Here is a 47,621-nt window from a genome sequence, read left to right as displayed (position 1 = left end):
GGACAAAGTGAATGGGCCATTCAAAACCAAGTGTTTATCGCACTGATTGTTTTTTGCCTAAATGTAATTGCGCAAATCGAAACAAAAAGTAAGCGAAAAACGCTACAGATTAGCCGTTTTTTAAGGGCTTCGTTATGGAAACCGGCACATATCTGGATACGAAAGATTAAAGGAAAAACCGTTCCTTAAAAATAAATTGTCGTCGTCGCACAAGTCTAATTGTACATAATTTCCAAATGGATGGAGCCACCTTTAATAAGGTATTTACTTTTTTGGCTCTAAACAGGAAAAAACATTAAACTGAAAATTGCGTCAACATTTATGCAACACTAGTGATACACAATGAATAATTAATTTAATAAAACTCTTATCCAGAGTGGCGGAGGGACTGGCCCTGCGAAGCCCGGCAACCATCAAACCATATGTTAGTCAGTGAGTTTGAACGGTGCTAATTCCTGTGAAATACGATTGTATTTTAACAGATGAGAGAAGTCGTGATTAAGCGAACGCTCTTCCATCTGTGAAGAGTTTTTTTTATTTACTGCAAAGAGGAGAGGACATTATGCATATTGAAACACTACTTGTTCGTTCGGGCGTCAATCGAGACCCTGCTACAGGTTCCATTACAACACCTATTTACCAAGCATCTACGTTTGCACACCCCCGTTTAGGAGAAAGCACAGGATATGACTATGCTAGAACAGCTAATCCAACAAGAACAGCGTTAGAAGATGCGATCACTGCGTTAGAAGAAGGCGAAGTTGGAGCGGCATTTGCTTCGGGAATGGCAGGAGTTATGGCTGTACTTGCTTTGTTTAAAAACGGTGATCATTTAATCGTCTCTGAAGATTTATACGGTGGTACATACAGAGTTTTAAATGATATTTTTGCAGAACAAGGTGTAGAAGTAACGTATGTAAATACAGCTCATTTAGACCAAGTTAAAGCAGTATTAAAGCAGAATACGAAAGCGTTATTTATTGAAACACCGACAAATCCAATGATGCACGTAACGGATTTAAAAGGAATAATTGAACTTGCTAAAGAAAGTAACTTGTTAACAATTGTGGATAATACGTTTATGTCACCTTATTATCAAAGACCTCTTTCTCTTGGAGCGGATATCGTTATTCATAGCGCTAGTAAATACATTGGTGGTCACAATGACGTAGTAGCCGGGTTAGTCGTTGCACGATGTCGTGAGCTAGGTGAAAAAATTCGCTTTTATCAAAATGCAGCAGGTGCAATTTTAGGTCCGCAAGATAGCTGGTTGTTGCTGCGAGGTATTAAAACGCTTGCTTTGCGCATGGAGAAACACAATGAAAATGCGCTGAAAATTGCGAATTGGCTGACTTCACATGAGCTGGTTGAGAAAGTGTACTATCCAGGTCTTGAATCTCATCCAGGCTATCACGTAATGAAGCAACAAGCAGGAGGCTTTGGCGGAATGATTTCCTTCGCTGTAACGGACCCGCAAATTGTGCCAGTCTTACTTGAGAATATAAAGGTGATTACCTTTGCTGAAAGTCTAGGTGGTGTGGAGAGCTTAATGACGTTCCCAGCTCGTCAGACTCACGCAGATATTCCAGAAGAAATACGAAATCGAGTTGGCGTAACGAATTGCTTATTACGCTTATCTGTTGGGATTGAACATGCAGAGGATTTAATTCAAGACTTAAAGGAGGCATTTGATGCATACAACAAATAAACACTCATTTGGTACAAATTTAATTCATGCAAAAACAGGTATTGATGGACATTTTGGAGCGGTAAATGTTCCCATTTATCAAGTGTCTACTTTCAATCTAGAAGACGAAACAAACGGTGGGCGCTATGACTATTCGCGTTCAGGTAATCCAACACGAGAAGCTTTAGAAAATACGATTGCACAGCTTGAAAATGGAGCTGCTGGGTTTGCTTTTTCATCAGGAATGGCCGCTGTATCATCTGTTCTTTGTTTATTTGAAGCAGGCGATGAAATTATCGTTTCAAACGATATCTATGGTGGCACATATCGCGTATTAACAAGATTATTTTCAAAGTTTGGTATTAAAACTACATTTGTCAACATGACAAATGTAGATGAAGTAGAGGAAGTCATTTCGAGCCAAACAAAAGCGATTTACATTGAAAGCCCATCAAATCCATTCTTACAGGTAACGGATATTAAAAGCGTTGCAGCGTTAGCTAAACGCTATGACCTGTTAACAATCGTTGATAATACGTTTATGACACCTTACTTGCAGCAACCAATTAATTTAGGGGCAAATATCGTCATTCATAGTGCGACAAAGTATATTAGTGGCCATAGCGATGTAATTGGTGGATTGGTTGTTGTAAGTGATGAAAAGCTTGCTGATGAAGTAAAGTTTGTTCAAAACGCATTTGGAGCTATTTTAGGGCCACAGGATTGCTTCTTATTTCTACGAGGCATTAAAACATTAAAAGTAAGGTTAGATCAGCAACAACAAACGGCTTTAGAGCTAGCGAAATGGTTTGAAGAGCAACGTGACGTCGAAGCGGTTTATTACCCAGGACTGAAGACACATCCTGATTATGAATTGATTACTGAGCAGGCAAACGGATACGGAGCAATTATTTCGTTTAAATTAAACAATGATGAACTCGCACAGCATATATTAAAAAACGTGCGCTTATCTTCGATTGGTGTAAGTTTAGGCGCAGTTGAATCCATCTTAACACACCCAGCAACAATGTCTCACGCTAGTATTCCAAAAGAAGTGAGAGAGAAAAAAGGCATTACAGAATCGCTGTTACGCTTATCAGTTGGACTGGAAGAGTATGAGGATTTAAAAGAAGATTTTAATAATGCTCTAATTTCTTTTCAAGAAAAAGCCGTAACTAAATAATAATAGAAGAAAAGAGGTTGTTTCTAGATTTAAATAGAAACAACCTCTTTTTTAGCAATTTCTGAGTAGTTTTGTATACAGGTCGATTAAAGCCAGCTGTTCGCTATGAGCAAGACTGCTATTGTTAATCCGCTGAACGGCCAGTTCATATTTTACCTCAGGAGATTTACGAACGCGAGGATGCGTCATTTCATCACGTAAATCCTTTTGAATAGCATAGGATAACTTTTCTTTAACGGAAAGATTATCTTGGTTGGAAAAAGAGCGATTTACCCAAAGTTTTTGATAGGCGCTAAACAATTGTTCATCTGATATCACGATGCATAAACTCCTTTTATTAATATACGTATTAGTTTAGCACACATACTCTAGTACCTGTATGTCACTTCTACAGCTGATACAACTGTCAGAGACTGCGTTTGAATCGGTGGAGCAGACCCAAGTGTCTTAGCTGCCACTACATAGCCACCAGGGGGCTGCTGAGTCCGTTCAGTGACTTCCAGCGGAATAGGGTTTAAGACAACGCCTAGGGTGTCTGCAATAGCCGTTGCTTTCTCTCCAGCGTGCTGAACGGCTTGAGAAAGTGCTTGCTTTTCATAGGGTGTCGGATCTTTCACAAAAAAACGAATATCTTCTGCTACGTTTCCACCGCTTGCAACAGAGATAGCGTACACTTCACCAGCTTGTTTAATATCTGCAACATGAACTTCAAATAAATGCTGTACTTCGTATCCAACTAATGTCGTTTTGCCATCAGTGTAGTCATATTTTGGGTTAATAGTAAACGATGCGGTCTCAATATCACTTTGTTCAATTCCGGCATTTTGAAAGCCATCAATCATTGTATTGGAAACGGTAGTGTTTTCTTTTAATGCTTGCTGTACGCTTAGGTTTTCTGTACGAACACCGATAATAATGGAAATGCCATCTGGAACAGCCGTAATATGGCCTTCTCCTATCACTTTTAGCTCACGCTCATTTCCTTCACGTGATGGTGGGGGCTGGTGATTATATGGAAACATGGATGGATGCATGCTATAAACCTCCTTATAAGCTCTTATCTATATACGTATGAAGAAAAAGCTTGGGCTACGTATAGAAAATAAAAAGCTCGCAAAAAGATGTTTGCGAGCTTTCGTTTGGATTTATTTAGTTTCTTCTTCTAATGTTTCTTCCATTTCAACGAAAGTACCTTGAACTTTCGTTGAAGGATCTTTTGTTAACAAGCTGACAACGACGACAGCTAAGAAGCTTAGTACGAAACCAGGAATCATTTCATAAAGTGCTTCGCTTAATCCAGGTACGGTTACCCAAATTAATACCGTAGCAGCCCCAACAATCATACCGGCAAGAGCACCCCAACGAGTCATCTTCTTCCAGTATAGACTTAGTAAAACTGCAGGGCCAAATGCTGAACCGAACCCGGCCCATGCATAACCTACAAGACCCAAAATCGTATCATTTGGATTTAATGATAAGAGAATACCAATGATTGCGACACCTAGTACAGATAGACGTCCTACTAAGACAAGTTCTTTATCTGTTGCTTTGCGACGGAAAAACGCTTTATAAAAGTCTTCCGTAATAGCACTTGATGTTACAAGTAGCTGAGACGAAATTGTACTCATGATTGCAGCAAGAATCGCTGCTAGTAAGAACCCTGTAATAAATGGATGGAACAATACTTGTGCGAATTTAATAAAGATTGTTTCTGGATTTGCTAATGTGGTTGCAGTTTGGTCAACATAAGCAATACCAATTAATCCAGTAAACATTGCACCGATAATGGAAATAATCATCCATCCCATACCGATTCGGCGAGCTGGTTTTAACTCTTTAATAGACGAAATAGCCATGAAGCGAACAATAATGTGAGGTTGCCCAAAGTAGCCAAGACCCCAAGCTAAGAATGAGATAATTCCAACAACCGTTGTACCTCTAAAGAAATCTAAGTACGCTGGGTCAATGTCACGAACTACATCAAACGTTGTTCCAACACCGCCTAATTCAGTAAACGCTACAATCGGTACAAGAACAAGAGCGATAAACATAATAATACCTTGTACAAAGTCGGTTAAACTTACCGCTAAAAATCCACCGAATAGTGTATAAGCAATAACAACACCTGCTGTTACAAATAAACCAATTCGATAGTCTAAACCAAACGCAGACTCGAATAATGTACCACCGGATACCATTCCAGCAGAAGTATAAAGAGTGAAGAAGACAAAAATAACGATGGCTGATACTGTTCGAAGAACTTTGGATGTATCATTGAAGCGGTTTTCAAAATAATCTGGGATTGTAATGGAGTCATTTGCTACTTCTGTGTACGTTCGAAGACGCGGAGCAACAATTAGGTAATTTAGGTAAGCACCGATTGTTAAACCAACGGCAATCCATAAACTAGATACTCCTGTAGCATACATAGCACCTGGTAAACCCATTAACATCCAACCACTCATGTCAGATGCACCAGCTGATAGGGCTGTTACAGCAGGACCAAGTCCACGACCACCTAGCATATAGCCTGAAATGTCATCAGTAGATTTTTTATAAGCATACCAACCGATAGCCAGCATCCCTATAAAATAAATTGCTAGTGAAATAAATAAACTAATATCCACAATATCTCTCCTTTTTCTGTTTTTATATATGACTTGTGGAAAATCGTGTCATATAAACAGCTTACGGTTTTTTAAGCTAACAAACTTTTCCCAGAGTATCAAGTTATTAAACACGAATTTTTTGAAATGAAACCCGCTTGATTACATAAATAAAGCCGATGAAACCGCTTACTAAATAAAAATAAAGTAAAAATATTATGAATATTAAAACATGTATTTATTCTTTAAAAATTAGAATAAATTACCAATAAAATTGTTGCTTTCTACTATTTAATATGATGCCTTTTGATTAAAAATATGTACACGTTCTAAAACAAAAAAAAGGCCAATTTGGCCTTTTTTAATTAACGATTGTTCGGAAATACTCGGCGTACTACTTCATTAAATTCGTTGATAATGCCGGTAATTGGATATCCATCTTCCAACTTGTTAACATAACTATTCATGCGATCAACAAAATCTGGGTTTGTTGAAACATATACTTCTTGAATGTTGTTGTTAGATTTTTTAACCTCATCAGCAATTTTTGTTTCCATTTCTTTTGTTAACTTGCCTTTTTTTTTATCTTCTAAAACTGCTGCAACATACGCATCACGATTCATTATAACAACGTTTGCATTTTTCACTTCACTTAATGCATTTACTCGATTGGCTGCACCGTTTGCTACTTCCATGCGTGATTCAGCATATTGATCACGCTTTTTTTCTTGCGTTACGTCATTCATATTGTTATCCATTTCATTTTCATATGAAACGTTGCGGACCGTATCGTCATTAATGAGGCCATCTTTTCCTTGGTCTGTAGTGTTACAACCAAATAATGATAAAATTGTTGCGAAACTAACTGCTACAAAAAGTGATTTTTTTATCATGTCTCATTCCTCCTTGTGAAATAATTTTCGTTCGTTAGCTTTCATTAAACGAGGTGAAAACATACATAGAAATTTGAAATAAGCTTATACTAAGCCAAAAAGGAGTGGTAAAAATGAACCGTGGAATTGAAGAAAGCTTATTGATTATACGAAGCGAAACAGGGAATGAACATGAGAAAACAACCTTTGCTTTAACAGAAGTAGAAGCACGATTGTTATTTGAAACGCTACAAAATAAGCGTAAAGAAGTCATCGATGAAGATTTAGACAATATGCTTACATAATAGAGAGGTGAGAGCCGAACCTGTTGATTCGGCTTTGTATTCTTTTTTAAATCAAGAAAAGAAGAATGTAAAAAACTACCGTTCTCTCTTGCATTTTAGAAAAAGTTATTGTAGAATGAAAACGTAAACATTTTTAATTTTTAAATAAAAAATTAAGTGCTCTCACTTATTTCAGAATGAGAGGATTTATTGCGAACTAGATGGTTGATACACAATTCACGTGTTATAAAGGAGATCTACTTCGTAGTAGAAAGTCTTTATAATATGTGAATTTTTTATTTACGGCGTAAATATAGAGTAACATATTAAATTTTTTACATTTTTTTGGAGGTTTTTTTATGGCTACTAAAGGTACAGTAAAATGGTTTAATAGTGAAAAAGGATTTGGGTTCATCGAAGTTCCAGGAGAAAATGACGTATTCGTTCATTTCTCAGCTATTCAAACAGACGGATTCAAAACATTAGAAGAAGGCCAAAGCGTAGAGTTTGAAATCGTTGAAGGTCAACGTGGTCCTCAAGCTGAAAACGTTGTAAAACTTTAATTTAAATCGTTAAAAGCTACCTTATTTAAGGTAGCTTTTTCTATTTTACAAAAATGTATTGACAGCTTCTCAATAAACAAGTACCTTATTTAAGCATGTGTATTTTAGGAGGTAAAGAATGAGTCAAGTTAAAGCACAAGAAGTAAAGATTACCACTGCTGATCCATCAGCTATTGGGTTATTCGGTTTGGCAATGGTGACGCTAGTAGCATCATCACAAAAGCTGGGCTTAACAGATGGATTAGCTTTTATTTTGCCGTGGGCTATTTTCTTAGGTGGTCTTGCGCAATTGTTCGCAGCTATTCAAGATGGCAAGCATAATAATACGTTTGGTATGACTGCATTTGGAGCATTCGGATTGTTCTGGTTCGGTGTAGCTGCTTCATGGTTAATGCAGCTAGGGGTTTTTGGAGAAGAACTCGCAGTAGTTGATGGGCGACAATTAGGTATGGCTTTTATCGGCTATTTAATTTTCAGCTTATTTATGACAGTTGGAGCAATGGAAACGAATAAAGTTCTTTTCATTATTTTTGTTCTTATCGATTTCTTATTTATTGGTTTATCATTGAGTTCGTTTAATGTTATGTACCATGTCACACATTTATTAGCTGCTTTTTCAGAGCTTTTAATTGCAATTATGTCATTCTATGGATCGGCAGCCGCAGTATTGAATACGCATTTTGGAAGAGAAGTGCTTCCGATTGGAAAACCGTTCGGGATTTTTAAAAAATGATAAAAAAAGAGTTTGGGACATAACAAAATGATTGCTTCTAAAAGACGAACACTCGCTGTTCCCATCTCTTTGATTTGTCTCAACCCGTTCGTTCCATTGCGCTACGGTCACTCGCTTTCCGCGGGGAGGAACCTGAGCTTCCTCACTGCGCTGCAGGATCTCCGTTTTCCCTCTCTTTCCCGCAGGAGTCGAGTGTCCTCCGCTCCATTCCACCCTGTTTCCAACATTGGTTTTCACAATCAGCAAAAAACCTGAACGATTAAAAGTTATGAACTCTCAATCGTTCAGGCATAGTAGAGGCTGAACTACTTATGTCTCAGTCTCTTTTTATTTAGACTACAACGCTCAATACAATCGGAAGAGTAATAAGGCTCAAACAGGTGCTAATAAGCGTGGATGATGAGACAAACTCGGTGTCAGTGTTATACTCGAGCGCATACATTGTGGTATTAGCTGCTGTTGGCATGGCAGCCATAATAATGAGTATTTGCTTGGTCATTTGATCAATCGGTAAAAATTGAACAATGATAAATGCAAGAATTGGTGAAACTAATAATTTTAATGATAACGAAAAAGACAGTTTGCGAAACGCAATGTTTTTTAACTTGATATTAGCAAGCTGCATCCCTAGAACAATCATAACTGTTGGAATTGTCGCACTTGCTACTAAGCTAACTGCTTCTTCAACGGGTGGACTTAGCGTAATATGTAGAAGTTGAAAAGTCAGCCCTAAGATGGCTCCGTATACAATTGGCATTGTTACAACAGCACGCAAAGCAGATTTGATTCCGTTCGCCTCGGGACTGCCTTTTGCAGCATAGTAAACCCCAACGGTACACATGATGAGCTGTTGAAGAACCATTAGTACAATTGCAATATCTAATCCCATCGCTCCGAATACTAATAAGACTACAGGAGTTCCGTAGTTACCGTTATTCATAAATGCAGAAGCGAGAATCATTCCACATGTTTCCGTTGTTGAATAACTCCGGATAAACCCAATTAGCCTGACAACCGCAATGATTGATAAGCAAAGAATGAGTAAAAAAGCGCCTAGGTACAAATATGTAACAGATATTAGATTCGTATAAAACGTTTGAAAGACAAGTACAGGAGACATTAGATACAATGACATTTTTGAAATGTTTTTTGCATCAAAACCAATGGTCTTTTGGCCGATAAATCCAAGAGCGAAAATGCCGAAAATAGGAAGTAGTACTTGTAGAAACTCCATCGAATCCTCCTTTCTATAAAAAAGTAATCTACGTATAAGGTGAGAGCTGTTTTGCACTCGCGTTCTTAGAAGCATATGTTAAGTACACGCAAAGTGATAATATAATATACTTATTATACAAGAAAAGATAAGAAGAAGGGGGAAGAACCGTGCGGGATTTTCACTGTTGTGCAACCTGTCAGCATTTTAGAAGTATAAAGCTTGAAAATGGAATGAAGTATTTTTGTTCCAGGTTGGGGTATGATACGAAACCATCCTACCAGTTTAACTGCTGGAAGCCTACAGAAATAGTAAAAAAACTAATGGAACATGAAGAAAAAAAGAAATAAAAAGAGGATGGAACATAACAAAACCTTTTCTCACCTCTTTACGTTGTCAGAATAAGTTCGTTCCATTCCACCTTGTCTCCAAAATTGTTTTCACAATCAAAATAACCTGAACGATTAAAAGTGAGGAACTCTCGATCGTTCAGATTTATCATTGGCTGAATTATTTATGTCCCAGCCTCTTTTTGTTTATTCTCCTGTATTTTCAGCTTCTAGATGCTTGCTACAAAATGCTTGAACTTCAACAGCTTCGTCATCTTCTAGTTCAAAATCTAACACCTTATTAGTAGAGATTTCATAGAAATAAGGTTGAGAAATAGAAGATTTGCCATCATTAATAATATAAAGTGTTCGGAGACCTAAGTCACTGCCTGTATATAGTTCATCTTCTTCATCTACGTCGATATAAAGGTGAAACTCATAGCGTTCACCTGGTAACATTCCAAATGGATCTTGCAATTTTTCTACGGTGTATTCACGAATTGAAAACATATGTTTATCCTTTCTGTTTGAAACAAAAATTGCTCTTAGCTTAATAATATGTAAGAGAAAAGCAACTAAAGAGCTTCTTCATTATAGCGTAAATAGTAAAAGAGAACAAAGGGTGATTTTTTATTTTAAGGATTTACAAGCTTTAATAAATGAACCGTACGATTTAAAATGAGAGCTTCTGTTTGTTTCTGATAATTTTTGTAGTGAGCACTCGACAAATGTTCATCTAAAGCATGCTTGTCTCGCCATTGTTCGTAGAAAACAAAGGTGGAGGGATTGTCAATAGATCGATGCAGGTCATATCGAATGCAGCCATTTTCGCTTTTTGAGGGTGCCAATACGTTTAGCAAGACATCATATAGTTTTTCCTCAGAACCTGGCTTTACTTCGAGGATTGCTGTTACTATTACAACTGACATAACAAATCTCCTTTGGCCACTGAAATTGTATTAGTAGTATTCCGAATATAAAGAGTTAATATGCATTTACGTAGATTGTACATAGACATTTATACGAAGGTACGATAAACTAAACCAAAAGGGGTGCACGGAAGCATGAACAAGGAAAGCTATAAATTAGATGATTCACTAGGATATCGATTGTTTCACGCCTCACGCTTAATGATGAACCGTTTAAATCATCATTTTAAAAATAACAATTATCCACTTACATATGAGCAGTGGCAGATTATGAGTCGACTATATGAAAAAGATGGCCAAACTCAAAATCAGCTAGCTATTCAAAATGAACGCGATCAAGCAAGCGTATCACGTCTAATTGATAACATGATTAAGCGTGAGTTAGTAAAGCGAGTTCCACATATAACGGATCGTCGAATTAACTTAATTTATCTAACAGAATATGGGAAAGACATCCAGTTGGAATTAGAAAAACTAGCACAGCAAACAATTAATGATGCGTCAGAGGGGTTAACAGAAGAAGAGTTAGCTACCTGCTTGTCAACGTTAAATAAAATTCGATGTAATTTACGGAAATAAAGAAAAAAATAGGGAAATCCTATTGACATATGATAATGATTTTCACTATCATATAATAAGTGAGATGATAACAAGACCAGTGATGGAGACATCATTTTATTTTTTACCATGAACTGATAATGATTATCGTTATTGATATTTTTAAATTATACATAGTAAGGAAGAGTAGCAGCGTGAAAATTAGGTATCTTATTATTTTACTATTTTTATTATCCCTTATTTCGTTATTTATCGGCGTATCACCAGTAAATATTTATGGGGTCTTATCCTTTGATCAAGAGCAAATTCAAGTGCTACTAATTAGTCGTTTTCCACGATTGATTAGCATCATTATTGCTGGAGTAAGCTTAAGTATATGTGGATTGATTATGCAGCAGCTGACGAGAAATAAATTTGTTTCTCCGACGACCGCTGGAACCATGGATTCTGCACGCTTAGGTGTTTTGGTAGCATTGATGTTATTCACATCAGCTAGTCCAATTCAAAAAATGTTGGTTGCATTTGTTTTCGCTTTAATTGGAACCTTCATCTTTATGAAGATTTTAGATTCTATCAAAGTAAAAGATCGAATTTTTATTCCTCTTGTTGGTTTGATGTTTGGTAATGTCATTGGTTCCATAACGACATTTTTTGCTTATAAAAATGATTTGATTCAAAGCATTGGCTCTTGGTTGCAAGGTGATTTCTCTACCATTATTTCAGGACAATATGAGTTAATCTATTTAAGTGTTCCACTGATGATTATTGCCTACTTGTATGCTAATAAATTTACGATTGCAGGAATGGGAGAGGACTTTGCTACCAATCTAGGGTTACCATTTAAGCAGGTTGTGAACATTGGGTTAGTCATCGTAGCACTTGTGTCATCTATCGTACTATTAACGGTTGGAATGATTCCTTTTTTAGGATTAATCATTCCGAATATTGTGTCAATATATGCTGGAGATCATTTGAAAAACAGTCTTCCGCAAACAGCTTTGCTTGGAGCGGTTTTTGTACTGACTTGTGATATTTTAGGACGAGTTATCATTTATCCATACGAGATTTCCATTGGTATGATGGTTGGCGTCATTGGTAGTGGGATATTCTTGTACATGTTGATTAGGAGAAAGGCTTATGAGTAATCGATTAAAATTAATAGTTTTAGCAACCGTGGCAGTTGGCGTAACTTTATTATTTTTATTTTATCAATCAAATGGTAATTGGGACTATATTCTGCCAAGGCGTCTAGAGAAATTAGCAGCAATTATCCTAACGGGATTTTCCATTGCAGTTTCCACCGTGGTGTTTCAAACAATCACTAACAATCGGATTTTAACGCCAAGTATTATTGGATTAGACTCTTTGTATATGCTTATTCAGACCATTCTTATTTTTCTATTCGGTTCAATGAATATTGTGACGGTGAATAAAAATATAAACTTTGCAATTTCCATTTTAGGGATGGTTTTGTTTGCCATGCTTCTCTATCAAATGTTGTTTAAAAAAGAAGGAAAAAGTAACATTTATTTTTTACTGTTAGTTGGGTTGATTTTTGGAACTTTTTTCCAAAGTGTCTCTTCCTTCATGCAAGTATTAATTGATCCGAATGAATTTCTAATGGTACAAGATCGAATGTTTGCAAGCTTTAATAATGTTCAGACAGAACTGCTTTTTCTATCTTTCTTATTAATTATCATACTAAGCGTATATGGGTCTCGGTATGTTAAATATTTAGACGTTTTATCACTTGGGAGAGAAGAAGCCATTAACCTTGGAATTGACTATGATGCAGTGACAAAAAAGCTTCTTGTGTTAATTGCTATCTTTATTTCTATTGCAACAGCATTGGTTGGACCCATTACTTTCTTAGGCTTGCTGGTTGTTAACGTAGCGCACGAAGTATTTAAAACGTATCGCCACACGTATCTTCTAAGTGGCTCTATTATCATTAGTATTTTCTCTTTAGTAGGTGGTTTACTAGTTGTTGAACGCGTCTTCACGTTTTCAACAACGCTCAGCGTCATTATTAACTTTATTGGTGGCGTGTATTTTCTTTATCTTTTATTGAAGGGGAGTAGAACATGATTACTGTTAACGGCGTGACAAAAAAGTACGGAAACAAAAAAGTAATAGATGATGTATCTGTTCAAATTCAAAAGGGAAAGATTACGTCATTCATCGGACCGAATGGAGCAGGGAAAAGTACGCTGCTATCTATGATTAGTCGCATCTTAAAGAGAGATGAAGGTGAGATTCTATTAGAAGGTCACGATGTGATGAACTCAAAAAGCAACGAATTAGCAAAGAAAATTTCAATCTTAAAACAAACAAACCATTTAACGATGCGACTTACAATTCGAGAACTCGTATCATTTGGTAGGTTTCCTTATTCACAAGGAAAGTTAAAGAAAGAAGATATAGCTTATATAGATGAAGCGATTGCATATATGGAGCTTGAAGATATGCAGCATAAGTATATTGATGAGCTAAGCGGTGGGCAGAGGCAACGAGCATATATTGCAATGGTCTTAGCTCAAAATACGGATTATATCTTACTTGATGAACCTTTAAATAATTTAGATATGAAGCATTCTGTTCAAATCATGAAGGTTTTAAGAAGGCTTGTGGATGAGCTAGGGAAAACGATTATTATTGTCATTCACGACATTAATTTTGCCTCATGCTATTCAGATTATATTGTTGCTTTAAAGAATGGACAACTCATTAAGCATGGAGCAACTTCTGAAATTATTAAAGAAGATGTTCTTTTAGACGTCTATGATATGCATATTCCTATTCAAACAATTGATGGAAACAAGATAGGCGTTTATTTTTCAGCTTAGATCAAGGTGATTGTTATTTTAATCCATTAAGAGGTTGTTTAGCGCGGGGCCCTTTACATGAAGTGCGAAAATAGCAGCTTAGGATTAGAGTAATTCACATATATTTTAAATACAGCGAAAAGGATGGAAGTTAGATGAAGAAGTTATATATGGTATTTCTAGCAGCGTTGCTTGCAGTTATAGTTGCAGCTTGCGGATCAAATGAAGGTAGCACGACTGCAGACAATGAAAAGAAAGAAACGAAAAAGGAAGAAACAATCACGGTTCAGCATGAATTAGGAGAAACAAAAGTAGATAAAAATCCAGATAAGGTAGTAGTCTTTGATTTTGGTACATTAGATTCTATGGACAAATTAGGAATCAACGTAACCGGTGTTCCGCAGGATAGCATGCCTTCTTATCTATCAAAATATGAAGATAAGAAGTATGAAAATGTAGGAGGATTAAAAGAACCTGACTTTGAAAAAATCAGCGAAATCAATCCAGATTTAATCATTATTTCAGGGCGTCAAGCTGATCAATACGACGAGTTTACAAAGATTGCACCGACAATTCATATGGGTTTAGACACAGAGAACTATATGACTTCATTTAAGAAAAATGCACAAACGTTAGGTGAAATCTTTGGCAAAGAAGCAGAGGTAGAAAAAGAGGTAGCGGCTGTTGAAAAAACAATGGCAACTGTGAAAGAAGAAGCTCAAGCTTCAAAGAAAAATGGTTTAATTGTTCTTGTTAACGAAGGAAAAGTAAGCGCATATGGACCAGGCTCACGCTTTGGTATCATTCATGATGAACTAGGAATTACGCCAGTTGATGCTGGTATCGAAGCTTCCACGCATGGTCAAGGCGTGTCGTTTGAATACATTGTAGAGAAGAATCCTGATTACTTGTTTGTAGTGGATCGTAGCGCAGTTGTAGGTGGGGAATCACCTGCTAAGCAAGCGCTAGAAAACGAGCTAATCAAAAAAACAAAAGCTTATAAAGAAGGAAACATTGTTTATTTAGATCCGAACTACTGGTACTTATCAGGTGGGGGACTACTTTCAGTAGCTGAGATGGCGAAAGAAATTGAAAAAGCAGTACAATGATGAAAAAGCGATGCGGTTTAAACCGCATCGCTTTTTTTATTCTTGATTCTTTATTTCTGCCATTTTATGAAGAGCTTCATGCATTTTAAATACAACAATTAGGGTTTCACAGTAAATGCGCGTAAATAGTGGCCCCACCACAATTAATGCTAGGCCTAAAAAGACAAGGGAACCACCACCATACATGCTATTAATTCCACTTACAATAAATCCAAAACCTAATAGAATGGTTAAGACAGAGACAATAATGAAGACAATTTTAATGATAGAAGGTGTTAACATCTTGTCGAAGTTGAAAAAGCTACTATTCATTTAATTTCTCTCCTTTGGTGTGTAGACTAGTTGTTTTGTCCTTTTATACATATCAACAAGTACGGCTATTTAGAACAGAATCACTTTATTTTTTTAACGTTAAGAACCAGATAAGTTATAATGATAGAAAAGTAAAGAAGACAAACAGATGGAGGAATAAATGATTAAAGAAAATAGTTTGCTAAATAATCAGCAAGCAAAAGCCATTTTAGCTTTACAAAAACGATCATACGAAGTTGAAGCATCAATTATTCGTAGTCGTCAGATTCCACCTTTGCAAGAAACGCTCCTCCACCTACAACAATCTAAAGAGATATTTTTGGGATACTACATAGAAGACACGTTAGCCGGCGTTATTTCGTTTAAAGTGCTGGGGAAAGAGTTAGATATTTACCGGTTGTTTATTGATCCTGCGCATTTTAAACAAGGAATTGCTCAAAAATTACTAGCCTTTGTAGAAAAAAACTATTCAGCTACTAAGATATCTGTTTCAACGGCTTCAAAGAATATGCCAGCTATTTGTCTTTATCAAAAGAAAGGCTTTGTCGTGATAAGAACTACAAAAATAAATGATGAGCTAACCCTAGTTCATTTGGAGAAAGTAATAGAAGGCGGTAAACTATCATTATAGAAAGAAGGTGTAAAGATGCAAAAATATACTAACGCACTGATTCATGAGAAATCTCCTTATCTGCTACAGCACGCACATAACCCAGTTAATTGGTATCCGTGGGGAGAAGAAGCCTTTGAAAAAGCCAGGCGTGAAAATAAGCCTGTATTTGTATCAATTGGATATAGCACTTGTCATTGGTGCCACGTGATGGAAAAAGAAAGCTTTGAAGATGAAGAAGTCGCAGATTTATTAAATAGACACTTTATTGCAATTAAAGTAGACCGCGAAGAGCGACCAGATATCGATTCCATTTACATGCGCGTATGCCAAATGATGACCAATCACGGAGGTTGGCCTTTAAACGTCTTTTTAACACCTGACCAAAAACCGTTTTATGCGGGTACCTATTTCCCAAAGAATAGCGCTTATAATAGACCAGGTATGATGGATGCGCTACCACAGCTCGCTGAAAAGTTTCTGCATGAGCGGTCCTTTGTTGAAAAGGTAGGAGAGCAGGTTGTAAAAGGTTTAAAAGCTTCTGTACATATTCCTTCAGACAGCACAATTGATGAAGCTACCCTTCATCAAGCATTTCAGCAGCTCGTTGGTCAATTTGATCCAGTGTATGGAGGATTTGGGCAATCACCGAAATTTCCAATGCCGCATACGCTGACATTTTTGCTTCGATATCATCGATTAACCAATAATGATACGGCGCTGTTAATGGTTGAAAAAACGCTTGATTCGTTAGCCTCAAGCGGTCTCTATGATCAAATTGGTGGTGGGTTTGCGAGGTATTCAACAGATCAACAATGGATGATTCCGCACTTTGAAAAAATGCTCTATGACCAAGGGCTGTTGCTACATGCTTATATTGAAGCATATCAAATGACGAAGAAACAGCGCTATCGTGAAATAATTGAAGAGAGTATCACATTTTTAATTCGTGAAATGAGAGATAGTCAAACGGGTGCATTCTATTCAGCGATTGACGCTGACTCAGAAGGAGCAGAAGGAACCTATTACGTATGGTCAAAAGAAGAAATAACAAACCTTTTCACTGAAGAGGAAGCCGAGTTTGTCTGCAGTGCATATAGCATTACGGAAGAAGGGAATTTTGAAAGCAAGAACCACCTTCATTTAATTCCAACGGAAATAGAAGAGCTAGCCAAGCGCAGTAAACAATCCGTTGAAGAAACGGAAACTAAGCTAAAAAAATGCAATGAAAAACTGTTAAAAGAGCGTCAAAAACGCATATACCCTCACGTTGATGATAAGATTTTAACATCTTGGAATGGCTTGATTATAAGCGCATTAGCAAAAGCGGGTCGGACATTGCAAAATGAAACATTTACAGAGCTAGCTGAGCAGGCTGCGCTTTTTATCCACGAAAATATGTACGAGACGGAGCGCTTAATGGTTCGCTATCGTGAAGGAGAAGTAAAGGAAAAAGGTTTAATTGATGACTATGCGTTTTTATTATGGGCTTATAACGATCTTTACGACGCGACACTCAAAGTAGATTATCTTACGAAGGCGAAAGCACTTGCAGAGAATATGACTTCATTATTTTGGGATGAAGACAAAGGCGGGTTTTTCTTTACTGGAAGTGATGCAGAGCAACTGCTTGTGCGTGAAAAAGAAGTGTACGATGGTGCTCTCCCATCCGGTAATAGCGTCGCCGTTTGCCAGCTTTTACGTTTAGGTCACCGAACAGGAAACGAAAAGTTATTACAAATGGTTGAAAAGATGGAGCGAACGTTTTATTCACTTATTCGAATGCAAGCCAGTAGCCATACGCAGTTTTTACAAGCGCGGCTTGAACAAGCAATCGGGATAAAAGAAATGGTTGTGTTAACTAAAGGTAAAGTAGAAGAAATACAGCTTTTGAAGACGTCATTTATACCAGAAGTTGTATGGTTGGTTGGGAATAAAAACGAACTGATGCCACATGCTGATTTCCTAGAGAGCTATGACCAAAGAGGTGAGTCGACCATTTATGTATGTAAAGATTTTGCGTGCGAGCGTCCGTCTATGGAAATAAAAAAGGCTATTGAAGCAGTTTTATAAAAGTAATAAAATACCGCCATTCCTCTATGGCGGTATTTTTTATGATAGTTGCTTGCTTTCAGCGTGTTTTACAAATGTATATTCATCTTCAATTAAACCACATGCTGCGCACTGAATGCGGCGTTCTGGGCCACGGTATGGCGCATGGAAAGCATCTAGTGAATCATTGGTATATTCTGTTACAACGTCACCAGAGCGAGGATCTAATTTGACTGCCGTAGCTTTTTGCTCAATGATATTAAAGCGCGTTCGGTTTGTTTTACAGCTTGGACATAAATAAGGATTTCCCATGTTGTCCACCTCCTAGTTGTTACGATGTCCCTTTTTTGAAAAAACATACAAAAACTAATGATTTGAAACAAGCCTTAAATTCGTTAAAATAAAGCTAGGTGATGAAGATGAAAATACGTAAAAATTTACAAGAAGTAATGAACGTGTTGCAAACGAATGAACAGTTTAAATCCAACATCGTTCATTGGCATACAATTGAAGAAAAAGAAGCAAAAACAAGTCCTTTTCCTTCACAAATTCATGAGAAAATACGTGCGGGATTAGAGAAGAGAGGAATTCTATCGCTTTATACGCATCAAGCTACAGCTTTTACATATGCGTATGAGAAGAAAAATGTAGTTGCTGTTACGCCTACTGCTTCAGGAAAGACGCTTTGTTACAACCTTCCTGTCCTTCAAAGTATCATGGAAAATGAGCAGTCCCGTGCGCTATATTTGTTTCCAACAAAAGCTCTTGCACAAGACCAAAAGACGGAGCTAAATGAACTGATTGAAGAAATGGACGTTTCAATTAACAGCTACACATACGATGGAGACACGCCAGCTAATATTCGTCAAAAGGTGCGCAAAGCGGGTCATGTTGTCATTACAAATCCTGATATGCTTCACTCTGCTATTTTGCCTCATCATACAAAATGGGTATCGTTGTTTGAGAATTTAAAGTATATCGTTATTGATGAGCTTCATACGTATCGAGGCGTATTCGGAAGCCACGTAGCAAACGTTATTCGACGCTTGAAGCGAATATGCCGCTATTATGGCAGTAACCCAGTGTTTATATGTACGTCCGCTACAATTGCCAATCCAAAAGAGCTTGCAGAGCATCTTTTAGGAGAGCAGGTGGAGCTTGTCGATAATAACGGAGCACCGAGTGGAAAAAAACATTTTATCTTTTACAACCCACCCGTCGTAAATAAGCCACTAAATATTAGGAGAAGCGCTACGCTGGAGGTTCGTAACATCGCAGGAGAGTTTTTGAAGAATAAAATCCAAACAATCGTTTTTGCTCGAAGTCGCGTTCGGGTTGAAATTATCTTAACGTATTTACAAGAACTTGTAAAAAATCAGCTGAAAGGTAAATCGATTCAAGGGTACCGGGGGGGATACTTACCTAAGCAGAGACGTGAAATTGAAAAGGGACTGCGTAGAGGAGAAATTTATGGGGTCGTCAGCACAAATGCACTAGAGCTTGGAGTAGATATTGGGCAGCTGCAAGTATGTGTGATGACAGGTTATCCTGGAACAGTTGCAAGTGCTTGGCAACAAGCTGGACGTGCAGGGCGCAGACACGGAGAAGCCGTTATTGTGATGGTTGCTAGTTCGAGCCCGCTGGATCAATATATGATTCAAAACCCTGAATATTTCTTCAGTCGTAACCCTGAAAGGGCACGCATTAATCCTGATAACTTAGTGATCTTAGTGGATCATTTAAAGTGTGCCTCCTATGAACTGCCCTTTAAGCAAGGAGAAACGTTTGACGGTGTGGATATTGAAGATGTATTGGAGTTTTTAGGAGAAGAGCGCGTGATTCACCTAAGCGGTGATAAGTGGTATTGGATGAACGATTCATTTCCAGCTCACAATATCAGTTTGAGATCTGCTTCACAAGAAAATGTCGTTATTATTGATCAGTCAGACGTCGCCAACGTAAAGGTCATCGGAGAGATGGACCGTTTCAGTGCCATGACGCTTTTACATGATGAAGCTATTTATTTACATCAAGGTATTCAATATCAAGTTGAGTATTTAGATTGGGATGAAAAAAAAGCATACGTACGTGAAGTCACCGCTGATTATTTTACAGACGCCAATTTAGCCGTTAACTTAAAAGTATTGGAAGCCGATAAAGAAACGAAAGCACCTTCTTATACGATGGGGTACGGAGATGTAATGGTAAGCGCGATGGCTACTATTTTTAAGAAGATTAAATTTGAGACGCATGAAAACATTGGGTCAGGTCCAATTCATTTGCCTGAGGAAGAGCTGCATACCAATGCAGTTTGGCTTAGTTTTTCAAAAGAAGTATTCCAAGAGTCAGAAGAACGATTAGAACAGGCTCTATTATCAGTTGCTACTACCATTCAGTCAATTGCACCGTTAATGGTGATGTGTGACCCTTCTGATTTACATGTTGTTCCGCAAGTGAAAGCCGTTCATAATGAAGAGCCAACCATCTTTTTATATGATCGATACCCTGGTGGAATTGGACTGAGTGATAAAGTATACGAACAAATGAAAGAAGTGTTAGAAGAAGCGCAGCAGCTTATTGCTACTTGTCATTGTGAAAGCGGCTGTCCATCCTGTATTGGATTAGAGGGGCAAGGTGAACATGCTAAACAGGATGCGCTCTCACTGCTTCAGCTATTATTAGCAAGGTAGGTGCAAGAAATGTCGTTGAAAAATAAGCTTAATCGAATGAAAAAGCATTTGCATGTGGAAGAGAAAGTGCCTGTTTTAAAAAGTGAACCGGTTAATCATCAACGAATAGCCTATGAACAGCAGTGGAATGAAAAATTTGCTAAGCCTTATTTTAGCGAGGATAACTACTGCATGATTCGTGAAGTGCGCTATCCAATTGGCTATCGTCACGGACATTATGCATTTTCAGAACTACAGAAAGTGATAGAAGCATGGAATAAGTCTCCGCTATCACATCCACTTTCTGCAAAAGGGCATAAAATGTCGGATTTGTTTTTCTTCGATACAGAAACGACGGGGTTGAGTACGGGAACAGGAACGACTATCTTTTTACTGGGCTATGCACAGGTGATAGAAGATGAAGTGATATTTAGGCAGCATGTGTTAACCGAGCCAAGCGGTGAAGTTGCGTTTTACGAAAGCTTTTTAAAAGCCGTTGATTATACAACGCTCGTCACTTATAACGGAAAGTCTTTTGATTGGCCTCATGTAAAAACAAGACACACGTTATTAAGAGACCATTTACCGAAACTTCCTAAGTTTGGGCATTTTGATTTACTACACGCTTCAAGAAGGCTTTGGAAACATAAAATGGATTCTGTTAAGCTTGCAAATGTTGAAAAAGAGGTGCTGGGGGTTGAACGTGTTAATGATGTCCCAGGGTTTTTAGCACCAATGATTTATTTTGATTTCATAGAAAGCAAAAATCCTCAAGGGTTATTTGAAGTAATGGATCATAATGAATCAGATATCCTCTCTTTAATTACGCTCTATATTCACCTGTCAAAGCAACTTCTCTCTGAGCATAAAGCTACGTTGAAAGAGAAATTTGAAGTCGCTCGTTGGTACGAACAGCTCGGTGAAAAACAAGAGGCGTTAGCATTGTATGAAGATGTGGCTAATGCAAAAAGTGATGAAGAGTATCAAGCGATCCGAGCTATTGCTTTTGAGCATAAGCGTAACAAGCAATTTAAAAAGGCAGAAGAGCTGTTTTTATATGTTGTTTCCAACGCGCCAATACTTCTTCAAACTGAAGCAGCCGTTGAGCTTGCTAAATTATATGAACATAAGTTTAAAAACTATGAGCGTGGGGTATTTTATGCAGAAAAAGCCTTACAGCTGACGGAAGAAAGTCAAACGTTCATTGAAAATGATAAACTAGAAGCTCTATACAAGCGGATTAATCGGGTTAGATATAAAGATAAAATGTATACATCTCACTTATAATGATTGTTAATTTATTACTGAAAATTCCAAATTGTTAAATTTTAGTTTTCTCTATTTTAAATATTGTTCTATTTTTCAGTCGTTGATAAAATAAGACATTGTATTGCTGTTTTAGCAATTTATATCAAAAATATAGAACTTTGGTGAGATGGAGAGAAGTAATATGAAAAATGTCATTTTGGTATCATTTTTCGCAATTATTTGTTTGACGGTAATTATTTTTAGTAGCATGAAAAACACGTACTTTTCTTTGATGTAGTTTTAGAAAATAGGTGTTTACATTAGTACATGTACACCCCTTATCACATACTGTAGTAATGTAATAACTAAACAGTGAAAGGGGAAAACATCATGTATCCAAGACCAGTAAAGTGCATGCCACCAATCGTGCACCCAACAAAATGTTGTATACAGTTTAACAATCAGGAGGTAGTTGTACCTCATATTCACCCAAGCCATAACACGCTAGTGAATCAAACGAATTTTAAACATGTACACTATTTTCCACAAACACAATCTGTTGTAAATCAACAAACAAGCCAACAGTTCTTTGGTGGTGCACAACAATGTCCTACACAAGTAGGTGGGGCAATGTCTCCAGGAATGCCCAACCAAGTGGCTGGTGCTCAAATGCCAGGTATGATGCCAGGTATGATGCCAGGTCAAGGCAATCAAGTAGCAGGAGCGATGGAAAACGGCATGATGCCAGGATATCCAGGTGCAAAAAGAAGATTTTAATAAGAAATAAATCAATTGATAGGAGCTGAATATTTCAGTTCCTATTCTTATATTTAAAGGAGTGCTTACACGATGAAAGTGCTGACAATTTCAGGGTATAAACCATTTGAATTAGGGATTTTTAATGATCAGCACCCTGGTATTTCATACATAAAAAAAGCAGTAATGAAGCGTTTAGTACCGCTCATTGAAGAAGGGCTTGAATGGGTCCTAATCAGTGGCCAGCTCGGTGTAGAATTGTGGGCTGCTGAAGTGATATTTGACCTGCAGCTGGAATACCCCCAGCTACAGCTTGGTGTATTAACCCCTTTTTTAGATCAGGAAGAGAAGTGGAACGAAGCGAATAAAGAACTTTATGAATTTATCGTGAGCCAAGCTGATTTTGTGGATAGCATTACAAAAAAGAAGTATGAAAGTCCTAATCAGTTCCGCTTGAAAAATCAATTTTTAATTGAAAAAAGCGATGGGATTTGCCTTGTATATGATGAAGAGCATGAGGGTAGCCCAAAATTTATGCTAAAAGTAGCCCAAGATAAGGCTGAAAAGAGTGAATACCCGATTATCACCATTACATCCTATGATTTACAAGATATAGTTGAAGAGGAGAAGTTTTCATCTTTTTAAACAATATTGAAAAACATTTTGCAAGATAAATTGACAAGTTGAGCTATTTCTGAAAAAATGGTTTATAATAAACAAGAGGTTTATTGTATTCGAGGTGATTGAAATGTTAGCTGATAAAATTCGTTTAACAGCAAAAGAAATTTTGGAAAAAGAGTTCAAAACAGGAATGAGAGGCTATAATCAAGAGGAAGTCGATAAATATTTAGACTCCATTATTAAAGATTATGAAGCGTTTCATGAAGAAATCGAGTTACTACAGGCAGAAAATTTACGCTTAAAAAAGCAAGTGGAAGAGTTATCAAAACGTCCACAATCTACAACGGCACCGTCTTATACGCCGCCACCAGCACAGCAGCAGGCTGGTACGACAAACTTTGATATTTTAAAACGTTTGTCTAATCTTGAAAAGCATGTATTTGGTAGCAAGCTATACGAATGATGAAGAATAAAAATAGGAGTTGCAATTAACTCCTATTTTTATTATAATTAGAAAGGTCGTAATCAATAGCGTTTGGGTAATTGCTGCATCTCTTTGAAGATGTAGAGGAAAGTCCATGCTCGCACAGGCTGAGATGCTTGTAGTGTTCGTGCCTAGTGAAGTCATAAGCTAGGGTAGCGTAACTGCTAACGGCGGGGAAAAAGCCTAAGTCTTAGGATATGGTTTGAATACTCTGAAAGTGCCACAGTGACGAAGTCTCATTAGAAATAATGAGAGTGGAACGAGGTAAACCCCACGAGCGAGAAACCCAAATAATGGTAGGGGAACTTTCCCAAAGGAATTGAACAGAGGGAAGGACAAAATGCACGCATTTTGTAGATAGATAATTACCACCGGAGTACGAGGTAGCTAGCCGCTTGTAGTACAAAGGAACAAAACATGGCTTACAGAACGCTATTGAACAGCAGTCGACATTAGTTGTTAACCAAATATATTCGCACCAGCTCTTCATATCATGAAGAGCTTTTTTTTGTGTGCTTTTTTCTGTACTAAGCCTCAGGTCTTAGATGGAAATCAAGCTTAAGCTCGTTTTGGAAAGAAAGAATTGTAGGTAAGATGAGAATAGAAAAAGAAAGGAGGCAACATGATGAAAAAATTTGGACTATTTATTCTGGGCCTAATAGCAGCGGTTGTGCTTATTGCTAATTTAGGACCGATGATGCTAATGCTACTAGGGCTTGTCATTTTATATGGTGTATGGAAGCAGGTAGTAAAAGCAACATCTTCATTTAAGAAAGCAGCTTTTGCAGTACTTGGTGTGATTGTTATCTTGAGCATGATTGCTAACGTACCAGCATTTTTCGGTATCTTAGCAGCCATTGCGCTTTACTTTGTATACACCAAGTGGAACGATAATGACATGAAAGAAATTAAAACAGAGGATCCATTTCAAAACTTTGAAAACCAATGGACAGAATTAAATAAACAATCTTATTAAGGAGTGAACGTTATGAAAAATATTTTTACACGTATGAAAGAATCAATCTCATCGGACTTGCACAATATGCTTGACCAAAAGCAACAAAAAAACCCAATTGCAGCTTTGAATTACTATTTGCGCCAATGCGAAGAAGAAACAGAACGAGTTCGAAAGTTGGTGGAACGTCAGCACCTATTAAAAGAACAGCTTGTGCGTGAATATAAGCTAGCATCGGCAATGAAAGAAAAGCGCCAGCAGCAAGCGGAAGTAGCTCTGCAAGCTCAAGAAAATGAGCTGTATGAATTTGTTCAAAAAGAGCATGCTCAATATGAAGAGCGTACAGAACGCTTGAACATATCGGTTCAGCACGTCACCAAGCAGCTTGATGAATTAGAGCGTAAATATGAAGAAATGAAGCACAAGCTGAATGATATGCATATTCGCCGAATGGAACTGATGGGGCGTGAAAACGTTGCGCGAGCAAATCATCGAATGAACACTGTTTTAAACAATGATGAACTATCATCAAGTGAATATTCTAAGTTTTCGGATATCGAAAACTATATTGATCAATTAGAAAATCAAATTAATACCGATTATTATCGTCAAACAATTGACAGCAAAATTGCAGCTTTACAAAAAGAAGCAAAATAAGGTTAATTAGGATAAAAAAATGTAATCTCATAGACAAAACGTGATATTCTAAAAAGGGCGTAGTAGTAGCTACGCCTTTTTCATCAAGAGGAAATGCCTGCAAAGCGAAAGGAGGAGAACGGCATGAAAAGAATTGTAGACAATGGATACTTCAATCTAATAATCATTACAGCTCTATTTATTTTATTTGTTGAAGTTGTCTTTTTTCATAGCGGGTTTATTTTTGCACTCCTCGTTGCTGGTGCTTTTATCTATATAGGGCGAAAACGTCTACCAAGGCGCTCAGGTAAAATCTTATTTTGGATAGGAATCATTGGTGCGATTTTAAATTTAGTTAATACAGTCGCATTTCAGTTTTTGGTCATTGCAATTTTTTTCTATTATTTATTTCATTTTGTTAAGTCTAAAAAAGAACCGGTATATATTACGCCTATAACAGAAAGTCGAGAATCCCTGCGAGCGCAAAGGCAGCTGTTGAAAAATTCATTTATATCGCGACAGCGAACAGACGAAACCGTTTACGAATGGAGTGACATTAATATTCAAAATGTGTGGAGCGATGTGGTAATTGATCTTAGCTACACCGTGCTTCCAAAGGGTGAATCGGTTATTTTTATTCGACAACTAGCGGGTAACGTGACCATTTTTATTCCATACGAAACAGAAATTTCGGTTAATCATTCTTCTATGGCTGGAGCAGTTACAATCTTTGATCATGCGCAATCTTTTGCGCCACTTCAAAACGTGTATATGAAAACGCCAGAATTTGATGAGGCATCACAAAAAATAAAAGTAATGATTTCAATGGGCGTTGGAAGTTTAGAGGTGAAGCGAATATGAGCGTTATTCAGCGCCAGTTACTATGGGGAATCACGATAGCCTTTACAACGTTTATTACAATGATAATTAGCGTGTTTATGGCGTTTCCTATCCAACGGTTTACAGAGCTATGGGAACGAGAAGTGTTTGACGTTCCTTTTATTCTTTTCTCCATCACGAGTAGTCTAACGATAGGAGCAATTTTTGGAGGCGTTTCTGGATTGCTTTGGAGGCAACAGCTTGAAGTGATTGAGAATCGATTGCGTGAGATGAAAAACCGTCAATATCAAGATCGAAATGATAAAACAACGGTTCAAGAAGTAGAAGGTATTTTATCTAATGTAAAAGAAGTTCAACGCTTAATGAGCCAGCAGGTTGAACAATCGCAAAAAATGGTTAATGAAAAAGTGGAAGATCAGCAAAAGCGAGTTCAAGAAGTCATTGTGCAAGAGCGAAATCGATTAGCTCGTGAGCTTCATGATTCTGTGAGTCAGCAACTGTTTGCCGCATCCATGCTCATGTCAGCTTTAACAGAATCAACGGATGAAGATTCTCCGAAAAGCAAGCAGTTAAAAATGGTAGAAGAAATGATTAATCAATCGCAGTTAGAAATGAGGGCACTGCTACTACATTTGCGACCAGCTGCATTAAAAGGAAAATCGTTGCAAGAGGGCATTACAGAACTTTTATTAGAACTTGCTCAAAAAGTTCCGATGGAGCTTAAGTGGAATGTAGAAGAGTTTTTACTAGATAAAGGAGTAGAAGACCATCTATTTCGAATTGCTCAAGAATCTGTTTCCAATGCACTGAGGCATTCTAAAGCATCCATGCTGAAGGTACTGCTCGTTCAGCGTGACAGCTTAGTTATTCTACGTATTGAAGACGATGGTATCGGTTTTGATGTGGAAATGGAAAAATTAGGCTCTTATGGATTGCAAAATATGCATGAGCGAGCTGTTGAAGTAGGAGCTACCTTAAAAATTGTTAGTTTGCCAAATCACGGGACGAAGTTAGAAGTAAAGGTCCCGCTCATTCATAACGAATAGACTGAAGAAAGGAGAGTTGCTCATGATTAACGTATTGTTAGTTGATGATCATGAAATGGTACGAATAGGCGTTTCAGCGTATTTATCTGCTCAGGCAGATATTCACGTCGTCGACGAAGCTGCTAACGGTCAGCAAGCGGTAGAAAAAGCGCTAAAGCACCGTCCGGATATCATTTTAATGGATTTGGTCATGGATGGTATGGATGGTATTGAAGCAACAAAACACATTGTTGATCATTGGAGTGAAGCCAAAATCATTATTGTGACGAGCTTTTTAGATGATGAAAAAGTGTATCCAGCACTTGAGGCAGGAGCATCCAGCTACCTGTTAAAAACGTCTAAAGCAAGCAAAATTGCGGAAGCTATTCGCGCTACATATGCAGGAGAAGCTGTGCTTGAGCCGGAGGTCACCGGGAAAATGATGACGAGAATGCGTCGCCCATCTTCTCCGCACGAGCTGTTGACAGGACGTGAAATGGAAATCCTTTTGCTTATGGCACAGGGTAAAACAAATCAAGAAATTGCCGATGAGCTATTCATTGCTTTAAAAACGGTTAAAACTCATGTGAGCAATTTACTAAGCAAGCTCGATGTGCAAGATCGTACGCAAGCAGTTATCTATGCTTTTCAACATAAGTTAATTAAATAAAAGCGAAGGTCTTCTTGAAACCTTCGCTTCTTTTTTTTATAAAATAGCTGTTTTTTTATTGCATTTCAGTATAAAATGATGGTAGCGCTTTATATGCTAGCGCTTACTTGTAGGGAATGTTGTGAGGAGTTGAACAAATGGAAAAGAAATGGTGGAAGGAAGCCGTAGCGTATCAAATCTATCCACGTAGCTTTAAAGATTCAAACGGAGATGGAATTGGTGATATTCAGGGTGTCATTTCAAAGCTTGATTATTTAAAAGATCTCGGGATTGATGTTATTTGGATTTGTCCAATTTATCAATCACCAAATGACGATAATGGTTATGATATTAGTGACTATCAAGATATTATGAGCGATTTTGGTACCATGGCAGATTTTGATGAACTGTTAGAGGAAGTTCATAAACGAGATATGAAATTAATTATGGACTTAGTTATTAATCATACATCTGATGAGCATCCTTGGTTTGTTGAAGCGCGTTCTTCAAAAGATAATCCGTATCGTGACTATTACATTTGGCATGAAGGTAATGATGGCAATGAACCAAACAATTGGGAGTCCATTTTCAATGGTTCTGCTTGGGAGTTTGATGACGAGACGAAAGAATATTATTTGCACGTGTTTTCAAAGAAACAGCCCGACCTAAATTGGGAAAATAAAGCGGTTCGACAAGAGCTATATAATATGGTGAATTGGTGGTTGGATAAAGGAATTGATGGATTCCGAGTAGATGCTATTTCACATATTAAAAAAGTGCCTGGTTTTCCAGACCTACCAAATCCAGAAGGGTTAGATTATGTACCTTCGTTTGAGGGCCATATGAATCGTCCTGGTATTCAAGAGCATTTATCAGAATTAAAAGAAGAGACATTTGCTAAATACGATATTATGACAGTTGGTGAAGCAAATGGCGTTACGTGGGACGATGCTGACGAATGGGTAGGCGCTAAAAACGGTAAATTCGATATGATTTTTCAATTTGAACATATGGGACTGTGGGACAAAGGGGAAAGTGAACCTCTGGATTTAGTTGAGTTCAAAACAATTTTAACGAATTGGCAAAAAGGCTTAGCTCAAATTGGTGGGTGGAATGCACTTTATCTTGAGAACCACGACCATATTCGTTCTATTAATAAATTCGGTAGTATGAAATACCGTGAAGAAAGCGCAAAATGCTTAGCTGCACTTTATTTCTTAATGCAGGGCACACCTTTTATCTATCAGGGCCAAGAGTTAGGAATGACAAACGTAAAGTTTAACAGCATTGAAGATTATAATGATGTCGGTATGGTGAATTACTATCGTATTCAACGTGAAAAAGGTCAGAGTCATGAAGAAATCATGAAAGTGATTTGGGAAACAGGTCGTGATAATTCACGTACACCGATGCAGTGGGATCGTACGAAAAATGCTGGTTTTTCAACAGGAACACCTTGGATGAAAGTGAATCCAAACTATGTTGACATTAACGTGGAGCAGCAGCTGTCAGACGAGGAATCGATTTTAAATTTTTACAAGAAGCTTATAACGTTACGCAAACAGCATGAAGTATTTGTCTACGGAACGTATGACTTGTTGCTAGAAAATCATCCAGCAATTTATGCATATACGCGTACGCTAGATGATAAAAAAGCAATTATTATTTGCAACGTATCTTCTAAAGAGCAAGAGTTTAAGTTGCCAAAAGAAGTAAAAACTAATGAAGAAGAGCTGCTTATTCACAATTATCAAGTAGCAACAGAAGAGACGGTTCAAGAGTTTACATTACGCCCATATGAAACGCGTGTTTATTTTGTTTGATAACAAAGGTTAGTGCAAACGATTGCGCTTATTTTGAGGCTCACATATGTGAGCCTTTTTTAGTGAGTTTAAGCATTTTCTTTTTGAAAGCTTTTGACTACCGCAAGTGGATATGGTACTTTTACACGTAGTATTCATTATTAGACAGTAAAATGAGGTTGAAAAATGACAAAATATAAAATTATTGCAACCGCTGCAATGGGAATTGAATCACTTGTAGCAAAAGAGGTTCGTGCATTAGGCTATGAATGTGAAGTAGATAATGGAAAAGTAATCTTCGAAGGCGATGAGCTAGCAATTGCGAGAGCAAATCTATGGCTGCGCACAGCAGACCGCGTGAAAATTGAAGTTGGTCAATTTAAAGCGCGTACATTTGATGAATTATTTGAAAAAACAAAAGCGCTTGATTGGGGACGCTATTTACCCGTAGATGCTCAGTTCCCTGTGTCGGGTAAATCAGTGAAATCGAAGCTGTTTAGCGTATCTGATTGCCAAAGTATCGTGAAAAAAGCCATTGTTGATAAAATGAAAAAGCATCATAATATCACAACAGGCTGGCTTGAAGAAAAAGGCGCGACGTTTAAAATTGAAGTAGCGCTGTTAAAAGATATTGCAACAATCACAATCGATACGAGTGGAGCAGGTTTGCACAAGCGCGGTTACCGCGTTGGACAAGGTGAGGCACCGTTAAAAGAAACGTTAGCTGCAGCACTGGTTATGCTGACGCCTTGGAATCCTGATCGACCGTTTGTTGATGCATTTTGTGGTTCAGGAACGATTGCGATTGAAGCAGCTCTAATTGGTCAAAATATTGCACCTGGCTTCAATCGTGACTTTATTTCAGAAGAGTGGCCTTGGATGTCTCAAGAGATTTGGGATAAAGCACGTGATGAGGCAGAGGAATTAGCAAACTATGATCAAGATTTAGATATCGCTGGGTATGATATCGATCACCGTATGATAAAAGTAGCGCAGCAAAACGCATTTGAAGCTGGTCTCGGAGACTTGATCCAATTTAAGCAAATGCAGGTGCGTGACTTCACGACTCCAAAGGAATACGGGATTATTGTTGGAAACCCACCGTATGGAGAGCGTTTAAGTGATCGACCTTCTGTTGAAGCAATGTATGCAGAAATGGGCGATGCGTTTGCTAAGCTTGATACGTGGTCTGTTTTCATGCTTACATCCCATGAGCAGTTTGAACAGTATTACGGCAAGCCCGCGACTAAAAAGCGTAAACTCTTTAACGGATTTATCAAAACCGACTATTATCAATATTGGGGACCACGTCCACCTCGCAAAACAAATTAATCTAATTAAAATACACATGCTCAAGTTTTAGCATGTGTATTTTTTATGGACAATCTTCAATAATCCAAATTATTCTGCGCATACTACAAAAAGAGATGGGCAGTTGAAGATATTTAAAGAAGCAAAAATATTCTTTGGTAGTATGATTGTATTATCTTGGTTAATAGTTCCTTTTTTGGTGTGAAATCCATTAAAAGATATAAATATGCAGTTGCGTTCGTTTTCGTATTTATTTTTATGGAAAGCTTTGTAGCTGAAAAATTCAAATGGTGGTCCTTTCCAATGCCTCTTTTACGCTATCTTACAGGAGAAGTGGCACTTGTTTTGGGCCCTTTCATTCCAGGCTCTTTTTGGATTATGAGGCTTACATACGGACGCTTTGGCCTATATATGCTGTTGAATTTAATTACCGATTGGCTTTTTGTTTTATGACAAAGAAGCTGAAGATGTTTCGATTTGGAACGATTAAAAAGCCGCAACTTCTCAGCATTTTTCTTTTCAAAGCTGTACTGATGTATGGATTTCAGTATTTTATCGTTGAAAAAGCTAATAAAGAAGATCCATCACCGTGATGGATCTTCTTTATTTTACTGCGCCAGATGTCATATTCAGTAAAGAAAGTTCATCTCTATCTGACATTTTTTCTATGAATAAATGGAACGGTTTCTGTATACAATAAGCTTATAACTATTTTTATAGAGAGAAGGAGAGTGTTGGAAATGGTCCGACCAAACGAGCATTTCTTAATAATTCGTCAAGCGTTAGAAAATAGCTATCATCATATACAGCAAGGAGGAGAACTTTCTCCAGATCTTTTGAATCAGTTTGAGCAAGCTAAAGCTGAATATGAGGCTGCTTTAAATTTTATTTCATCCACGGACTCTTGTTTTCGCCCACTTTCTTAATGCGAATAGCTCTTATATATGATACTAATACCTTATGCTCTGCTTTTGCAGAGCTTTTTATTGTTTACGATACTAGAATAGATATTGACAATCCTTTCTCAATACTAGATAATTAAGTTTTGCTTCAGTTAGTTATTTACAGAAAAAAATAAATGAATTTACCTTTTGAAAGGTTTATATTTACATAGTTAAAGGAGTCATTAATCAATGATGAGAGAGCGATTGCCTTTTACAATTGGACGAGATGAGAATTTTTTTGATAAGTTAAATGAATGGATTGGGGACGTTTTTTACGATCACCTTCCGGATGCAGGGTTGGAGCTTCGAGACGAGCAAATCTTTATGGCCTTTCAAATTGAGCGCGCGTTTAAAGAAAAAAACGTTATTTTTGCAGAAGCAGGAGTAGGTACGGGTAAGACCATTGTTTATCTATTGTATGCGATTTGCTACGCACGCTATGTTGGCAAGCCTGCTATTATTGCCTGTGCGGATGAAACATTGATTGAGCAGCTCGTAAAGGCTGAGGGAGATATCGCAAAGTTATCAAAAATCCTAGATATCAACATGGATGTTCGCCTTGCAAAATCGCAAGATCAGTACCTTTGCTTAAAGAAACTAGATGCAGTTACAAGCCGAACGGATAATGAAAACATTGAAGAAATTTACGAAACATTACCTGATTTTGTACATGATCATAGCGGTATGCAGTCGTTTTATCATTATGGAGATCGTAAAGAGTATTCACATCTAACCGATGAAGAGTGGCAGCAGATTAACTGGGATTCTTTCCAAGATTGTTCTTCTTGTGATCAGCGCCACCGATGTGGTTTAACTCTATCACGTGAACACTACCGCAAAGCGACAGACTTAATTATTTGCTCTCATGACTTTTATATGGAGCATATTTGGACTGTTGAAGCTCGTAAACGTGAGGGTCAGCTACCGCTCTTACCAGAAAGTAGCTGCGTAGTGTTTGATGAGGGACATCTGCTTGAATTTGCAGCGCAAAAGGCATTGACGTACCGTATTAAAGAAGATACGCTTGAGAACTTATTAACACGTTTATTAGAAAATGATGTGCGTGAAGAACTAGCATTAAAAATTGAGCATACAATCGATGTTTATTCGCTATTTTTTGATGCGCTTAGTGAGGCAAGTCAAGATATCGTTGGATCTAATCGAAAGCAAATTGAGCGTACAAGCCGTGTGCAAAAGGTTGGAAAAGAACTGCTTGGTCTTTTGGATAATATTGGAAACGAACTTGTTTTTGAAAGTGAAACCTATACGGTAGATGAATACACGCTTCGCATTGTCGATGAGTATTTAGATCAAATTGACTATTCAATGCGTCTATTTATGGAGAATGAAAATGCAATTTACTGGCTTGAAGAAAAAGATTGGCAGCTAACGCTCGTTATTATGCCACAAGCTGTTAAAGATGTATTAAAAGAGCGCGTATTCTCTAAGAAGATTCCATATATTTTTACCTCAGCGACGCTTTCAGATAATTCATCATTTGATTATTTAGCATACAGTTTAGGGATTGGAAAACCTTTATCATTTTCAGTAGAGTCTCCGTTTGATTATGATGAAAAGATGGACATTACCTGTAAAATGGTAGCAGCTGGCAGTGAAGCATTTGCTGAAAAATATGGTTATACGCTGAAACAGCTTGAAAGAACAAATGGACGAGCCCTGCTACTATTTAATACACGTGAAGAGCTAGCTTTATTTAAAGAAGCATCTAAAGAGCTAAGTGAATACACGTTTTTATTTGAAGGAGATCAAGAAATTAGCAAGCTAGTTTCTCAATTTCAACGTGAAGAAGAAACGATTTTATGTGCGGTTCACCTTTGGGAAGGTCTTGATATCCCAGGTCCATCACTTTCAAATGTTATTTTATGGTCACTTCCATATCCGCCAAATGATCCGGTCTTTGAAGCAAAACGAAAGCAGGTTGCAGATGCATTTTGGGATGCGGATATGCCTTACATGCTGCTTCGTTTAAAGCAAGGCGTGGGACGATTGATTCGTTCGCATGAAGATGAAGGCCTAATTACTATTTTTATGCCGGAAAATACGGATGAGAAGGTTCAAGCCATTATTGAAAAGAATTTACCTACAGCGATAAAAGCTCGCGTTTAAACAATATGAGGATAGCTCGTCTTATGCAGACGGCTATCCTTTTTTGTTTAAAACCTTTAAACTAAAAGCAGAGAATGTAACGATTCTCTACTATATGACATAAGTGCATAGTAAGCTAGTAAGTAAAAAGGGGAGGTTTTTTTATGAAGGAAAATATTCAGCTTGTAGAGCGGGATTTTCATGAATTGATGAAGAAAATCAAAAGTTATCATGAAGCGATGGGTGTTATGTACTGGGATTTGCGCACAGGTGCACCGAAAAAAGGAGTGGAGCAGCGCTCAGAAGTAATTGGCATGCTGTCCTCTGAAGCGTTTAAACTATCTGTTTCTAATGAAATGGCTTCATTCATTCAGCAGTTGACTACTGATACCGCTCAAAATTACATATCCCATACGACAAAGAAAGCGGTAAAAGAATGTCAAAAGGAATATGAGCTTAATAAAAAAATTCCGGCTGACGAATATAAAGAATACGTTATTTTAACCTCTAAAGCTGAATCTGTGTGGGAAGAAGCGAAAGGTAAAGCAGATTTTCAGATGTTTCAACCGTATTTAGAGAAAATCGTAGCGTTCAACCAAAAATTTGTAGAGTATTGGGGATACGAAGGTAATAAATATAACCGCTTACTAGATCTTTTTGAACCTGGAATGACGGTAGAAATCTTAGACAATGTGTTTGGGCAGCTCCGCAATCGAATTGTGCCGCTTGTACAAAAGATTGCTGCTTCACCTAATAAGCCAGAAACAGGTTTCTTATTTGAAACTTTTCCAAAAAATAAGCAGCGTGAATTTAGTTTAGCCATCTTAAAAGAGCTCGGCTACGATTTTGAAGCTGGTCGCTTAGACGAAACGGTTCATCCGTTTGCAACAGGCTTAAATCCAGGAGATGTAAGAATTACAACTAAATATGATGAAAAGGATTTTCGAACGGCAATCTTTGGTACCATTCACGAATGTGGTCATGCTCTATACGAACAAAATATTTCAGAAGATCTAGTTGGTACGGTGCTTTGTGAAGGCACATCAATGGGCATTCATGAGTCACAATCCCTTTTTTATGAAAAATTTGTGGGTAAAAACTTTTCATTTTGGAAGCGTAACTATGACGTGATTAAACGCTATTCAAGCGGTCAGTTTGAGAACGTATCATTAGAAGACTTCTATCGGGCAATTAATCAGTCACAGCCCTCATTGATTCGTATCGAAGCGGACGAGTTAACGTACCCACTTCACATTATGATTCGCTATGAAATTGAAAAAGGATTAATAAATGGTGACATTGAAGTGAAGGATCTTCCTGGGATCTGGAATGATAAATATGAAGAGTATTTAGGCATTCGCCCAAATCATGATGGAGAAGGCGTACTTCAAGATGTACACTGGGCAGGTGGAAGCTTTGGGTATTTCCCTTCCTATGCGCTTGGTTATATGTACGCAGCTCAGTTTAAAAATGCGATGGTAAAAGACTTACCAGATTATGATGAGCTGTTGGAAACTGGTGACGTAAAAGCAATTACAAATTGGTTAACATACCATATTCATCAGTATGGCAAAACGAAAAAGCCGCTTGAAATCTTGCATGACGTGACGGGAGAAGGGTTAAACGTCAATTATTTAATTGATTATTTAGAAAAAAAATACACGGAAGTATACTCTCTTTAATAGAAAAGACGAAGAAGATAAGAATAACCTTATCTTCTTTTGTCGTTTTCACGAACATTTTTAGAATCTTTAATATAAAATGTTCGATAAAAAGGTTTTCAAACATGTAGAATATTGGTATACTAAACACAACTCAATAACGCACTCATATAATGACGAGAATATGGCTCGTAAGTTTCTACCAAACCACCGTAAATGGTTTGACTATGAGTGAGCGGTGACACTTTTAGCTTTCGTCTTATAGGTTAGCTCAAAAACATTGCTCTACTCATACGTGGATGTAGCTATGTTTTTGAGCTTTTTATTGTGAAAAAGAAGTTGGAGGAATTATAAGATGAAAGCATTACAAGAAAAGATTTTAACAGACGGTATTGTACTATCAGATACGGTTTTAAAAGTTGATACGTTTTTAAATCACCAAATGGATCCAGTTCTCATGAAAGAAATTGGAGAAGAGTTTGGCAAACGATTTGAAAAAGAAGGTATTACAAAGATTTTAACAATTGAATCATCTGGTATTGCTCCAGCAATTATGGCGGCACTGAAGCTCAATGTGGAAATGGTGTTTGCTCGCAAGCGTAAATCATTAACTTTACAAGACGGATTAATTACATCAAAAGTATATTCCTTTACTAAAAAAGAAGAAAATGAAATTTCGGTTGCTGAAAAGTTTATTTTGCCAATTGATCGCGTATTAATTATTGACGACTTCCTGGCAAACGGACAAGCTGCACTGGGATTAATGGATATTGTTAAAAAAGCTGGTGCTGATGTCGGGGGCGTAGGAATTGTCATTGAAAAAGCTTTTCAAGATGGCGGTCGCCTAGTTCGTGAAACGGGTGTGAAAGTTGAATCGCTTGCACGTATCGAATCACTAAAAGGTGGACAGGTTACGTTTGTTCCTACGAAGCAAGGAGTGACATCTTAAGATGAATAATGGAAAAGTGCTATCACTAGGATTACAGCATGTTTTAGCCATGTATGGCGGAGCTATTGTTGTGCCATTAATTGTGGGTGGAGCAATTGGATTAACGCAGCAGCAGCTAACTTATTTGGTCGCAATTGACTTGTTTATGTGTGGAATTGCTACGCTATTACAGGTGTGGAAAAATCGTTTCTTTGGTATCGGCTTACCGGTTGTACTAGGATGTACGTTTACTGCTGTAGGTCCAATGATTCAAATCGGAAGTTCATATGGCGTATCGAGCATATATGGCTCCATAATTGTGGCAGGGCTTATGATTGTTATTTTATCAAAATACCTTGGTAAGCTTGTTCGCTTTTTCCCTCCACTTGTCACCGGGTCTGTGGTGACGATTATTGGAATTACGCTTATTCCCGTAGCAATGAAAGACTTGGCTGGTGGAGAAGGAAGCGCTGATTTCGGGAGCTTAAGTAACTTAGCGCTTGGGTTTGGTGTATTAGTACTTATTATTTTATTATATCGTTTTACAACAGGGTTTATGAGATCAGTGTCTGTGTTGGCAGGTCTAATCGTTGGAACCATTGCCGCATCATTTATGGGAAAAGTAGATTTTTCAGGCGTTCGTGATGAAGCTTGGGTCCACGTTCCACACTTCTTTTACTTTGGAATGCCAACCTTTGATTTAACGGCTATTTTAACGATGTTTTTGGTGTTATTAGTAGGGATTGTTGAATCAACAGGTGTATATTTTGCAGTTAGTGATATTTGTAAAGAAGAAGTAACGGAAAAAGATTTAGCTGGTGGATATCGCGCAGAAGGGTTAGCTATTACCCTGGGTGGATTGTTTAATGCATTTCCCTATACGGCGTATTCACAAAACGTAGGGCTGCTTCAGCTTTCGGGTGTTCGCACCAAAAGCGTAGTGTTTGCAGCGAGCGGTATCCTAATTGTTCTGGGGCTTATTCCCAAAATTGCTGCGATTACAACCGTGATTCCAAGCCCTGTATTAGGGGGGGCAATGGTTGCGATGTTCGGGATGGTTATCTCATCTGGAATTAAAATTTTAAGCGAAGTGGATTTACAAAAGCAAGAGAATCTGTTAATTATCGCATGCTCTATTGGAATGGGGCTTGGCGTAACGGTAGTACCAGATTTATTTGCTCAGCTTCCAGAAGGAATTCAAATCCTAACTGGAAATGGAATTGTAGCAGGTAGCTTTACAGCGATTATTTTAAATATTGTATTCAACGTACTGGCGGTTTCAAAAGTAAGAACTCCAGAAACATCTGTACAAAAAGAAATGGTAACAAAATAAAAGTAAAAAGCTCTTAATGCTTGTGTTAGGCAAGCGTTGAGAGCTTTTTTATTGAATAATTTGAATGTTACCATTTCTTTTGCTTTATGCAAACCATTTGCAATGTGCACAAGGATATGCAAAAATAAATTTTCCCAAAAAGGTTTACAAATATAAAGGCTTTGGGTATATCTAAAGTGCAGTTATCAGTTTACCTGACAACATGCAAAAAGAAACATTTCCAATGATAAAGTAGAGAATTAAACGAACACTAACAAAAAGTGATTATTGAATGGTTAGAGGAGTTGATATAGATGATTACAGCAGAAAAAGATACGGTAACATTTGTAGCAAAGGATGGACGTGAAGTAACAATACGTCCAGCAGAGCCCCGTGATGCAAGAGAGATTACAACAGCTGTAGAAGAGATTATTAAAGCGGGGGAGTTTATTCAAAAAGACGCGCCAAAAACCGTTGAAGAAGAACAGAAGTTTATTGAAAGTGTATCAAAGCAAGGGCATATGTATGTTGTTGCAGAAGTCGAAGGAGAAGTTGTTGGAATTGCACGTGTTCTTCGCGGTGAAATTCGAATGAAGCGTCATAGCGGGCTTTTCCGTACGTGGCTAATTTCAAAAGTACAAGGTATGGGAATTGGGAAGCAGTTAATGGACTATACGCTAAAATGGTGCAAAGAAAACGACATGCATAAATTGTCGCTAACGGTGTTTACTTCAAATGAAGTGGCGTATAAATTATACGAAAAAGTTGGCTTTAAGACAGAAGGCGTTATGAAAGAACAAGCTTATATTAATGGGAAATACGTGGACGAAGTATATATGTCTGTATTCTTTTAAATAAATAAAGAAAGCCCAAAAATTTCATGTTCAATACCAGGGAAAATACGTTATACTAAACGTGTGCGCAACAAATAGAACTTCTTCAAAACGAAGCTTTTCCATATCTTATGGAAGAGCTTTTTTTATTTTTCATAAAGAATAAATTTCTAAAAAATTACAGAAGGTATACATAACGAATTAAAGAGGTGAGAACGGTGCCTAAAATTATGTCAACTGGATTTTGTATACCTCCATATGAGCTAAAGCAATCGGATACTGCACAGTTTGCAAAGGATCTATTTGCCGAGTCATTTCGAGATATTAATCGCTTGTTAACGGTATTTGAAAATGGTCAGATTGAAACAAGGCATTTTGCCAAAGGAATGGATTGGTTTCAAGAAGACCACACGTTTGAAGAGAAAAATAATGCATTTATTGAGTCTGCAATTGAACTTGGCATAAAAGCTGTTGAAAATTGCTTAACAAATTCAGCTTATCTCTCAGACAATATTCCCTATGAAGAAATTGATACAATCTTTTACATCTCCACTAGTGGGCTTGCAACACCGAGCATTGAAGCAAGAATTATGAACGAGCTTCCCTTTTCCCCTCACACGAAGCGTATTCCAATTTGGGGTCTAGGCTGTGCAGGAGGAGCTTCAGGTGTGTCAAGAGCACATGAGTATTGCTTAGCGTTTCCGAAAGCAAAGGTACTTGTGCTTTCCATTGAACTTTGTAGCCTGACGTTTCAGCGTAATGATCGTTCAAAAAGCAATTTAATTGGTACATCTTTATTTGCTGACGGAGTAGCAGCTGCTTTAATTGCAGGAGATGAAGCAGACATAAGCGCTTCACAATTGGACACGCTGCCATCAACGTTACATACTCAGTCTACTTTAATGCCAGACTCTAAGGATGTTATGGGTTGGGATATTCGAAACAACGGTTTATATGTTATTTTTTCAAAAGACATTCCTACAATTATTGATTCTTGGTTAGGAAATCAAGTTCAGACATTCCTGGCGAGTCATGGTCTAACTACGCAAGACCTGCGACATTTTGTGGTGCATCCTGGGGGGAAGAAGGTGTTAGAAGCTTATCTATCTACGCTTTCGCTTGAAAGCTCAATGATTGACCATTCACTTCATGTGTTAAAGCATCATGGAAACATGTCATCAGCAACTGTCTTATACGTATTGGATCGGTTTATGAAAGAGAAAATTCCAAGTGGAGAATACGGTGTGTTAACTGCGCTTGGGCCAGGATTTAGCTCAGAGCTCGTCTTACTTCAATGGAGGGAATAACATGCTTATTGATGTCATTTTTGCATTGATTATTTTACAACGTTTAGGAGAACTTGTAATTGCGAAGCGCAATGAAGCCTGGATGAAACAAAACGGTGGATATGAAGCGGGAAAAGATCATTACAAATGGATGGTAGCCATGCATGTTGCTTTTTTTGTGGCGTTGTTTGTAGAAATCCAGCTTATAGACTATCCATTTTCATCGCCTTTTTGGGTATTTGCGGCTTTATTTTTAATGGTGCAGCTGGGAAGAGTATGGGCTATCATCTCATTAGGGAAGTATTGGAATACTAAAATTATTGTAATGCCAAAAGCTCCCGTTGTATTAAAGGGTCCTTACAAATACATTAAGCACCCAAACTATACGATTGTCACGCTAGAGTTCCTTATAATTCCGTTTTTATTTCAAGCGTATCTAACGCTTATAGTGTTCAGTTTATTAAACGTGTGGATGCTATCAGTTCGGATTGTAAAAGAAGAAGAAGCGCTGAAGTTACATACAGACTATGAGGTAGCCATGGATGGAAAGCTACGTTTTATGCCACAGTTAAAAAAATCAGAAAACTAATTGAAAATGATTATCTTTCGTGATAGACTGTAAGTAGCTGATAAAGATTATCAATTTCATCAATAAGAAACGGTGGTGGACATAATGGTTAGTCTTTTTGTAATTGGAGCGTTCGTAACGTGTACGGGTATGGCAACGTATGTCATGAAAAACATTGAAAAAGCGCAGCGTGTATAATTTTTTGAATATAAATAAACGTAAAACTGCCAATGGTTTGGCAGTTTTTTTGCTTTTTTGCATAAGTAAACGGAAGTGGAAAATTCAGTTTTTTATAGGAAAACGCTTTAAAATCAAGTAAAATAAAAAGAGGAATAAGTAGCAGAAATGGAGTAAGTGCACGATTGTAAGTGCCTAACAAAAGGAGTCGAAAGTGATGTCTCAAGTAAGCGTTCAGCATCAAAGGTATAAAACTCTACAATCCTCTCTTTATCATTTACATGAGGCTTTTATAAATGCTGGAGATGAAAAGCAAGCGGAAAAAATTATTCAGTTATTAAGAAAACAAGAAAAAGAAGAGTTTGTTATTGCGTTTTGTGGTCATTTTTCAGCAGGGAAATCAAGTATGATTAATGAACTCATGGGCCAAACAATTTTGCCCGCAAGTCCAATTCCGACAAGTGCTAATTTGGTGTCTGTTAAGGCTGGCGAGGAGCATGCAACCGTTTATTATCGAAAAGAAAAGCCAGTACGTTATGAAGCCCCATATGAGTATGAACAAATTAAATCGTTTTGTGTTGATGGTGATGAAGTAGAGTCCATTCATCTCTCGATTGAAACGGAAGCAATTCCACAAGGAATTGTTGTAATGGATACGCCTGGAATTGATTCAACAGATGATGCTCACCGTGTGTCAACAGAGTCTGCTCTTCATCTTGCGGACGTTATTTTTTACGTGATGGATTACAATCATGTACAGGCAGAGCTTAATTTTCATTTTACAAAAGAGCTACAGGATGCCAATAAAGAGCTGTTCTTAATTATTAACCAAGTTGATAAGCATCGAGATGATCAGCTTACTTTCCAAGAGTTTAAGGAATCTGTAGAAGAGGCGTTTTTAAAATGGAATGTACGACCAAAAGGGATTTTTTATACATCTTTAAAAGATAAGCAATATCCTTATAACGAATTGGCTGTTTTAAAGAAGCATTTGCACACGATGATGGAGAAAAAAGAAAATCGCGGTCAACATATTATGGATTCCATGAAAATGGTAGTAGAAGATCACATGCAGTTTGCAGAAAGCACTGAAGAAGAGAGCCTTCTTGAATATGATGATATTCGTTCACAGCTTCGTCCAAATGAATATCAAAATGCAAAAGAAGAAGCGGCTGAGCTTATAGCGAAGCGAGAAATGATTTTACATAAACGCACAGCGTTTTATACGACGTATCAAAACGAAACAGCTAAAATTATGAACAATGCGAATTTAGCTCCCTATGAGATGCGAGAGAAAGCAAAGGCATTCTTAGAAACAACCAAGCCAGATTTTAAAGTGGGCGTATGGTTTACAAAAAAGAAAACAGAAGAAGAAAAAAAAGAGCGGCTAACGGTTTTTTATGAAGATTTGAAAGAGCGTGTTCAAACAGAGCTACAGTGGCACTTGCAGCAGTACATGCAGCAGCTCATTCAAGATGAAGAGCTCGTAGATTCTTCTCTGTTGGCTAGCGTTCAGCAGTTTGAAGTACCGTTTGAGCCACATGACTTAGTGGATGCTGTGAAAACAGGAGCAACCATTAATGGTGAATATGTCCTTACCTATACAAAGGATGTAGTAGATGCAATTAAGAAAAATACCAATCGTATTCTTTCCGAACTGTATACTCAAATTGAACAAGTAAAGAAAGAAGAAGAAGAACGAATACTCCAAAACATTGAGCAGTCGTTAGCTACGGAGCAACGAATTATTGAGGGCTACGAACGAGTTCAAAAATCTACTCAGCATCTTCAAACCTTGCGGCAAGATTTAAAACAAAAGCTAAATATCTTAAGGCCTCTTGAACCTTTGGAAATGGTGAACCTGTTAGACTTATTACAAGAAGAAATCGAAGTGGGAACAATGGTTGAGGTAAAAGCAGCTCCTATTACAGTCACATCAGAACAAAATGTTGCTGTAGAGGAAGAAGTTCAGTCAAAAACAAAGGTCGATGCGGTTATTCGAGATATTGATGAGTCGACAAAGGTGCTTTCTACATTCAAACAGCTTGAAAAGTTTGTTGGTCGTTTAAAGGAAAAGCGTCATAAGCTTGCAAACCAAACGTTCACAGTGGCACTATTTGGAGCTTTTAGCGCTGGAAAGTCGTCTTTTGCCAATGCGTTAATCGGTGAAAAAGTACTGCCTGTTTCACCGAATCCTACAACGGCAACGATTAACAAAATTATGCCTCCTACAAAGGACTACCCTCATCGAACAGTCGTAGTTCTGATGAAAACGATGGATCAGCTATTAGCTGATATTAACAGTTCCTTGGAACTGTTTAAATATACTATTGCAAACGTAGAAGAGCTAAACGAATTATTGCCAAAATTAACTGTAAAAGAAGAAAACCAGCTGCATTTCTCATTTCTACAGGCAGTGATAAAAGGCTATGAGGATGTTAAGGACGTAATGGGGTCTGAAGTAAACGTTACGATTAAAGAATTTGAAGCGTACGTAGCTAAGGAAGAGAAGGCCTGCTTTGTCCAGCATATTAACCTATATTATGACTGTGAGTTGACTCAGCTAGGAATTACGCTTGTCGATACGCCAGGGGCCGACTCTATCAATGCTCGCCATACGGGCGTTGCGTTTGAATATATTAAAAATGCTGATGCTATCTTGTTTGTTACGTACTATAATCATGCGTTTTCAAAAGCAGATCGTGAATTTTTAATTCAGCTTGGTCGTGTAAAAGATGTATTTACACTAGACAAAATGTTCTTTTTACTGAATGCAGCTGATTTAGCTCAATCTGATGAAGAGCTAGGTCTTGTACAAAATTATGTAAAAACACAGCTTGAAGAGTATGGTATTCGCTTTCCACGCCTCTATCCAATTTCAAGCTTGCAGGCGCTAGCAAATCGAGAAGATAAAATGTTTAAGGCTTTCCAAAAACCATTTTATCACTTCATTACAGATGAGCTAACTCAGCTAGCAGTTGCGTCTGTATACGAAGAGCTTAATCAAGCACTTGCCGTCACGAATGAAATTAAAGATGTTCAAACAAAGTCTGCGGTTGAAAAGCAGCGCTATTTGCAATCTCTTCATATTAAGGATCAACAAATTTCTGCTAAGGTTTCAGAAATGACATTTACGTATGAAGAGCAGCAGCTCGAAAGGGAAAGCAATGAGCTTCTCTTCTATGTGAAAAAGCGTGTCTTGCAACGCTATGATGATTTCTTTAAGGAGTCGTTTAACCCGGCAACGCTTAGAGACGATAAAGGAAATAAGAAAGAACAGTTGGCTGCATGTCTTGACCAGCTTTTACAAGCAGTTGCATTTGATGTCACCCAAGAAATTCAAGCCACAACGCTGCGTTTAGAAACATTTATTCAACGCTTAACAAAAGAGTGGAATCAAACGAATATGAGGCAGCTGCAGCGCTACGAACCAACATTCCACCCTGCTTTTCCGGACATTAATGTGGAAAGCGGCAGCACGCTGGTTAGTCGCTGTTCGTTTGAAAACCTTGAACTATTCCAGAAGGATTTGGCTCTTTATAAAAACAGCAAAAGCTTTTTTGAGAAAAATGAAAAAGCTAAAATGCATGAAGGATTAAAAGCTAAAATTGAGCCGCTGCTTGATGATTATGTGTGCAGTGAGCAAATAAAGCTACAAAATCATTACAATGAACAAATTCACATGTTTGTTTTAACGTATAAACCGACGCTTTTAGAAGAATGGTATGATTATTATAAGCAGCTTCAAACAGCGGTTAATGCAGATTTTCCAATTGAAGCGCTAAATCATACAATTGATACGCTAAATGTCATCGTCGTAGCTCATCAAAATGAAAGGACATAAGATGAACGATAATATCGAAGAACTGTTGGATTCAATTGAGAAAAAGCATGATATCACGATTTTGTTTGCGTGTGAAGCAGGAAGCCGGGCGTATGAATTACATACGCCTTCTAGTGATTATGATGTACGATTTATTTATAAATATGAGTCCGCACGCTACCTTGAGTTACATCGACCTGAAGACGTTATTACAAGCATAGATAAAAACTATGATCTTCAAGGGTGGGACGTTTATAAAGCACTGCATCTCTTTACAAAATCGAATCCTTCTCTTTATGAATGGATACACTCATCGGTTTGCTATCGTAATGTGAAAGGGTTTCGTGAAAAGATTTGTTTTATGATGAAGGAACAGTATTCGCTAAAAGCGCTAGGGTTTCATTATTTTAAACTTTTGCATCAAAATAGTAAAAGAAATCTGACATCTTCTGTTACAATAGAGGATATAAAAGTTGTTCTTCATATGGCTAGGGCATACATGGCATTAACCGTTTTAATTCAGGGTAGGGAATTACCGCCTACGTCGTTTTTTAAGCTTGTTAACGGCTTTAAAGCTGATCCTTTAGCGCAGGTGATTACAAAGCTTAGCGGTGCTAAAAAACAAGTCGTACACATAACAAGTAGTGAGATAAAGGAAATAAAAGCTTTGCTTGAAAAAAAGCTCCCTCATTTTAAAAACGAACTTGTTAATTTGCCGGATAAAGACGCTAGCCTCGAAGACATTAACCTATTCTTAGCACAACAGCTTACATAATGGAGGAACAAAAATGAGCGTACACAAAGCAATATCAGAACATTCAAAGAAACAGCATGAACTTGTTAAAGCATTTGTCAGACTAGATACAATGCGTGAGCAAGCAATTGAAGCAACGGTGCTTTTATGTAAAGAAGGCCAAGAATTTTCAACGGATACGATTAACGCTGTGACGGCTCAAATTAATGAGCTTGCAAAAAATAATGGAATTGTACCAACACGTCAATTTGTAACGAAAGAAATGGTCGAAGAATACGTTCAACGCTTAAATAATTAAACAAATGAAAGCCGTCTTCTAATGGCGGCTTTCGCTTGTTTATTGAATTGAAAACAAGAGGGAAATTGCCCATTAGCTCCCGGTGTTACCTTATTTTTCGCAGTGTTTGATTTCAAAACAAATCCATACTAATGAATGTACCAACGAGGTACAAACAAAGGAGGGGATTGTAATGGGACGTACAAAATCAGGTAATGCAAATGCACAACGTAATAACAATGCAAAACAAAAACATAACACAGAGTTTGCTTCTGAGTTCAAAGCTAACCAAGCTCAAAAAGCGAAAGCTGCTAAAAAAGCAAACGGTGCACATGCTGAAGAATTTGCATCTGAATTTAATGTACAACAAAATCAAAACAATTCTTCTAACCAAAAGCTTGAAGTTTCTAAAAATGCTAAAAAAAACCAATATAACCAAGAATTTGGTTCTTATGCTGAAGTAGAATCAGCAAAGATGAATAATAAAGTACAAAAGAAAGCTTCTAAGAAAAACAACCACTAAGTCATAGTGAGCGTCGAAAATGCCAGAAACATTCATGATGCGAGTGAATGTTTTCGGCATTTTCTTTTTTACACAATAGTAAAAGAGGTGAGCATGTTGAACAAAGGTATTGGCTTGTCACTTTCTTCAATATTGTTGGCACAAACATTAAAAATTCCCATTAAAAAATATCAAACAGGTGTATGGGACGTATCAATGATTGGAGCATCGGGGGGAATGCCTAGCTCTCACTCTGCCGGGGTCTCTTCTTTGGCTACCTATGTAGGTTTAACCAAAGGCGTTTCTAGCATTGAATTTGGGATTGCAACCGTGTTTGGAATCATTGTTATGTATGATGCACAAGGGATTCGTAGACAAACTGGTGAAATTACCATTAAGGTAAATACGTTAGATGAAGAAATTGAAAAGTTAGCCGGGCTTCCTGATAAAGGCTTTCATGACTTAACTGAACAAAAGCTAAAAGAGATGCTAGGGCATCAGCCGGCAGAAGTACTTGCAGGTGCTCTCCTAGGTGTAACCATAGGATTAGTTGGCTATTTGTTTGGTGAAAAATAATGGTCAAATTTTTATAAATACGCTAAGATAAAGAAGGAACCTTTATAAAGGATGGGATCGGATCGTGACAAAAATGGTAAACTCCTTAGAAGAATACCTTCTTTATCTTGAGGAAAAAGGCTTTTCTTTAAAAGAAGATGCAAAGGGCTTTATTGCATTTGGTCAGCAATATACAAAAATGCCGGATGAAATGGTTATTTTTTCCGTTGAATGGACTTTAAAAATGCAAAAGGAATTCGATGGTAGCTTTTTTGTTGCGCTGCTAGAGCAACTTGCCGCACAAAAGGTGAAGACGAGAAAACAGGCAATGCAAGTATTAAAACAGACCGGAATGATTTGAAGCAGGAGCTTATAGTCCTGCTTCTTTTTGATGAATAGCTTCTCTAGCAAGCTGATCAGCTCCGCTATTCTGGCTGCTTGGAACCCACTTAATAAAAAATAAATCTATTTGTTTGGAGAGCGTTAGGGCTTTTTCGAGGAGAGGAAGAAAAGCTTTATTTTTTACATATTCTCTGTTCATAGCCGCATCTACAATTTGCGAATCTGTTCGAAAAGAAACCATCGTATACTGTTTTTCTAAACAAAGTTCTAAAGCTTTTATTAAGGCGTAGAATTCAGCTTCATGATTACTCATCACTTGTAAGGGAATAGAGTAGCGGTGGTGCTCCCCGTTACCTTTTATAATAATTCCAGCACCAGATGGCCCAGGATTTCCTGCAGAGGCGCCGTCGATATATACTTCTATCATTGTTATCACTCCATTATATAGCGTAGTCAGTCAGATAAGTTGCAATTAAATTAACTCTATTGTACCACTAACGTCGCATAAATATTGACTGAATTTTCTGTTTTCTTATTTTTCCGTTTGAGAAGAAAAATGAAGACACGTGAACAGAGGTAGTAATCATCCATTTTTTCACTATAACCTTTGGCGAGGGCGACAGAGACGGTTAAACCTTTACGGGACAGCTCTTCCTGCTATTTTTCGAATCCAAATGTGTGCGGATTTCCAC

At 37.6% G+C, this 47,621-nt stretch carries 51 protein-coding genes, 1 other RNA gene, 1 pseudogene and 2 riboswitches; of the genes and pseudogenes, 42 read left to right on the top strand and 11 right to left on the bottom strand.

Annotation, left to right across the window (positions count from 1 at the left end; translation table 11 throughout):
* From AS180_RS11165 to AS180_RS11155, 3 genes and pseudogenes are all read left to right on the top strand, one after another.
* A pseudogene (locus tag AS180_RS11165) lies at positions 1 to 189 on the top strand (IS4 family transposase); the annotation flags it as partial.
* A gap of 175 nt (positions 190 to 364) precedes the next feature.
* Positions 365 to 489, top strand: a riboswitch (SAM riboswitch).
* Positions 490 to 562: 73 nt separating this feature from the next.
* On the top strand, positions 563 to 1,708 hold the full coding sequence (locus tag AS180_RS11160; protein ID WP_025907394.1) for a trans-sulfuration enzyme family protein: 1,146 nt from the start codon (positions 563 to 565) through the stop codon (positions 1,706 to 1,708).
* Entirely contained in the window at positions 1,692 to 2,870 is a 1,179-nt protein-coding gene (locus tag AS180_RS11155) for a trans-sulfuration enzyme family protein (RefSeq protein ID WP_062686819.1), read from the top strand. Before AS180_RS11160 ends, AS180_RS11155 begins: the two co-directional genes overlap by 17 nt.
* Before the next feature lie 51 nt (positions 2,871 to 2,921).
* Here the strand turns inward: AS180_RS11155 and AS180_RS11150 are convergent, their stop codons facing one another.
* The 4 genes from AS180_RS11150 to AS180_RS11135 all read right to left on the bottom strand — a co-directional run bounded on the left by AS180_RS11150 (position 2,922) and on the right by AS180_RS11135 (position 6,369).
* Complete coding sequence (locus AS180_RS11150; protein WP_025907398.1) at positions 2,922 to 3,188, bottom strand: hypothetical protein; 267 nt, start codon at positions 3,186 to 3,188, stop codon at positions 2,922 to 2,924.
* Positions 3,189 to 3,238: 50 nt separating this feature from the next.
* Positions 3,239 to 3,904: an SIMPL domain-containing protein gene (locus tag AS180_RS11145; RefSeq protein WP_025907400.1), complete on the bottom strand. Its 666-nt coding sequence runs from the start codon at positions 3,902 to 3,904 to the stop codon at positions 3,239 to 3,241.
* Between the two features lie 111 nt (positions 3,905 to 4,015).
* The gene (gene putP, locus AS180_RS11140; RefSeq protein WP_062686818.1) at positions 4,016 to 5,497 is read right to left on the bottom strand and encodes a sodium/proline symporter PutP; all 1,482 of its coding nucleotides are present in this window, start codon (positions 5,495 to 5,497) and stop codon (positions 4,016 to 4,018) included.
* Between the two features lie 344 nt (positions 5,498 to 5,841).
* Positions 5,842 to 6,369: a YhcN/YlaJ family sporulation lipoprotein gene (locus AS180_RS11135; protein ID WP_090752785.1), complete on the bottom strand. Its 528-nt coding sequence runs from the start codon at positions 6,367 to 6,369 to the stop codon at positions 5,842 to 5,844.
* 113 nt (positions 6,370 to 6,482) lie between these two features.
* Here AS180_RS11135 and AS180_RS23220 point away from each other — a divergent pair, with 113 nt between their 5' ends.
* The 3 genes from AS180_RS23220 to AS180_RS11125 all read left to right on the top strand — a co-directional run bounded on the left by AS180_RS23220 (position 6,483) and on the right by AS180_RS11125 (position 7,928).
* Positions 6,483 to 6,653, top strand: a complete 171-nt coding sequence (locus AS180_RS23220) for a hypothetical protein (RefSeq protein WP_167556154.1) — start codon at positions 6,483 to 6,485, stop codon at positions 6,651 to 6,653.
* A gap of 338 nt (positions 6,654 to 6,991) precedes the next feature.
* Entirely contained in the window at positions 6,992 to 7,195 is a 204-nt protein-coding gene (locus AS180_RS11130; RefSeq protein ID WP_025907130.1) for a cold-shock protein, read from the top strand.
* A gap of 118 nt (positions 7,196 to 7,313) precedes the next feature.
* Entirely contained in the window at positions 7,314 to 7,928 is a 615-nt protein-coding gene (locus tag AS180_RS11125; RefSeq protein ID WP_025907132.1) for an acetate uptake transporter, read from the top strand.
* On the opposite strand, the gene AS180_RS22535 is transcribed toward AS180_RS11125, so the two are convergent.
* The 4 genes from AS180_RS22535 to AS180_RS11105 form a co-directional block, all read right to left on the bottom strand.
* Positions 7,836 to 8,141: a hypothetical protein gene (locus AS180_RS22535; RefSeq protein WP_139109189.1), complete on the bottom strand. Its 306-nt coding sequence runs from the start codon at positions 8,139 to 8,141 to the stop codon at positions 7,836 to 7,838. The genes AS180_RS11125 and AS180_RS22535 overlap by 93 nt on opposite strands.
* Before the next feature lie 118 nt (positions 8,142 to 8,259).
* Entirely contained in the window at positions 8,260 to 9,162 is a 903-nt protein-coding gene (locus AS180_RS11120; RefSeq protein ID WP_062686817.1) for an AEC family transporter, read from the bottom strand.
* Positions 9,163 to 9,677: 515 nt separating this feature from the next.
* Entirely contained in the window at positions 9,678 to 9,980 is a 303-nt protein-coding gene (locus tag AS180_RS11110) for a DUF6509 family protein (protein ID WP_025907138.1), read from the bottom strand.
* 125 nt (positions 9,981 to 10,105) lie between these two features.
* Complete coding sequence (locus AS180_RS11105; protein ID WP_025907140.1) at positions 10,106 to 10,399, bottom strand: putative quinol monooxygenase; 294 nt, start codon at positions 10,397 to 10,399, stop codon at positions 10,106 to 10,108.
* Positions 10,400 to 10,534: 135 nt separating this feature from the next.
* Between AS180_RS11105 and AS180_RS11100 the strand changes: the two genes are divergently transcribed.
* From AS180_RS11100 to AS180_RS11080, 5 genes are all read left to right on the top strand, one after another.
* The gene (locus AS180_RS11100) at positions 10,535 to 10,978 is read left to right on the top strand and encodes a MarR family winged helix-turn-helix transcriptional regulator (protein WP_025907142.1); all 444 of its coding nucleotides are present in this window, start codon (positions 10,535 to 10,537) and stop codon (positions 10,976 to 10,978) included.
* A 173-nt stretch (positions 10,979 to 11,151) separates the two neighbouring features.
* Complete coding sequence (locus tag AS180_RS11095) at positions 11,152 to 12,102, top strand: ABC transporter permease (RefSeq protein ID WP_061785366.1); 951 nt, start codon at positions 11,152 to 11,154, stop codon at positions 12,100 to 12,102.
* On the top strand, positions 12,095 to 13,045 hold the full coding sequence (locus AS180_RS11090; protein ID WP_062686816.1) for an iron chelate uptake ABC transporter family permease subunit: 951 nt from the start codon (positions 12,095 to 12,097) through the stop codon (positions 13,043 to 13,045). The genes AS180_RS11095 and AS180_RS11090 overlap by 8 nt, the downstream gene beginning before the upstream one ends.
* Positions 13,042 to 13,803, top strand: coding sequence for an iron ABC transporter ATP-binding protein (locus AS180_RS11085; protein ID WP_061785364.1), 762 nt, complete (start codon positions 13,042 to 13,044; stop codon positions 13,801 to 13,803). Before AS180_RS11090 ends, AS180_RS11085 begins: the two co-directional genes overlap by 4 nt.
* A 134-nt stretch (positions 13,804 to 13,937) precedes the next feature.
* On the top strand, positions 13,938 to 14,891 hold the full coding sequence (locus tag AS180_RS11080) for a siderophore ABC transporter substrate-binding protein (RefSeq protein ID WP_025907149.1): 954 nt from the start codon (positions 13,938 to 13,940) through the stop codon (positions 14,889 to 14,891).
* Between the two features lie 36 nt (positions 14,892 to 14,927).
* Here the strand turns inward: AS180_RS11080 and AS180_RS11075 are convergent, their stop codons facing one another.
* Positions 14,928 to 15,203 carry a DUF4282 domain-containing protein gene (locus AS180_RS11075; RefSeq protein ID WP_025907150.1) on the bottom strand — a complete coding sequence of 92 codons (276 nt, stop codon included), beginning with the start codon at positions 15,201 to 15,203 and terminating at the stop codon, positions 14,928 to 14,930.
* A gap of 160 nt (positions 15,204 to 15,363) precedes the next feature.
* Between AS180_RS11075 and AS180_RS11070 the strand changes: the two genes are divergently transcribed.
* Complete coding sequence (locus tag AS180_RS11070; protein WP_062686815.1) at positions 15,364 to 15,834, top strand: GNAT family N-acetyltransferase; 471 nt, start codon at positions 15,364 to 15,366, stop codon at positions 15,832 to 15,834.
* A gap of 15 nt (positions 15,835 to 15,849) precedes the next feature.
* Complete coding sequence (locus AS180_RS11065; RefSeq protein ID WP_062686814.1) at positions 15,850 to 17,886, top strand: thioredoxin domain-containing protein; 2,037 nt, start codon at positions 15,850 to 15,852, stop codon at positions 17,884 to 17,886.
* Between the two features lie 39 nt (positions 17,887 to 17,925).
* On the opposite strand, the gene AS180_RS11060 is transcribed toward AS180_RS11065, so the two are convergent.
* Entirely contained in the window at positions 17,926 to 18,177 is a 252-nt protein-coding gene (locus tag AS180_RS11060) for a hypothetical protein (protein WP_025909359.1), read from the bottom strand.
* 107 nt (positions 18,178 to 18,284) lie between these two features.
* On the opposite strand from AS180_RS11060, the gene AS180_RS11055 reads away from it, so the two are divergent.
* The 29 genes from AS180_RS11055 to AS180_RS10920 all read left to right on the top strand — a co-directional run bounded on the left by AS180_RS11055 (position 18,285) and on the right by AS180_RS10920 (position 46,948).
* Positions 18,285 to 20,555: a DEAD/DEAH box helicase gene (locus AS180_RS11055; protein ID WP_025909360.1), complete on the top strand. Its 2,271-nt coding sequence runs from the start codon at positions 18,285 to 18,287 to the stop codon at positions 20,553 to 20,555.
* 9 nt (positions 20,556 to 20,564) lie between these two features.
* On the top strand, positions 20,565 to 21,821 hold the full coding sequence (locus tag AS180_RS11050) for a ribonuclease H-like domain-containing protein (RefSeq protein WP_025909361.1): 1,257 nt from the start codon (positions 20,565 to 20,567) through the stop codon (positions 21,819 to 21,821).
* A gap of 351 nt (positions 21,822 to 22,172) precedes the next feature.
* On the top strand, positions 22,173 to 22,559 hold the full coding sequence (locus AS180_RS11045; RefSeq protein WP_025909362.1) for a spore coat protein: 387 nt from the start codon (positions 22,173 to 22,175) through the stop codon (positions 22,557 to 22,559).
* A gap of 72 nt (positions 22,560 to 22,631) precedes the next feature.
* Complete coding sequence (locus AS180_RS11040; protein ID WP_025909363.1) at positions 22,632 to 23,183, top strand: SLOG family protein; 552 nt, start codon at positions 22,632 to 22,634, stop codon at positions 23,181 to 23,183.
* A gap of 103 nt (positions 23,184 to 23,286) precedes the next feature.
* Positions 23,287 to 23,622 (top strand): cell division regulator GpsB, encoded by a 336-nt coding sequence (gpsB, locus tag AS180_RS11035; RefSeq protein WP_025909364.1) that lies wholly within the window; start codon positions 23,287 to 23,289, stop codon positions 23,620 to 23,622.
* Between the two features lie 68 nt (positions 23,623 to 23,690).
* Positions 23,691 to 24,073, top strand: an RNA gene (gene rnpB / locus AS180_RS11030) — RNase P RNA component class B.
* 192 nt (positions 24,074 to 24,265) lie between these two features.
* Positions 24,266 to 24,619: a lmo0954 family membrane protein gene (locus AS180_RS11025; RefSeq protein WP_226372959.1), complete on the top strand. Its 354-nt coding sequence runs from the start codon at positions 24,266 to 24,268 to the stop codon at positions 24,617 to 24,619.
* Positions 24,620 to 24,631: 12 nt separating this feature from the next.
* The gene (locus AS180_RS11020; protein ID WP_025909366.1) at positions 24,632 to 25,255 is read left to right on the top strand and encodes a PspA/IM30 family protein; all 624 of its coding nucleotides are present in this window, start codon (positions 24,632 to 24,634) and stop codon (positions 25,253 to 25,255) included.
* A gap of 123 nt (positions 25,256 to 25,378) precedes the next feature.
* Positions 25,379 to 26,095, top strand: coding sequence for a cell wall-active antibiotics response protein LiaF (liaF, locus tag AS180_RS11015; protein ID WP_025909367.1), 717 nt, complete (start codon positions 25,379 to 25,381; stop codon positions 26,093 to 26,095).
* Positions 26,092 to 27,120: a sensor histidine kinase gene (locus AS180_RS11010; RefSeq protein ID WP_025909368.1), complete on the top strand. Its 1,029-nt coding sequence runs from the start codon at positions 26,092 to 26,094 to the stop codon at positions 27,118 to 27,120. The genes liaF and AS180_RS11010 overlap by 4 nt, the downstream gene beginning before the upstream one ends.
* 22 nt (positions 27,121 to 27,142) lie before the next feature.
* The gene (locus AS180_RS11005; protein WP_025909369.1) at positions 27,143 to 27,769 is read left to right on the top strand and encodes a response regulator; all 627 of its coding nucleotides are present in this window, start codon (positions 27,143 to 27,145) and stop codon (positions 27,767 to 27,769) included.
* Between the two features lie 137 nt (positions 27,770 to 27,906).
* Complete coding sequence (locus AS180_RS11000; protein ID WP_025909370.1) at positions 27,907 to 29,571, top strand: glycoside hydrolase family 13 protein; 1,665 nt, start codon at positions 27,907 to 27,909, stop codon at positions 29,569 to 29,571.
* 165 nt (positions 29,572 to 29,736) lie between these two features.
* Positions 29,737 to 30,882 carry a THUMP domain-containing class I SAM-dependent RNA methyltransferase gene (locus tag AS180_RS10995; protein WP_025909371.1) on the top strand — a complete coding sequence of 382 codons (1,146 nt, stop codon included), beginning with the start codon at positions 29,737 to 29,739 and terminating at the stop codon, positions 30,880 to 30,882.
* 180 nt (positions 30,883 to 31,062) lie between these two features.
* A complete protein-coding gene (locus AS180_RS23535; protein ID WP_226372958.1) occupies positions 31,063 to 31,314 on the top strand; it encodes a hypothetical protein in 252 nt (83 codons plus the stop codon).
* Entirely contained in the window at positions 31,311 to 31,454 is a 144-nt protein-coding gene (locus AS180_RS23530; protein ID WP_226372957.1) for a hypothetical protein, read from the top strand. Before AS180_RS23535 ends, AS180_RS23530 begins: the two co-directional genes overlap by 4 nt.
* A gap of 147 nt (positions 31,455 to 31,601) precedes the next feature.
* Positions 31,602 to 31,787, top strand: coding sequence for a hypothetical protein (locus AS180_RS10985; protein ID WP_025909372.1), 186 nt, complete (start codon positions 31,602 to 31,604; stop codon positions 31,785 to 31,787).
* A 207-nt stretch (positions 31,788 to 31,994) separates the two neighbouring features.
* Positions 31,995 to 33,932, top strand: a complete 1,938-nt coding sequence (locus AS180_RS10980) for an ATP-dependent DNA helicase (protein WP_062686813.1) — start codon at positions 31,995 to 31,997, stop codon at positions 33,930 to 33,932.
* Positions 33,933 to 34,075: 143 nt separating this feature from the next.
* Entirely contained in the window at positions 34,076 to 35,593 is a 1,518-nt protein-coding gene (locus AS180_RS10975; RefSeq protein WP_025909374.1) for a carboxypeptidase M32, read from the top strand.
* A gap of 125 nt (positions 35,594 to 35,718) precedes the next feature.
* A riboswitch (purine riboswitch) is annotated at positions 35,719 to 35,820 on the top strand.
* A 107-nt stretch (positions 35,821 to 35,927) separates the two neighbouring features.
* Positions 35,928 to 36,521, top strand: a complete 594-nt coding sequence (locus tag AS180_RS10970; RefSeq protein ID WP_025909375.1) for a xanthine phosphoribosyltransferase — start codon at positions 35,928 to 35,930, stop codon at positions 36,519 to 36,521.
* A gap of 1 nt (position 36,522) precedes the next feature.
* Positions 36,523 to 37,833: a nucleobase:cation symporter-2 family protein gene (locus AS180_RS10965; RefSeq protein WP_025909376.1), complete on the top strand. Its 1,311-nt coding sequence runs from the start codon at positions 36,523 to 36,525 to the stop codon at positions 37,831 to 37,833.
* A gap of 293 nt (positions 37,834 to 38,126) precedes the next feature.
* A complete protein-coding gene (locus AS180_RS10960; RefSeq protein ID WP_025909377.1) occupies positions 38,127 to 38,666 on the top strand; it encodes a GNAT family N-acetyltransferase in 540 nt (179 codons plus the stop codon).
* 197 nt (positions 38,667 to 38,863) lie between these two features.
* Positions 38,864 to 39,952 carry a type III polyketide synthase gene (locus AS180_RS10955; RefSeq protein WP_025909378.1) on the top strand — a complete coding sequence of 363 codons (1,089 nt, stop codon included), beginning with the start codon at positions 38,864 to 38,866 and terminating at the stop codon, positions 39,950 to 39,952.
* Between the two features lies 1 nt (position 39,953).
* On the top strand, positions 39,954 to 40,520 hold the full coding sequence (locus tag AS180_RS10950) for an isoprenylcysteine carboxyl methyltransferase family protein (RefSeq protein WP_025909379.1): 567 nt from the start codon (positions 39,954 to 39,956) through the stop codon (positions 40,518 to 40,520).
* Between the two features lie 373 nt (positions 40,521 to 40,893).
* Positions 40,894 to 44,520: a dynamin family protein gene (locus tag AS180_RS10945; RefSeq protein ID WP_025909380.1), complete on the top strand. Its 3,627-nt coding sequence runs from the start codon at positions 40,894 to 40,896 to the stop codon at positions 44,518 to 44,520.
* 1 nt (position 44,521) lies between these two features.
* The gene (locus AS180_RS10940) at positions 44,522 to 45,274 is read left to right on the top strand and encodes a DNA polymerase beta superfamily protein (protein ID WP_025909381.1); all 753 of its coding nucleotides are present in this window, start codon (positions 44,522 to 44,524) and stop codon (positions 45,272 to 45,274) included.
* Between the two features lie 13 nt (positions 45,275 to 45,287).
* Positions 45,288 to 45,551: a YpbS family protein gene (locus AS180_RS10935; RefSeq protein ID WP_025909382.1), complete on the top strand. Its 264-nt coding sequence runs from the start codon at positions 45,288 to 45,290 to the stop codon at positions 45,549 to 45,551.
* Positions 45,552 to 45,723: 172 nt separating this feature from the next.
* Entirely contained in the window at positions 45,724 to 46,053 is a 330-nt protein-coding gene (locus AS180_RS10930) for a hypothetical protein (protein ID WP_025909383.1), read from the top strand.
* 96 nt (positions 46,054 to 46,149) lie between these two features.
* Entirely contained in the window at positions 46,150 to 46,608 is a 459-nt protein-coding gene (locus AS180_RS10925) for a divergent PAP2 family protein (protein ID WP_025909384.1), read from the top strand.
* Positions 46,609 to 46,681: 73 nt separating this feature from the next.
* Complete coding sequence (locus AS180_RS10920) at positions 46,682 to 46,948, top strand: DUF6123 family protein (RefSeq protein ID WP_309599127.1); 267 nt, start codon at positions 46,682 to 46,684, stop codon at positions 46,946 to 46,948.
* Positions 46,949 to 46,957: 9 nt separating this feature from the next.
* Here the strand turns inward: AS180_RS10920 and AS180_RS10915 are convergent, their stop codons facing one another.
* The gene (locus tag AS180_RS10915; protein ID WP_062686812.1) at positions 46,958 to 47,356 is read right to left on the bottom strand and encodes an RNase H family protein; all 399 of its coding nucleotides are present in this window, start codon (positions 47,354 to 47,356) and stop codon (positions 46,958 to 46,960) included.
* Positions 47,357 to 47,621: the final 265 nt, after the last annotated feature.

Source organism: Priestia veravalensis, assembly GCF_001457055.1.
GTDB classification, from domain to species: Bacteria; Bacillota; Bacilli; order Bacillales; family Bacillaceae_H; genus Priestia; species Priestia flexa.
The sequence above is the reverse complement of the archived record's forward strand: the minus strand, read 5'-3'. Positions and strand labels throughout refer to the sequence as shown.

Excerpts from the sequence above, each read along its gene's own strand:
- AS180_RS11160 (WP_025907394.1), top strand. The coding sequence starts at position 563 with ATGCATATTGAAACACTACTTGTTCGTTCGGGCGTCAATCGAGACCCT.
- AS180_RS11155 (WP_062686819.1), top strand. The coding sequence starts at position 1,692 with ATGCATACAACAAATAAACACTCATTTGGTACAAATTTAATTCATGCA.
- AS180_RS11145 (WP_025907400.1), bottom strand. The coding sequence starts at position 3,904 with ATGCATCCATCCATGTTTCCATATAATCACCAGCCCCCACCATCACGT.
- AS180_RS11135 (WP_090752785.1), bottom strand. The coding sequence starts at position 6,369 with ATGATAAAAAAATCACTTTTTGTAGCAGTTAGTTTCGCAACAATTTTA.
- AS180_RS23220 (WP_167556154.1), top strand. The coding sequence starts at position 6,483 with ATGAACCGTGGAATTGAAGAAAGCTTATTGATTATACGAAGCGAAACA.
- AS180_RS11130 (WP_025907130.1), top strand. The coding sequence starts at position 6,992 with ATGGCTACTAAAGGTACAGTAAAATGGTTTAATAGTGAAAAAGGATTT.
- AS180_RS11125 (WP_025907132.1), top strand. The coding sequence starts at position 7,314 with ATGAGTCAAGTTAAAGCACAAGAAGTAAAGATTACCACTGCTGATCCA.
- AS180_RS11120 (WP_062686817.1), bottom strand. The coding sequence starts at position 9,162 with ATGGAGTTTCTACAAGTACTACTTCCTATTTTCGGCATTTTCGCTCTT.
- AS180_RS11110 (WP_025907138.1), bottom strand. The coding sequence starts at position 9,980 with ATGTTTTCAATTCGTGAATACACCGTAGAAAAATTGCAAGATCCATTT.
- AS180_RS11105 (WP_025907140.1), bottom strand. The coding sequence starts at position 10,399 with ATGTCAGTTGTAATAGTAACAGCAATCCTCGAAGTAAAGCCAGGTTCT.
- AS180_RS11100 (WP_025907142.1), top strand. The coding sequence starts at position 10,535 with ATGAACAAGGAAAGCTATAAATTAGATGATTCACTAGGATATCGATTG.
- AS180_RS11090 (WP_062686816.1), top strand. The coding sequence starts at position 12,095 with ATGAGTAATCGATTAAAATTAATAGTTTTAGCAACCGTGGCAGTTGGC.
- AS180_RS11085 (WP_061785364.1), top strand. The coding sequence starts at position 13,042 with ATGATTACTGTTAACGGCGTGACAAAAAAGTACGGAAACAAAAAAGTA.
- AS180_RS11080 (WP_025907149.1), top strand. The coding sequence starts at position 13,938 with ATGAAGAAGTTATATATGGTATTTCTAGCAGCGTTGCTTGCAGTTATA.
- AS180_RS11075 (WP_025907150.1), bottom strand. The coding sequence starts at position 15,203 with ATGAATAGTAGCTTTTTCAACTTCGACAAGATGTTAACACCTTCTATC.
- AS180_RS11070 (WP_062686815.1), top strand. The coding sequence starts at position 15,364 with ATGATTAAAGAAAATAGTTTGCTAAATAATCAGCAAGCAAAAGCCATT.
- AS180_RS11065 (WP_062686814.1), top strand. The coding sequence starts at position 15,850 with ATGCAAAAATATACTAACGCACTGATTCATGAGAAATCTCCTTATCTG.
- AS180_RS11060 (WP_025909359.1), bottom strand. The coding sequence starts at position 18,177 with ATGGGAAATCCTTATTTATGTCCAAGCTGTAAAACAAACCGAACGCGC.
- AS180_RS11055 (WP_025909360.1), top strand. The coding sequence starts at position 18,285 with ATGAAAATACGTAAAAATTTACAAGAAGTAATGAACGTGTTGCAAACG.
- AS180_RS11050 (WP_025909361.1), top strand. The coding sequence starts at position 20,565 with ATGTCGTTGAAAAATAAGCTTAATCGAATGAAAAAGCATTTGCATGTG.
- AS180_RS11045 (WP_025909362.1), top strand. The coding sequence starts at position 22,173 with ATGTATCCAAGACCAGTAAAGTGCATGCCACCAATCGTGCACCCAACA.
- AS180_RS11040 (WP_025909363.1), top strand. The coding sequence starts at position 22,632 with ATGAAAGTGCTGACAATTTCAGGGTATAAACCATTTGAATTAGGGATT.
- gpsB (WP_025909364.1), top strand. The coding sequence starts at position 23,287 with ATGTTAGCTGATAAAATTCGTTTAACAGCAAAAGAAATTTTGGAAAAA.
- AS180_RS11025 (WP_226372959.1), top strand. The coding sequence starts at position 24,266 with ATGATGAAAAAATTTGGACTATTTATTCTGGGCCTAATAGCAGCGGTT.
- AS180_RS11020 (WP_025909366.1), top strand. The coding sequence starts at position 24,632 with ATGAAAAATATTTTTACACGTATGAAAGAATCAATCTCATCGGACTTG.
- liaF (WP_025909367.1), top strand. The coding sequence starts at position 25,379 with ATGAAAAGAATTGTAGACAATGGATACTTCAATCTAATAATCATTACA.
- AS180_RS11010 (WP_025909368.1), top strand. The coding sequence starts at position 26,092 with ATGAGCGTTATTCAGCGCCAGTTACTATGGGGAATCACGATAGCCTTT.
- AS180_RS11005 (WP_025909369.1), top strand. The coding sequence starts at position 27,143 with ATGATTAACGTATTGTTAGTTGATGATCATGAAATGGTACGAATAGGC.
- AS180_RS11000 (WP_025909370.1), top strand. The coding sequence starts at position 27,907 with ATGGAAAAGAAATGGTGGAAGGAAGCCGTAGCGTATCAAATCTATCCA.
- AS180_RS10995 (WP_025909371.1), top strand. The coding sequence starts at position 29,737 with ATGACAAAATATAAAATTATTGCAACCGCTGCAATGGGAATTGAATCA.
- AS180_RS23530 (WP_226372957.1), top strand. The coding sequence starts at position 31,311 with ATGACAAAGAAGCTGAAGATGTTTCGATTTGGAACGATTAAAAAGCCG.
- AS180_RS10985 (WP_025909372.1), top strand. The coding sequence starts at position 31,602 with ATGGTCCGACCAAACGAGCATTTCTTAATAATTCGTCAAGCGTTAGAA.
- AS180_RS10980 (WP_062686813.1), top strand. The coding sequence starts at position 31,995 with ATGATGAGAGAGCGATTGCCTTTTACAATTGGACGAGATGAGAATTTT.
- AS180_RS10975 (WP_025909374.1), top strand. The coding sequence starts at position 34,076 with ATGAAGGAAAATATTCAGCTTGTAGAGCGGGATTTTCATGAATTGATG.
- AS180_RS10970 (WP_025909375.1), top strand. The coding sequence starts at position 35,928 with ATGAAAGCATTACAAGAAAAGATTTTAACAGACGGTATTGTACTATCA.
- AS180_RS10965 (WP_025909376.1), top strand. The coding sequence starts at position 36,523 with ATGAATAATGGAAAAGTGCTATCACTAGGATTACAGCATGTTTTAGCC.
- AS180_RS10960 (WP_025909377.1), top strand. The coding sequence starts at position 38,127 with ATGATTACAGCAGAAAAAGATACGGTAACATTTGTAGCAAAGGATGGA.
- AS180_RS10950 (WP_025909379.1), top strand. The coding sequence starts at position 39,954 with ATGCTTATTGATGTCATTTTTGCATTGATTATTTTACAACGTTTAGGA.
- AS180_RS10945 (WP_025909380.1), top strand. The coding sequence starts at position 40,894 with ATGTCTCAAGTAAGCGTTCAGCATCAAAGGTATAAAACTCTACAATCC.
- AS180_RS10940 (WP_025909381.1), top strand. The coding sequence starts at position 44,522 with ATGAACGATAATATCGAAGAACTGTTGGATTCAATTGAGAAAAAGCAT.
- AS180_RS10935 (WP_025909382.1), top strand. The coding sequence starts at position 45,288 with ATGAGCGTACACAAAGCAATATCAGAACATTCAAAGAAACAGCATGAA.
- AS180_RS10930 (WP_025909383.1), top strand. The coding sequence starts at position 45,724 with ATGGGACGTACAAAATCAGGTAATGCAAATGCACAACGTAATAACAAT.
- AS180_RS10920 (WP_309599127.1), top strand. The coding sequence starts at position 46,682 with ATGGTAAACTCCTTAGAAGAATACCTTCTTTATCTTGAGGAAAAAGGC.
- AS180_RS10915 (WP_062686812.1), bottom strand. The coding sequence starts at position 47,356 with ATGATAGAAGTATATATCGACGGCGCCTCTGCAGGAAATCCTGGGCCA.